Source organism: Oligoflexus tunisiensis (genome assembly GCF_001748245.1).
Lineage (GTDB): Bacteria > Bdellovibrionota_B > Oligoflexia > Oligoflexales > Oligoflexaceae > Oligoflexus > Oligoflexus tunisiensis.
This window is the reverse complement of record NZ_BDFO01000001.1, coordinates 4,532,814-4,590,484: the sequence shown is the minus strand read 5'-3', so window position 1 is coordinate 4,590,484 and position 57,671 is coordinate 4,532,814. Positions and strand designations below refer to the sequence as shown.

Below are 57,671 nucleotides of genomic sequence, written 5' to 3'. Positions count from 1 at the left end.
CGTGACCGAGCTGTCGAATGACCTTGCGAAAGAGGCGATTGGCAAAGCGATCTTTGGTGGCTTTGGTCTGGTGGATGCGGCCGGTGTCGTTGCTGCCATCATGGACCTTATCGCGGCCGTTATGGACCTCGATGTGGCCGGAATCATTGACGCTCTGATGGATCTCGTCGCAGCCCTGGGAGCTTGATCCCGGGTCGTCTGCAACCTCTATTGACAGTTGAGGGGCCTTCCCAAGAGGCCCCTGTTTCCATTTGTTTCCTCCGGGAACGCCTCCAGCGCCTCGTGCGGGAATTGCAATTCAGTCGGAAAAGCCCTGTATTTTCACGATGTAATAAGGACCTTGTGCAGTCCCCCCCGAACCCAACCGATATTATAGAGACGGTATTGCAAGTCCTGGAGGGGACCCCATGACTCAGTTTTCCAAGTCCGGTCAAGCTTTTTTGCTGCTCCTCACCTTGGGCTGTTCCGGTGGCAAATTTGAAGAGGGCAGCGGTACGGCTGTTCTCGCGTCACCGGAAAGCGATGACCTGGTCGAGGAACCTGTTCCGACTGAGCCCGAGGATGTGCCAGCGCCCATCCCGGTCGATATTCTGGTCGAGGAAATGCCCACCAGGAGCACTGAGGTTCAAAAGAATCCCTTGTTTGCGGAATGCGCAAGCGAACCCGATCGAATGATCGTGGCTGATCTCTATCAACTGGCTCCCGATACGCCGAAGCTTCCTGACTATAGCCTCTTGAAAGCCATCAAGAAGATTTGCCTGGCTCAACTCGATATCAAAGTCCGCAGATTTTCCGAAGGCTTTCCCGGCGTCGCGGATCTCTTCGAATGGTTCAGCCTTGATACGCGCTTTATCGTGAATGTGCCGCAGGATGGGCTTTACACGTTCAAACTTGTGGCCGACGACGGCGCGAATCTTTATATTGCCAATCAATTGGTCATCGACAATGACGGCCTGCACCCTGCGCAGGAAAAAACCGGCACTGTGGAACTGAAAGCGGGTGATGCCAATTTTCAGGTCAGCTACTTCCAGGGACCACGCTTTGAAATCGCTCTGGAGCTGATGTGGAAAGGGCCGAATGACACCGAGTTCACCTATATTCCTAGAGCATTGATGAAGCGGCCCTTGAACTAAAGAGGGCAAGTAAAAAGTTGGTTTCAACTTTGAACGATTACCGTACGAATCGTCATTTTGTATAATGTACCTTCCTGAATAGTCTGGGATCGAGCCCGATGTCAGCGAAAATATTCGCTGACGTAATCCATGCCTGACGCTTGATTCCAGCAAAATCCCATTTTAGTATAGCGTAATTTTTGAGCGTGCGGACGCGGCGCTCGCGAACTTCACTCTGGTATGAAATCAAAAGTTCATCACGTGACTTTGTTCGCTCACCATGACGATCGTGTTTCTGTTCGCAAACACGAGTTGGTGGAAATCCCTTGGCGTCAGCGTATGCAAAAAGGTATGAATCTCCGAACCCTTACATTTTTGAACTGGGTGAACGATGGGGGATGTTAGTGGAAATTGTAAGTGGAGATAAACCTGATATGGAGACTTTGGATTCGGCCCACATGCGCGTTCTCAATAGCAGCACGCTTTTGAAAATGATCTGGCGTGATCATGCGATATCGCGGGCTGATATTTCACAAAGAACGGGCATGAGCCGTTCCACAGTTTCCACCATCGTTGGTGACCTGATCCGCCGGGGCCTGGTTACGGAAACAGGAACTGGGCATTCCAATGGTGGTCGGCGGCCGGTGATCCTCTCCTTTAATGAAGATGCCTACTCCATACTGGGATTTGATTTGCAGCCACAGCGTCTGCGTGTGGCGATCACCAATCTGCGGGCTGGGATTCGCCATTGGTGGCAGGAAACCTGTCCCATCCAGGATGAACCTGAGACCTGCCTCGCCAGGATCTTTGCCTGGATTCAGAGAGCCAAAAACCTCTGTCTCGAAGAGGGCAAGCCGCTGATCGGCATCGGCTTTGGGCTGCCCGGTCCGGTGCATCCGAATGCCGACGTGAGCGCCATGAGTGAAGAGCATTTTCCGCAATGGCGAGGCTATCATCTGCAGAATATGATCCGCGAAAAAATTCAGTTGCCTGTGGCTTTCGAAAAGGAGGCGAACCTGGGGGCGCTGGCGGAACATTGGTGGAAAAATCCCAAAGGGCCAGGAAACCTTGCGTATATTACCCCGCATTGGCAGGTGGGCCTTGTCTTCGACGGCCGTGTGCATCGCGGAAGCCATGGGATGGCCGGGAACGCCGCGCCGCTCCATCCGGCCCTGAATGGTGACGAGGATCGTGCGCTGGTGCATCTGATCACCAATCTTCTCGCTCTTCTTGATCTTGATAGCGTGGTCCTGGATCAGGACCTTTTGGAGCGGAACATCGAGCGTCTGCGTGCTTTGCGCCAGGCGGTGGGCGACCAACTGCAGGGACTGGGACAGAGACGCATCCGTCTCGACTTTGGCAGCATGGGTGAAAGTCAGGTGGCGCTGGGAGCTTCAACCCAGATTCTGCATCTGGCTCTCGAGGATTTTACGCTCTTTCCGACCAGCCCTGCCGCAAGTCATGCGGTGGCCTGGACTGAGGAGGCTCCGGTCGCGCCCTGAAGCCAAAGTCTTTGAGTATCCAAACGGGATGGGGGTTGCTATGATGAAGTCTCAAAGGCATCGACTGCCATCGAGGACGGGAAAGCATGGAGCCGGAATCCCATTTGGATGTGCTGCAGATACTCGACACTGATTTTGTCCTGCTGCCCGATGCCGTGGAGCTGGACCAGGCTTTGGGGCCCATACTCCGAAAACCCGGTCGGCTGGGAATCGTACAGTCTGACGACGGCACGATCCTGGGATGCCTTGATAGCTTCAGGGTTGCCAAGGCCTTGATGGAAGAGGGCGGCCGCACCCGGACTTTGGGGCAACTCAAGCTGCAGGAAACCATTGTCGCCCCGACCGATGTCACCTCCGCGATGCTGATCCAGTTTTTCAGCGAGGATATTCATCGCCCCGTGATCGTGCGCAGCGAGGCCGGCAGCGTCGTGGGGCATCTGACTTCGGTGCAGCTCTTACGCTGGCTCATGCCGCAGGCACGCAGTGTTTCCGAACAGGTCAGCAATCTGGAACAGGAACTGGCGCGACGGGATGAATACCTCGGCATTGTCGCTCACGATCTGCGGGCCCCTTTGTCGGTGATTCAGCTCGCGGTGGATTACGTTCAGCTTCCCGAACATATGCAGACGATTTCCGAGCAGCTGCAATCCTTTATCGAGAGGATCAAGCGCAATTCGGACAGCGCCCAGTTTCTGGTGACCGGTCTTCTGGATTCCCTGCGTTCCCAGGGTGGTCTCCAGCTTGCGTTCGATCAGGTGCTTTACTCATCCCTGGTCGATGATGCCGTGAAGTCCTTGAGACTGGTGGCTCAGCAGAAAGAACAAACCATCGTGGCCCGGCATACCGATGAGATCAAGGTCTATCTTGATACCGGCCGCATCCGGCAGGTGCTGGAAAATCTGATCATGAATGCCATCAAATATTCCCCGGTGAAAAGCCAGATCACGGTGCAGACGCAGCTGGCCGCACGCGATGGACTCACCTATGCTGTCTGCAAGGTGACCAATCCCGGCAAAAATATTTCCGCGACGGAAGGCAAAAGACTGTTTGAACCCTTTGTTCAGGGGAGCAATGCCGAGGCGCTCAAGGATGGCGTCGGCCTTGGTCTGACGATCGTTCACAAGGTGGTGGAGCTGCATGAAGGCTTCATCGAAGTGGGCAGCGAGCAGGCCAATGAAGTCTGCTTTCAGGTCTTTTTGCCGAATGCCTCCTCCGTCCTCGGTTCGCACCGGGATCAGATTCAGCCGAGTGGCCAGACCATCCTGGTGGTGGATGATGACGAGGAAATCCGCGAATTCACCGAGGAGGGGCTCACCGCGGCCGGCTTTCATGTCTACACAGCGGACAATGGCGCCCGGGCCTTCAGCATTTTCCAAAGACACAAACCTCAGCTGATCATCTCCGACATTCGCATGAATGATGTGGATGGTTTTGAGCTCCTGGCCAAGGTCCGTGCCGCCAGTCCGCAAACCCCCGTGATCCTCTTCAGCGGATTCTATGCCGGTCTGGAACGCGATCTCAAGCATAGCGATCTGAAGCCGGATCTATTCGTCGACAAACCCTTCCGCGTGGTGGAGCTGGTCGAGCACATCAAACGCCTGCTCAGTTGAGCAATTTATTCCCTGGCTCTGCTGGACGTCAGACCCAGCAAGGCGAGTATGCCGGCCGTTGCCGCAATGAGCGATGCGGTCAGAATCCCAATCTTGGCTGCCGTCAGTGATGCGGGATCATAGGCGAGGCCGGCGATGAACAGCGACATGGTAAATCCAATGCCCGTGAGCAGTCCACCCGCCGCGATCAGACCCCAGTTGAGATTGGAAAAGAGCGTGGCCACGCCCATGCGAACGGCGAGCCAGCTCATACATAGGACGCCGGCTGGTTTGCCGAGAACCAGCGCGATCACAATCGCCAGCGCGACCGGCTGCCCCAGAGCTTCCAGCGAAATCACAACGCCCGCATTGGCCAGGGCGAAAACGGGCATGATGGCGAAGCCCACCCAGGGGTGCAGTCTCATTTCCAATCGTTCCACCGGAGACAGGGTTTCCCTGGCAGCCATCATCGCCTTTCGGAGATCACGGCGATCGACGGTATCACCACTCCAATGTTCCCCTTTGGGATAGGAGAGGACCACAGCAAGTATGGAACGCAGGCGCGTGTCACTGACCCAGCCCCGGGTCGGCGTCATGAGGCCGAGGATGACTCCCACCAGAGTGGCATGTAGACCGGAGGCATCGAAGCACACCCAGATGACAATGCCAAGGATGGAATAAATGGAAACGCTGCGGGTCCCGAGCCACGCGGCGCCCGCGACGATGGCGAAACCGGCCAGACCCAGGCCCAGCGCGGTCCAATTCACGGCGTCTCCATAACCGAATGCCACGACCAGAATCGCTCCCACATCATCAAAGATCGCCAGGGACAAAAGGAAAAGCCGCAGGCTGGCGGGAATGCGGGAGCCAAGAATCGCCAGGCACCCGATCATGAACGCAGTATCGGTTGCCATCACGGTTCCCCAGCCGTGCAATTCCGGTTCCTGCCGCATCAAGGCCAGATAAAACAGGGCGGGAAACAACATCCCACCCAGAGCCCCGGCCAGAGGCAGCATGGCCATACGCAGACTGCGCAATTCGCCGAGCACGAGTTCACGCTTCAGTTCGAGCGCCACCACAAAAAAGAAGAGCGTCATGAGCCCGTCATTGATCCAATGCTGGAGCGAGCGGCTGACAACCAGCGGGCCGAAATGAAAACCGACCGGCGCCTCCCAGAACTGGAGAAACGGTTCCGACCAGGGCGAGTTGGTGATCAGGACGGCCACGGCTGTCACGCCGAGCAGGAGGGCTCCGGCAGCCGCCTCCACCTTGAGAAAACGCGCAAGGGGAGCGGTGAACTGATTGATGCGCCCACGGGGCAGATTCTGGTCATGGCTTGTCACGTGATGTTCCGCTCTGCAATCCGGCTTGCATAAAATTGTGGGTCTCCGACCGATCCGAGGGCGGGATCAATCCTGTCTGAACAGTTCTCAAAAATTGGTCTATAAAGGGTTGATCAGGGTCTGGATTCAGCAGGTGATCGGGTCATGGAGCATCATCCTATAGTACTAACAGAGAAGCAGCCGGCCAAGGCACCATTTTTCGTCTTCCTGGTCGTGCTGTTTCTTTCCGCCATCATTGCCTTTAAAATGGTGGCTCCCTATCTGATCACGCTGATTACGGGTGGAATCCTGGCTCTCGTCGCGAGCCCTTTCTATCATGGTCTTTGTCGGAAGGGTTTGGGACGCAAGACAGCGGCAGCGATCATAACATTATTCACCATACTTCTCATCGTTGTTCCGCTGCTGGGCTTTGTGATCCTGGCGTCCCGGCAGGCCATGGCTATCGTAACATGGGTATCACAGTCAGGTGAATTTTCCGTGCAGGATATCCTGGCCCGCGTGGAGGAATGGTGGCCCATCCAAACCTTTCTGGGGAATTCCGCAGATCTTGAGGAACAGCTCAACGCCCTGGTTCATACCACGGTGTCCTCCATCACGTCCTTTGCTGTGGTCCTCTCGAAAGGCATTCCGGGTGGTCTTTTGCAGATGGTGCTGGCCTGTCTCGCCCTGTTTTTTTTCCTTATTGATGGGCGTCGTCTTGTGAACTGGACCGTGGAAAAAATTCCCTTTGATGCTGACTTTCGCCGCCGCATCGCTCATTCCTTTCACGATACGGCCCTCTCCGTGCTTCTGGCCAACACAGCGGCCGCCGGCTTCCAGGCAGCGTTGATGACGTTCGCCTATGCCATTCTTGGGATTCCGGCTGCATTCGTGGCCGGTGGCGCGACCTTTGTGTTTTCCTGGATTCCGCTCGTCGGAAGTTTTCCCGTCTGGGTCGCCGGCACCGTTTACCTTTATGCCCAGTCGTCTCTTTGGAAGACCATCGTCATGCTGGTGCTCGGCATCATCACATCAACGGTTGATAACGTGGTCCGGGCCGTGATTCTCAAGGGGCGCAGCCAGATGCATCCGCTGGTCAGCCTTGTTGCAATCTTTGGCGGCATTCGCATGTTTGGACTGCTTGGAATATTTCTGGGCCCTATCGTGGCCGCGGTGGTGATTGCACTGCTGCAGATCTGGCCCATTATAGGGCGCAGGTTTGGTTTGGAATTCGGCGCCGATCACGTCCTTCATCGACCGCGAGGCGGGTAAATCAACACCTTGTCCACCCGATTGCCGTCCATATCCATGACTTCAAAATACCAGCCTTTCCACATAACCTTTTCACCGACCTGGGGGATGTGCCCCAGTTCGCCCATGATGAAGCCACCCAGGGTTTGAAAGTCGTCTTCAAAAAAGCCGCGCTCCGGGACGGGAACGAACTCCGAGAGTCGTTCCAGCGACAGGATGCCATCGGTCAGCCATGAACCGTCCTCCCTCTCGAAAGCGCCATGGGATTCCTTGTCATGTTCCGACGGCAGATCACCCACAATGGATTCCAAAAGGTCGATGACGGTGACGACACCGCTCAGCCCACCGTATTCATCGATGACAACGGCAAAGTGTTTGCCCGTGCTCTTGAATTTGCCAAGGAGTTTCAAAGCCGCCATGCTCTCGGGGATGAAAACAGGTTCCTGCATGATGGATTTCAGGTCGACTGGCAGATTGCGGCTTGTCAGGCTGAAGAGATGTTTGATCGAGACCACGCCGACAATCTCATCGATATTGCCCTTGTAGACCGGAAAATAGGAATGAATGGATTGGCTGATCTTTTCCATCAGACCAGCAATCGGCTCGTCGATATTGAGGCAGACCAGGTGCAACCTTTGCGTCATGACCTCGGAGACGGAACGATCACTGAGCTTCAGGGTGCGCTTGAAGATGGTCTCCTCCTCCTTCTCGAAAACACCAGCCTGGCGTCCCTGCTCGATGAGGATTTTCACCTCATCATCAGTGACCGGGGGATCCTTGGGCTGTTGATAACGAAACAGTTTGAGGATGCCTTCCGTCATGGCGCTGAGAAAGTGCACGGCCGGGCGCGATATGAAAGCGAGCCAGGTGATCGGCCTTGCCATCAGGATGGCCAAACCTTCGGCATAACCCAGGGCCAGACGTTTGGGAACGAGTTCACCCAGAATCAAGGACAGAAGAGTGACAAGGAGCACCACACTGCCGAGGCCGATGGATGAGGCATAGGGGGCGAGCAGAGGAAATTGGGACAGAAAGTTCCCCAGTTTTTCGGCCATATTCGCGCCACCGAAGGCTCCGGCAAAGACGCCGATCAGGGTGATACCGATTTGGATGGCGGCGAGAAAGCGTGAGGGTTCTTCCAGGAGTTTGAGCGCGGCTTTGGCACCGGAGCTGCCCTCTTTTGCGGCCTGCTGCAGGCGTATCTTTCTGGCGGAAACCATCGCCATTTCTGACATGGAGAGGACGCCATTGAATAAGGCCAACGCAATAATAAAGCCGAGTTCCAAAGCCAAAGTACCTGGGTCCATGTCGAAAAAACCTCTCCAACCGTAAATTTCCGGGTTCGCGCCTTCCAGCGTGGAGAGGGTATCATGGGTTGAATTGGGGGCGGTTAAAAAATCAGCCAGATACCGAGATAAGGTTCCACCCAGCGATCCCGCCACGGGCTGCCTTCCAATGCAGCAGACTCCGTCTCGGTTCCTGACGTGACACTGGAGCTGCGGTAGTCGACATCGATCAGCAAGACGCGTGGACCGAAACGGAACCAACCCGATCCAAAATGCAGACCGAAATCCACGATGGAACCCGAGCCATCATAGTAGCTGGTTCTGGCGTCGAGGGCAGGGAATTCATAATCCAGTCGCGGCTTATACAGAAAAGTATAAAAGGCCGACACAAAACCCGCGCCCACAAATCCCAGGCTTAAGCCCTGACCGGAGAGCCTGATCCGGCTGTCGCGCGCGTGGCTGGTGTTCTGCAGCCATGAGCCACCCAGCGAGAGTCCAAAATAAGGCGAACGCCAGGCGGCGGTGATGATGGTGTTCTGCTCGGAAGATTTGCTGTTGCCTTCCGGTGTTTCCTCCCAGTGATAGCCATACCAGGAGGCGGGCATCAGCATGAAATAGGACTGCCGTTCCGCGGCAAAGCCGGTGCTGGTCATCAGAAGCAGGGAAACGAGTAGCGCACGCATGCTTGCACCTCAAAATAACAAGGGCCTGCCGAAGTATCGGCAGGCCCCGGGTATTTCATGAACAATCCATCAACCTTATTGAAATTCCTTCAAACCGTGACCCAGAACCTGACCACCCAGACAGGTGAAGATGGAAGGCTTGGTCAGCTTTTCCGCAATCACCGGCTTCAGGATGAAATCGTTCTGCACGTTGTAGTTGCTGTAAGCGGTATTGGTAATCATGACTTTGGCATTTTTGGTCAGATAGAAGATACCCAAAGTCTTCCATTCGCTGTTCGCTTCGGACTCATCAATCGCGCAGTCCTTGTCATGACCATGGTTCACTTTGACTTTTACTTTTTTGGAAGAAGTCGTCCACTTGGCCATGATCGCGTAAGGGCCTGGCACAAACTGATTGTGCTTGCCGATGCTCACGATGGAAAGGTTGGCCTTGGGCATGACCGCAATAATTGAGGCCGTGGTGTATTCGTTCACTTCCAGGATCGGACGTGAGGGATCCAGGATCAGCTTGCTGTTGCCACCGGGTGCCGGAGCCGGAGCGGGTTCATTGACGACCACAGGCTCAGGAGCCGGTTGCGTCGGGGCCGGTTCGCTGACCACAGGGGGCAGAGGCTCAGGCGCAGGAATTTCTTCCACCGGGATGGAGGTTGTGGGATCCGATGGAGCCGGGTTCGTGGTTTCTTCATCGATTGGTGGTGTCGGCTCTGGAGTCTGCGGGTCGATCGGAGCCGATGGTGCAGGTTGATCAGCTGTTGGCCATGGATCCGACTCGGTTGGAGTCGCCGGAGAGGACGCATCCGAGGGCAAACCAGTCGAGCTGTCGCCTGAAGTCGAACCCGTCGCCGTTCCTGTTCCCTCGGCTGAAGTCGACGCAGGAGCCGACACGGTGGTGTTCGCTCCCTTCGTTGGGACCACTTCGCCGTCCGGATAAATCTTGATGAAGGCGGCATCACCGGACTGACCTTCACGGTTGTCGCGGTTCATGTTTCCGTCGGTGAATGTTTCAGAAGAGTTTTCCTCTTCCTCCAGCTCCTCCGGCGTTTTTTGATTGTTACAGGCCAATGGCGCCAGAGTGGTGAGCGAGAGGACGAGAGCAAGTTTAAGATGGATCGTGTTCAATGACATTGGCAAGTCTCCTCGAGCGTCAGGGTATGGGTTTCCTCCAGTGGCTCTTCGTGCGGACGATCTTGCTCATGCAATACATTTCGGAAGATGGGCTGCCGGTTTTTCAAAGTTTTTTCGAAGCTGATATTTCCCTGGCAGAACAGGGACCTGGAAGGCCCGCGGAGCCTTGTATTATCCACGTATGAATGCGTTTTTCGGGTTCACGAAACTTACTGAGCCGTATGGTTCCACTGCCTGGCATCCTTCTCGCAGGAGTCTTGATTGACTTTGAGGAAGGAGATCAGCTGTGCCCGTTCAACAAGTGATTCAAAACGATGCGACGGGACGTCCTCTGGCTGCCGTGGCCAAGATCTGGACACATGATATTGACGAGAATGCTCTGGAACAGCTGCGTGCGCTCGGCACCCTGCCTTTTGTTTTCAAGCATGTGGCGGTGATGCCGGATGTTCATGCCGGCAAGGGATCGACCATCGGTTCCGTCCTCGCGACCAAAGGCGCCATCACTCCGGCCACGGTGGGTGTTGACCTGGGCTGTGGCATGTCAGCTTATAAAATTCCCGGACTCAGGCCGGAGGACCTGGACGGTAAACTTCTGCGTCTGCGCAAGGCGATAGAGAAAGCGGTTCCCGTCGGACAGGCTGTGCATAAGCACAACGAAGGCCTGAAAATCCTGCGGCCTGCGGAAAGCCAGGCCTGTCTGAAAGGCAAGGAAGAGGTGCTCGACCGCGCCTGGAGCATCGTGGGAAACGATCGTCATCTCGGTTCGCTCGAAAAAGTTGCGCCGCAGATGGGAACATTGGGAGGCGGCAACCATTTTATTGAAGTCTGTGTCTCGAAAAAAAATGAAGTCTGGCTGCTTTTGCATTCCGGTTCGCGAGGCGTGGGGAATATGATTGCCCAGCATCACATCAACATCGCGCGGGGCTTGATGAAAAAGGCCTTTATCGAACTGCCGAATGCGGACCTCGCGTATTTTCTGGAAGGCACGCCGGAGTTTGAACACTATATCAGCGACATGCTCTGGGCGCAGGAATTTGCGTACCTGAACCGGCGCGCGATGGGGCGTCTCGTCCTGAATGAGATCATCGCGCTGTTTGACTTGCGCGATGCCCGAGGCTCGCAGCTGAAGGCGGATGCGCTCACCTTTGTCGACTGCCATCACAACTATGTGGCGCGCGAGACGCATTTCGGCGAAGACGTCTGGGTCACCCGCAAGGGTGCGGTGCGTGCCTTCGCCAACGACCTGGGTATCATTCCCGGTTCGATGGGGGCGCGGTCCTTTATCGTGAAGGGACGCGGTGAGGAGGAATCCTTCTGCTCCTGTTCGCACGGAGCCGGTCGGCGTCTGTCGCGCACCCGGGCGCGTGAGCTGTATTCCGAAGAGGATCTCATACGGCAGACAGCCGGCATTGAATGCCGCAAGGATGATGGGGTTCTCGATGAAATCCCGGCGGCCTATAAGAATATTGATGAGGTCATGGAAAACCAGAGTGATCTGGTCGAGGTCGTCGAGGAACTGCGGCAGCTCATCTGTGTGAAAGGCTGAGGACCCATCCCTCAGGACGCCTGGAGCTTATCCTGGGGCTTCTCGTCCTGCTCCAGGATGTTGACCATGCGATAGAAGAGTCGGGTGGCGGACGGATCATCGCGAACCTTGAGGTCATGCGCCTGCAGATCGAGTTCCTGAAAGTCGCGTCGCGTGTCAGCCGGCAGACTGCGATAGACGTGACTTTGCAGGATGATCATGGACCCGGTAATGGCCATGGACTGGGCCAGGATCTTCCGCACCTCTTCATAACGCGTGGCCAGGATCACGGCGCGTCCGTACATGTGATATTCAACGGGACGATAGGTCGTATAAAAACTTTCCAGTTCCCCCGCCGCAATCCCAATCGAACAGTGGATGGGGCTGGTATAATCCAGCGTCCGCATGCTCTGTTCAAAAATTTCAATAAAGCGATAGGACAGCTCCAGGGCCACCTCGGCATTGGAACGACCGTCCGGTGCCTGGAACGGGTAGCCGATCGAGCAGAGGAAGCCGTCGCCCATTTCATTGATGCGGAAGGCATTGCACTCCATGCGGTCGGCATCGTACTGGCTCATCATCAGCTCGCTGCAGCGACCGAAGGCCTCCCGGAACAGGGTCTGGGCCCGCTCATGCTCGACCTTGGAACTGGCCATGATGTCGAAGAAGATTGCACAGCCTTTGCCGGAACCACAGGGCATGGTTTTTTCCAGTTCGACGCCCTGCTCCATCATGCGGAGCTGGTGGGGATAGAAGACCTTGTTGAGCTGTTTGAAACTATGCGTGGTCTTTTTCTGTTCGCGCTTCAGCTGCAGATAATTCCGCCGGGTGATTTCATTATGGATCGCGGTACTGAAGGCATAGAGACTGAAGAGAAAGATAAAAAGCTCCTCATCCGTGCCCCAGGGAACTTTGAGGAAGTAGATCAGGGCCAGGACCACCATCACGTTCGCACTGGAAAAGAGCAGCGTCACGACAAAGCCGGCGGAGACTTTGAGGAAGAGCAGGCCAAACGAGAAGAGAAAAAGGATCAGATAGCCGTTGTACTCTTCATGAATCTGGACCGCTGCATATTCCGACCAGACCCCATGCATGGCGGTCAGGATCAGGGTCATCCGGCCGGCCGGGATGCGCAGGACTTTATAAAGCTGGGAAAAGGTGGCGATCAGGCCGATCACGGTGAGGAAGGCCGGGACAATCAAAAAGTTCACGAGACTGATGCCGCTCGGATGCCCGAAGATGCGCTCCAGGACAAAGATCGCCATGTTGCCGAGTCCCCAGCCGGGAAGCGGCATCAAAGACATCATCACCCCGATGCGGGCGGAATGCGATAGTTTTTGATAGCGTTCCTTGATCATCAGGCCACAAAGCTCACACTTAAAAGCCCTTCATGACAGCGCTGAATATATTTCAGCGCGATCGGGTCATGGGGCAGATACGAAAGATGTTCCTCAAAACCATCCAGGGCATCGTTCCAGCGTTCCTCCTGATAGGCTTTCACCGAGCGTTCGAAAAGACCCTGATGGGCCAGTTTCAGGGCGCGGACCTGCTCGGGATTATGATCAAAGACCTCATAGAGGGCTATGCGCTCCACCTTGCCCTTGACTACGGTCTGACCAATGTAACGAATATGCAGACGCTCGGGACGCTTGATCGCCATAAAGGTCGAACCTGTGATGATCAAAGGCGCTCCGAACTCGACGGTGGCTTTTTCCAAACGCGCCGCGAGGTTCACGGCATCCCCGATCACCGTTCCTTCCAAACGTGAGGATTCCCCGATGATGCCGAGCATCGACCAGCCGGTGTTGATGCCAATGCCGATTTCAATCGGCTGCTCGGTCCAGAGATGGGCAGCATTGAATTCGCCCACGCGGGCCAGCAGAGCAAGGCCGGCATGGATCGCATCATCCGCGCCGCGTTCAAAAACGCCCATGATGGCGTCACCAATATATTTATCGATGACTCCATGATGGCTGCGGATCACCGGAGCCACAAACTGATAGTAGGAAATGAGGAAGGCAAAGCCCTTCTGCGAGCCCAGTTTTTCACTGAGTGTTGTATAGGAGCGGATATCACAGAACAGGGTGGTGAGGTCCTTTTCCACACTCTGACCGAGTTCCACTTCGAGGATATCGCGTTTGCCGAGCAGCTCGATAAAATCATGTGGCACGAAGCGTTCAAATGAAGCGTTCAAACGCAGCTGATCCTGATGGGCCCTCGTCTCGATCCGCAGAGCTTCCTCCTTGGCCTGCATCCGCTCCCGGCGCTCCTGATTCATGCGATCCGCGATCCCGATGGAGAGCGCGACCATTTCCAGACAGGAGCCGATCTGGGCTCCATAAAGCGTGAGGAAATTGCTGGGAAGCCAGCCGAGGTTTCGCAGGGAAAGAAGCACATGGCCAAGACAAAAGACGGTCCAGGCGAGGCTGAAAAAGGCCGCCGGACGGTAGTGTTGATTCATGCCGTGAAAGCCCGAGATCAGCCAGAAGAGGAAGCAGACCGCGCCCAGCATGCTCACGTATTTCAGAAGGTCCGCATAATCCCAGAGCAGGCTCATGCCCAAAAGGAGAAGGACAAGGATCTTGAGCGTCAGGCCGACCCGATACAGGGAGCGAACCCGGGTTTTGAGGTTCAGATAAACTTCCGCAAATTCCAGGCCCGCAAGCAGGCTGAGACAGGCCGTGACGGGGATTGCGTAGTTGGACCAGATGGGCGATTCCGACCAGAGGAATTCATAAGCGAGGCCGTTGAGGGACATTTGGAAAATGCTGTAGATGCTGATGTAGACAACGTAGACGAGGAACACTCTTTCGCGCAGGGAATAAAGCATGAAGAGGTTATAGATGATCATCATCAGAGCCATGCCGTAATACAGGCCATAGACGTATTGTTCCTGATTAACCTGCGTGATGAAGGCCGCCGGCTGCCAGAGCCTGGGCGTCAAGGTCAGGGTTCCGAGGGTTTCAATACGCAGCAGGAAGAAGCGGGAGCTTTCCGCCGGAATGCGCAGGGGAAATGAGGGATTTTTGACTTTGATCGAACGATCGGTGAGCTTGACGCGATCCCCGGCCACCATTGTTTCCAGGACCTGCCGATCCGCATCGAGCACATAAAAGTTCACCTGATCGAGCAGAGCATAGTTGAGTTCGAAGATCAGATCCTGCGCCTCAGAGCGGGGATTGTCGAGACGGCCGACAAACCAGTAGGCGTGATGCGTGATTCCGAGATTATTCGTGCCGGGCGCAAGCTCGCGAAGACGGCCCACCTGCATGGCGTTGATAACCTCGTCGATGGTCATGCGCCGCGAGGTGTCTTCGAGATAAAGGAGTCCCTGCTGCAGGGGCATCATTTCCGTGCCGGGTGGCAGCATGATCGGTTCCGGCCCGGCCATAGCGCTTTGAGCCCGCTGACCCGTGGTCAAAACGAGGATGAGGAAGAACCAAAGTTGGAGCCAGTGATTCATAATCTTCCTGAACGCAGTCAGTCTCCCTGGGTTGTCGGACTCCCTGGAAAAATATTAAGGAAAATTATTGATGGGTTATGGGTCCGGAGGGGGTGGGGCGGCAGGAAAAAGGGACTCGGAAAAGCCTTGAAAAAAATCCAAATAAAATAAAGAGGATGGGGCTTCGGAGGTCGCAGGGGAGGCGAACCTCCCCGCTTGTCTTCGCCGAGCCCCGGCTCGGCGCCTGGGCAAACGCCCGATGCGAATTACATCGTGGCATCCGCCGAGCCCTGGCTCGGGTTATCCTGTCTGCGTTCCGCGCGTCTGAGCTGACTGATATAACGTCCTTCGTTGGGCGCGCCCCGCAGGGCGATCTTGTAATGATGAATCGCTTCCGCACGACGATCCTTTTTGAGGAACCAGTTGCCCAGGCGATAGTTGGCTTCCGGATGTTCCGGATTGATCTTCAACGCTAGGTAGTATTCACCATTGGCCTCAGCATTTTTTCCCTGCCAGCGGGCGATATCACCGAGCACCTGATGCGGATCCGCCTGTTTCGGTTTCAGAGCCAGGCTGCGCCTCAAGGTGGCCTCAGCATCCTTCAGTCGTTTCAAATGGAAATAGGAGTTGCCAAGATTCGTGAGAACCTCAGGCCAGTCGGGACGAATTTCCAGAGCCTTGCTGAAATAAAGGATCGCCTTGTCATGTTCCTTGGCCTGCGCCAGCACATTGCCAAGATTGCGATTCAGCACAGGATCCTTGGGATTGGCCTTGAAGGCTTTTTCATAGTGCGGCCGGGCATCCTGATAAGCGCCCTGCTCATAATAAATATCACCAAGGGTGCGATGTGCGGTGTGATCAGCCGGATTCAGTTTCACCGCAGCTTCCAGATGTGACTGCGCCTCCTGTCCTTTGCCGGTGCGTGAGAGGGCAAGACCCATCAGGGCATGCGAATGCGCGCGCTCCGCGGTGCGGCTCTTGTCGGCCAGAGCCAGAGCTTTTGTCAGATAAGGTATCGCTTCATCGTACTGTTCACGCCGCACATGCAGCATGCCCAGGTAGCGGAGATTGGTGCTGTTTTCCGGAGCCGTGTCGACCGCTTTTTGAAAATGGAGCAGAGCCTTATCCAGATTTCCCTGATCATAGTAGGCCAGACCCAAACGATTGTGCGCTTCGGTGAAGTTGGGATTCAAGGCCAGCGTTTTTTCAAAGAGGGCGGCGGCACGCTGCGCTGAACCATGACGCTGCTCGATCTCGCCGAGGTAGAAGTGAATATCAGGATCGATCTGATTGACCGTCAGCACCTGCTCATAGTGTAATTTGGCCTTCTCCCACTGTCCCTCGCGACGATACGTATCCCCCAGCGTGGCATGAACCACCGGACTGTTGGGATTGATGACGATCGCATGTTCCCACAGCGCTTTATCATTTTGCCAATGCTGAACGTTGCGCCAGGTCAAGTAGCCGAAGCTCGCAATGGCCAACGCAAAAACCGCAGGCAGCCAGGCGCGACGCCCGAGAGCGACAGCGCCAGCCATGGCAAGGGCCGGCCCCAGCATCGCGAGGTAGGAAAAGGAATCCGCTACAGTGGAAGTGGCCTGCTTGGAGAAGAGCACGAGGCCGAGATAAGGCAGCAGCGCGGCGACGAAGATGCCAAAGCCAGCGAGGAAAATGCGCTGCAATTGGCCGCGACTATAACCAATGAAAAGGAGAATGATCAGCGGCAGAAGCCAGGTCAGGTAACCCCACCAGTGATTCATGACAAAAGCCGGCGAGCGTCCATAATCGGGACCCAGCATCACAGGAGCCAGTAGTTTCATGATGTAAAACATGAGCGCATCACCAGCGACAAAGGGGCGATACCAGAAAGGCGTCTGCTCGGCGAGCGTTTGCGTAGGATCCGCACGGATTGCCCACACAACCGGCGCAATCGCCAGAACAGCCCACAAAAACAAGGGCCAGAGAGGCACCCGTGAAGCGGAGAGAGAGCTGCGTTTGGGCAACACATTGACGAGCAGCATGGCAATGAGTGGCGTGATCGCGGTGGCTGGTGTGGTCAAAAGCGCGAGCACAAAACTGATGGTGGCCACCTGCAGCGGGCGTCGCCCATGGTTCCGGGAATCGCTCGTGCGCAACTCACCATAAACGAGATATTGCCACAGCGCGACCAAAGCAAAAAAGGCGCCGAGTACATACGGTGTGGCGGCAATATAGGCCACAGGCTCGACCTGCAAGGGATGCAGGGCAAACAGCAGGGCCCCGACAAAAGCCGCGCCACTGCTTTGCAACGCTACGGTCAGAATCAACATGACAAGGATGCTATTCAGGACATGCAAACTAAAGCTCAGCCAATGCAGGAGTGCCGGTGCTTTCTCCTGACCTGGCTCGACCGCCTGCACGAGGCCCCAGAGGGTGCCCGTGATCGGCTGCCACGCTTCGCCAGGCTTGAGGCGCCAGCTGTCGCGTATGGATTCCGCTGGTGACCTCGTGACGGGTTGGTCGGTGCTATCGACGAGGCCCAAAGCGCGCTGATCATCCCACACAAACGAGGCCTGGCGCAGACTCGAGAAAGAGACGGCACTTGCCACGATGAGCAGCCATGCGTAGAGAATTTTTTCCATCTGCAGTCTCCTTCACGAGACATAACCGACCGTCGCCGCAGCTGAGTCGGTTCAATTGAACGGGGAACCGGAATTTACACATCAGTCTTTGTAAGTATTCCAGCGCAAAAAATCATTCCTTTTTTGAGGAAAGATGCCGTTCACATTCTCTGTAGCGGATGAGAGACAGAGTTTTTACATGGGGGTTTTTAGGCTGGGACCCGCATTCTCATGCGGGTTTGCGGAACAGATTTCGGTCACCCGCGAGCGGAATGGCCGTGCCACCATTAGCCACACGCTTGATATTTTCAAACTGCTGATAAATCAAATCCAGCTGCTGGGAGATGCGATCAAAGTTCTGCGAGTCGACCAAAAAAACTTCCTCGAGAACTTTTTGCAACTGTTCGATATCGAGTTTTGCAGCCGGAAATTTCTTATGCAGATTGTTCAGCACCGGCATGATCTGCATGAGTTTCGTGACCACATTCGCTCCGGTTTCATTGACCTCCGACATGGTTTCGGTGAGCTGCCGGGACACCTGCGAATCCTTGAGGACATCGGTGATAAGATTGTGAAACTCAGAGAGCTGCTCGTTCAGCTTGCTGTTCACCTGACGAAGACGCGAGGAGAGCAGAAGAGCCGCGCCCTTATAAAAGGAATAAGCGCAGCCCGGCATGTTCACGAGAATTTTTTTGAAATCACCGGCCGCGCAGAACATCAGGCGGACTTCCGCGGAATGCACCGTTACGGTGGCGGAAGCGGTTTCGACCTCCTCGACCAAAGACATCTCACCAAAGCATTGTCCACTTCGTAAAAGAGCCAAGGGGCTGTCGACATTGGGTATGCTGACGGCGACTTCACCGGAGGCAATGATGAAGATGCCTGGGACTGGTTTTCCATAGGAAAGGATGACTTCTCCCCGCTTCGCCTGTTTCCAGGTAAACCAGTTGGGAAGTTCCTGACGGGCATCGGTTTCAAAATAGCGAAAAAGAGGGATTTCCCTGAATTCGATCGGCTGTGTCATGGACGCCTCCTGGTCCCTTCGTGATCTATTGCATGCCGACCCATTATACCATGACCGTCGTTTCCTGATGAGAGTCCAGTCCCTGGCCTCCTCACCCTGGCCGCGGAAGCCGCATGGAGGAGTCGCCGTCCCAGCCTCCGGGGGGGGTGTCGCCAGTGAGGTGGAACACCCATCCGGCTGGCCTCGCTTTTGCTAATCATCTTTCTCGTTGGCTCAACCTTGGAGGTGATTATGTTAGCAATGACCTACCGCGGGCCGTATCGAGTGCGCGCGGATCAGAAGGCGGAACCGAAAGTGGAACACCCGAATGACGCCATCGTGCGCGTCACCCGTTCCGCCATCTGTGGTTCGGATTTGCATCTTTATCACGGTCTTATTCCCGATACCCGTGTGGGGACGACCTTCGGTCATGAGTTCACAGGCGTGGTCGAGGACGTGGGCAGTTCCGTCCAGAACCTGCGGGTCGGTGATCATGTTCTCGTACCCTTTAATATTGCTTGTGGTTCCTGCTATTTTTGCTCGAAGGAACTCTATGGCAACTGCCATAACTCGAATCCCGAAGCCACGGCGGTCGGTGGCATCTTCGGTTACTCGCATACAGCCGGCGGCTATGATGGAGGCCAGGCGGAATATGTGCGGGTTCCCTTCGCTGATATCGGTCCCATGGTGATTCCTGACGATGTGGATGAAGAGGATGCTCTGATGTGCACGGACGCCCTGCCGACCGGCTATCAGGCCGCTGAAATGGGCGATATCAAGGAAGGCGATACCGTGGTGGTCTTTGGGGCTGGACCGGTCGGGATTTTTGCCGCCCGTTGCGCCTGGCTCTTCGGCGCCGGTCGCGTCATTGTTATCGATCATGTCGATTATCGTCTGGAATTCGTGCGGAAATATGCGCCTTGCGAAATCATCAACTTCAAGGAGATTGATGACATTGTCGTGCATCTGAAAAAGATCACCGACTGGCTCGGGCCTGATGTTTGCATCGATGCGGTCGGCGCCGAAGCCAGCGGCAGCGCCCTGCAAAGACTGACTGGTGTGAAGCTGAAACTGCAAGCCGGAGCGGTGACGGCGCTCTATTGGGCGATCAATTCGGTGCGGAAAGGCGGCAACATCTCGATTGTCGGTGTGTATGGACCCACCTTCAACGCCGTGCCCATTGGCAACGCCATCAACAAGGGTTTAACGCTGCGGATGAACCAGGCCAGCGTCAAACGTCATCTGCCGCGACTTATGGAGCATATACAGGCGGGACGCATCGATCCGAAGGCGATCATCACGCACCGTGTGCCGCTTGAGGAGGTGTCCGACGCCTATCACATGTTCTCGAGCAAGCTCGACCATTGTATCAAAACCGTCCTGGTTCCGCCCCGCGGCGCCTTTTGAAAGGATAGACTCATGATGCAGTTTGAAAATACTGAAATTCCCGGCTGGGGAGTTGACCTTGATCCCGCCCGTCGTCCCGGTGTCCCGATGGAAAAGGAGCCGGTTGGCGGCACCGGAGCGCACTGGGATATTCCCGAGCTGCAACAAAGTTCCGTGAAAATATTCCGATCGGTGGAACATCCCCGCATGCCACCAGTCTTTGGCACCACGCTGCCGCCCAAGGGTTTGAGCGGTCGGATCAAGGAGTTTGCCTATACCTATGGGGAAGGACGCCTGGAACGCTGGCTGCCGATTCTACTGGCCGATCGCATCAACGTGGTGGAAGGCCTCATTGATGATTTGAAGTCAGGCCACATTCCCAACATCTTTGCTGAAATGGGCTGGAAAGCGGAATGGAAATACAATCGTCAGGGCTTTATCAAAAAGGCTTTGGTGGTTTCCGGTATCGTGGCTGGCGGCTACCTCTTCATGAGGAGCAGGAGATCCAGGCTGTCGGTCTGAGACTACAGGGGAAACATACTGCACGGGGGCGACGGGCACCCGGCCCGGCTCGCCCCTTCGCCTTTCCTGGAAAAAGCCTATAAAATCCCGAATCTTACCGCGCGTAAATGTTGAAATCCTGCCGAATAGAGGCGGTGATTCCATGGACTTCCCCTGGGCAATAATTATTCTTAGTGCCGCCTTTTTCTGAGCCGATAAGTTCCTACGAGAAAGCTTAAGGAAGGATGCCACCATGCAAGTCAGCCAACTCGTGGTCGGGCCCTTTATCGGTCTCGCGCTAGGCCTGATGATGTCGGCCTGCTCGCGCGAGCCGCGTTATCTTTCGCCCAAACTCGGTGAAGTGGTCACGATTCAACCGATCGCCATCGACATGCAGCTGAGGCGAACGCCTCCGAAAAACCGCGCCTTGAAATTGAATATCATGTGGGGCGGGCGCATGCTCAGCAGTGAAAAGGGCGACACCACTCTCAATTTTCATGATGCTTCCGGAAAACTCCGCTTCAGCAGGAGCTGGGCCCAGCTCGAACAGGCCTGGCGTGACACCGACTGCCGTAACGAGGATATCGCCACACTCGATGGTTCGCTGAAAGGCGCGGCCTTGATCTGTGACGGCAGTTTTGATTTGAAGGACATTACCCTGATTGAAGGCGTGAATGCCAAGGGCGAGAAGCGCCGTGCCACCAGCTGGGCCGCTTACATGGTCAACGAGCATGTGGCGGCGACCTCGATTGGTTTATACTAGAGACGGGGCAGCAGGCTTGAGGGAAGAGGGAGTAACGGGCAATGTTAAAAACCTGGACACGATGGATGATCGTCGGTCTGATATTCAGCGCGAGCGCCTGTAACAAAAGCGGCTTGCGCGGCGGTGCCGCTATCGGGACCACGGAACCGGAAACAGCGGGCGTGACGGAATCGACTCCGGCCACCTCGCCGTCAACGATCAATCATGATCTTCTGGCTGAAAATATCGCCGATATGGTCATTGATCCCAAGTTCAAGGGCGGCTTTGAAACCAAGGCGCTCACCCCCAATGAGGAGAATCATATTTGGGTGGCCACGGCAGCTGGTGATGTACAGCATCTGCTTTTGGAAAAAGGCCAGGTAAAGACGCGCAAGAGCTGGTCCCAGGCCACACCCGCAGGAGGCACCCGTACCTATGTTCTGGAAGGCGGTGCGGTCATGCTCGCCAAGAACGGTGGTCACCTTTATTTCCTGCATGATGGAGTGCCGGAAGGCGCCATTGATAAGACGCCAGCCAAGGGCAATTACTTTCAACTCGCCGGCGTCGGAGCTGAAGAACGCAGCTGTGTGGTGAGCTATCGCAAGAACGGCAAGCGCTATCTGGGCATCGGCTACGGCATAGGGAATTTCGTGGAAATCGAGCAGGATGACAAGCCGCCCTATGCTCCCAAATTTGCAACCGTCACGCCGCCGGTCAACATTTCGACGACGGTGCAATGGGGTTATAGCTGTTTTATCGATCAGGCCCGTCTTCACTATTACGGGCAGTTCGTGAGCGGGGCCACGATCGGCATCGATCTGAAAACGATGACCGCTCTTGATATCAACAAGGCCCCGAACAAGGCCTTTGTTTCGACCAATCTTCCCACCCTGACTGTGGGGCCCAATTCCAACGGCAACGGCAGTTATGCGATGTCCGGCGATCGCCTGGGCAACGTGTTCAATGCCACCAATTTTTATACGCTCGCTTTTGAACCACGACAGGCGATGGTCTGGGGATCGTCGGGAACCAACATCAGCATCTATCCGCATGATTGTTTGTATAAAACTCCGGAATGCAAAGGCTTCGCGACCTATAACCTGATGGAAAGCATCGGAGCCCAGGTGGGCCCACTCAGCGCGCTGGGTGACGGCAGCATGGTGGGCATGGTGCGCGGTGTTGGTGATGTCTACCTCATCAAACTGAAAGTGCCCGGCAATGCCACCGGCGGGATCGAGGCCGTGAAGATTGCGGAAAAAGTGGGGAACGGTGGGGATCCATACATGTACACCGACTTTACCGGCGCCACCCTGTATTTAACCAATACCTTGAATGAATTTGATTTCACCAAGGCTGGCCTTTGGGATGCGAAGGCTCCGATTCGGCAGCTCGGTTTCACCTGGACCCAGGTGGAGGGAGCCACGGAAGAGTTCAAGGACATCAAGGTTGAAGTTCGTTGTTACAGTGATGTTGCGAATAAAGGGGAGTTTCAGGAGGTGGCGATCACCGCTCGGCCCAAAGCCATTCAGTTTCTGAATGTCGGCAGCTGCGTGGATAAGGTGGCCGACAGGGCCGAGTTGCGCCTCACTCAGCTTGGAACGACCAGCACCAGTTTGATGGGTGTGAAGGTTGTTCAGCTGACCGCGTTTCAGTAAAAAAGAGGGGGAGTAGGAGTGATGAAAGCAAGCAGAATTTTGCTTCTGGGTTTGGGCGCACTGCTGGTCGCGCATTGTTCCAAAGTGAAGACCGACGACCAGCGTGGGCAGGCTGGGCAGGCGATCACCGATGGAGTGGGCAGCGGGGATGCGATCGTGGATGACCCCACAATCAGTGACGGCAAGGCCGTAATTACTGATGGCGGCGACCTTGCGCCTTTAAAGGTCAGCGCGGAAGTGGACGTCAGTGGAATGCCCGAGGGCTTTTTGGATGACATCGCTCATATCAGCAAGGTCAGTCCAACCAAAACCCTGATCTATAGCAAGACCGGCTACAGCTGGCTGCTGGATGAAGAGAAGCAGGGGCTTTTGACCAAACTGCAAAGCGACGTGACCATTCCCAGCGGCACTCGCATGTTTAAGCAGGAGGGCGAGCATTTCTGGTTGTACAGCGCCACGAGCATTGCGTTTCCGTCCAGCGTACCGTCCGAGGTTTTAGGGCAGGTGACCCTTTTGAATATCACGCCGGAACTTCTCGCGGATCCGAATCATAAGCTGCTGTTTATCGGTCCGAACAGTTTGATCCTGAGCAATGACAGCAAGGCCAATATCCTGACCCGCGATGGGGACAAGGTGCGTGCCTTGAATCTCGATCTGCCCAAACAGGGCGGTCAGCCGGTGGCTGTGACAGCGGCCGGGCAGGGTGATGGTCCGGAACTGTTCTGGTTTTTGACGGCGGAGCAGCTGCTTTTGCTGAAACGAAATCCCGGCAATCAATGGGTCTGGCGCGTGGCCAAATTCAAGGTGGATCCTGGCATTGCCGGCACGCCCGGGCAGGTGGCCATGATGCTGGCGTCCTCCGGGGAAAAGGATGTTACGTTCATGGGCCGGACTTTCGTGCTGAATGCCGGCAAGCTTTATGAAAAGGATGCGCTGAAACTCAGCGTTCTGGATGCCAAGGCTGCAGCGATTGAGCAGGCGTTCCTTGCTGGAGTTCAGCCCCTTATAAGAAACAATTGCATCGCCTGCCATCCGGGTCTGGATGTCCAGCAGACGGCAATGGATAAGGCCGCCGCTCTGAAGACTCATGTGACGAACAAGACCATGCCGCCACCACCCGGCACACCCTTGTCGGATGCGGATACGAAGACGATTTTGGACTGGTATGCGAGCATTCCACTTTGATGGACAGGAAGGATTTTCCGTTATGAAGTCTCAGGTGAAGATCCTTCTCATGACGATTCTTTTGGGAGCCTGTGTCACCAGCTCCCGCACCCATGATCCGGAGCAACAGGCTCTGTCGTGGGATACCACCTGCCAGCCGGCAAACTTGCTGGCCCGCTGGGTGATCCTCACTTGCACGATGACCAATCGAACGGAGCAGCCGCTCGCCTTTGAAGCGATCGACTCCATCACAAGTCAGAACGAAGCCTGGCGTCAACCGAGTGCCGAGGAACTTGCTTATCTCAAGGGTGAACTGGTCAACCAAAAGTCCAGAAAAACCCTGCCGCTCATTTTGAACGGCGGCGATCGCCTGGAAGGTTTCATTGCCCAGATGGTCGTCGTCTCGGGACTCTGGCTCACGCAGAGTGTGAAGGATCCCATCCAGCTTCCGGAAAAAACGGAGAAAACGGTCGAAGTGCAGCCTGGCAAAAGCGTGCGCCAGGCCTTTATTCTCACCAAGAATTCCTCCACGTCTCCATCCTACGTGACTCTGAAGTCCGCTGATGGCCGGTTTGAAAAGCAGGTTCACTTCGTGCCCGAGGCGCGGCAGCGGGTGACCACTCCCCCAAGTCCAGCGAAAAAGCCGTGATGATAAATCCAACGCATAACCAGACTTATCAACATTCTTTTAGGGTGCAGTACATCGTGCCATGGCTATAAGGATAGCTAAATCTACAATCGTAGGTTCCTAATCTCTGAGCGATATCGTCGCGAGATTCCCAATCATTGAAAAAGCAGATTTTATTATCGACAGCCCTCGCCGTTTCATGTGGCAACCCCATTTCCAAAGCGGCATTGGTCCCTTGGTGGAGGCTTTCACTCAAAGGCAAAGACTCTTCGTGCTTCTTTTCACTGAAATCTGCAGCTATCAATGTCGTGCTCAAAAAGCTCAGGGAAATAAGGGCTGATAGAATGTTACCAATTTTCATATGGTTCTCCATAAAGTTGAAATATCACCCAGCTTCATACCGGTGGCGTTGTTAAAGCAATGCACATGCCACGCGCTCGAAGGCGAAGATGGAAGGCTTTGCGAGGTTGATAAGGCCTCATGTGTCCATGATCCAGGACACACGTTCCTGAATATTGGACTTCGTGAGTCGGGATTCAGCGCTTTACTCTCTTGGTTGTTTATGAGGCATTCATATAACTGCCTATCTGAAAGTCCGGCAACTCCTTGCTGGTGCCAGGTAAAATTTTCGGGACCCTGGCCCAGGATCGCATTGGACAGGCTCAAGCCAGGAAGCTGACTCGCACAGAGTCGTCAGGATGGGGATGGCGTCACCGTCAGCGGCAATATTTTCCTCTTGAGCGACCTATGGGTCAGGCCGATGGGCCGATAGATGAGATACCATCCTATCGAAGAGGCCAGGTCATGGAGCGATGGATTTTGCGAGGAATGAATCTGAGTGTGTCCATTTTTGCCTTTGTGATGATGGCCTGCGGCGGCTCGGACGGCGGTTCCCGTGGTGGAGCCGTAGCCACAGCTGGCCTGGTCAACGCTCAGCCGGTGACGATTACCGGAACGCTTTCCATTGATCCCGATCATGCAAACAAGGATACTTTGGTTGAAAACCAGTCCGTCCAGCTCGAAGATGGTTCTGGGAAAGTTATTGCATCCGGTGTATCCGATAGCACTGGAAATTTTACCGTCAGCGCGCCGGGCGAGCTGATTGTGAACGTCTCCGGAGGTCTTATCGGAGGCGATGACTATAGAGTCACGAGTGTCATTGGCGACGATGGTGAAGGCAAGGTTCTGGGGGTTTCCCAAGCCGTGAGCCTCACCAAGGCCAATATCAAAGATGGTGTCATCAAAGCCGGTGTACTGGCGTTTGAGGAAATTGCAGCCATCACGGGAATAATCAAATTCGTTGACGCTGATGGCACCGAAAACACCAAGCTCCCAAAAATCGGTACCGATGTTTACCTGCCTGGCTTTTCCCTTATCGCCAAGACGGATTCCGCCGGCAAATTCCTCATTCTTTATGTTCCAAGCGGTTCCTATACACTGAGAATCGAACGAGGTTCGATCGCGAAGGATTTGTCGGTCTCAGTCGCGTCGAACACAACCTTGAACCTTGGAACTGTGACGGTTCTCGCCGATTCCATTCCGCCTATCACGTCCGCTTCCAAAGCAGCAACCGACTTTAAAAATGACATGTGCGTAACCCTCACGGCCAGTGAAAGCGGAAGTCAGATTTACTACTCAACCGATGGCTCGACACCGACGGCCTCCAACCCTTTCCTATATGATCCATCCCAGGGAGGTGCCTGCGGTGACGTCAATCCCTGCGCTCTCTGTGTGTCAGGCAAATCCACAACCCTTAAATATTTTGCGGTGGACCCGTCCGGGAATACCGAAGACCTGAAATCAATATTTTACTTTTACAATGAAAAATGGGCTGATCCAGCCGATACCACCGCCCCAACCACCAGCTTGAGCGTCAACGCCGCCACGCCTTCCACCCCGGCCGTGTATCTGACGCCGCCCACGGTGTCCCTGGCATCATCGGAGGCAGGGACCACCTACTATACCTTGGATCCGGGCGCAACGCTCACGAACTTCACCGTGTATGAAGATCCATTCGCTGTGCCCTCGACATCCACCTTGCGCTGGTATTCACGGGATTATGCCGGCAATGTCGAAGCTATAAAATCAAAAGAGCTCAAGGTCTATTCCTGGACGAAGGTATCATCCTCCGGGCCTAACGTGTCCAAGACCAACTCGGGCTCCGACTTTCGTCTGGCATCGATGACGTATGACGCGTCAAGGTCCAAATTCATAATGGGCACCTATCATGGGAGCAATGATACTTTTTATATTTATCGGTGGTCTGGTTCCGCCTGGGTGCAGGAAACCAGTCAAGCTTCGCTGTTTGCCGTGAAATTCATGAATTTTCAGCTCTACTACAACACGGACTTTCAAAAAGTCTATATCACGGCTCCTGTCGTGAGCGGCTCTCTTGTCTACGGTACGTGGGACTATGACAGCACCGGGCCTTCGATCACGTCGCGAAGCAGTGGGGGAAGCGCGAGCTGGGATGACGCAACTTACAACTCTTTTGGAGGAACAGCTGGCGTGTTCTCTCCGCTGGATCACTCCTTTGTTTCGTTGGCGCCTGTGAACGGCTCATCCAAACTGCAGAGACTCTATATGGACCCAGCAAATGCCACGTCCACGACCGCGTATCAATCCAGTGCCCAGACCTCCCTTATCAAGGATGTGACGGCGGCGATTATGGGTCGTGCTGTCTACGTAAGCAAATCTGGTGCTGAGAAGATGATTTTTTTCGGCGGTTCATCAGGAGGCCATGGCATCACGTATGAACTTCCGCGTGCGCAATTCCTGTCTGCCGATAGCAGCGCAACTGACCCGACATGGACCGAGAATCTTACGACCCATACGCCGCCTGTTGGTTGCCCTGAGTTGGCTTATCTGGCGAGTCAGGACAAGGTGATTGCCTTCGGTGGACACAATTCACCCGTTTCGGTTGTTGGGGGGGCTTTGACAACGTCCTTTCCGTATTCAGCTACCGATCAAACCTGGTCCTATGACGGGTCTGATTGGACTCTTCTGGAGCCGTCGGCGTCGCCAACCGCCCGATACTGCGCGACCAGTGCTTATGATCCGACAACGGAATCGATCCTTCTTTTCGGTGGACTGGATCGCTACGGCAACGTGCTGACTGATACCTGGGTTTTCAGCTATTGAAATCATGGAGTTTCCAGTGGGAACGGACATAAAAAGCGGCGATTACGCCGAGAATATGAGCGCTAAAGAAAATGCCCTTCAATACGTGAAGGATTTCATCGAGGAAAGCCTCAATTGGTATCAGTCCCATCGGAGCGCCAAGAAATTCTGGTCCAAGGGGCTGCGGTTCGGGACCATCATGTTCATGAGCGCCGGTACCTTGATTTCCTTGCTTCCAACGGCTTTGATTGAGAATGTTCACCGCCTGGCTTTGGAACGAAGTCTCCCAGGTATATTTGTCGCTTTGGCTGGACTTTGTATGACACTCGACAAGGCTTATGGGCACACCTCGGGCTGGAAACGGTATGTGGAGACCTTCATGCTCCTGCAGAGGGAGAAGGATGAACTTCATTTCCTCCGCTGTGAGAAGGGATCCACGATGCCAGAGGATCAATTCATTGCGGAGTGCAAGGCGATCATGCTCAGGGTGCGCGGTATCATTTCAAAGGAAGTCGTGTCCTGGGCCAATGAGTTGAGCTTCCAACAGCGACTGCAGGATGCGAATCGTCAAGGCGGGATTGATTCGAGTTCCCAGCCCAGGGTCCAGAGTGTATCTTAAGGGCAATTGAACCCAGGTTTTACTGTGGAATACAATAATAAAACCATACTAGAGTATAGGTACACTCCATGCTGCGTTTTCTTTTTGCTGCAGGATTGGCACTGGCTTCCCAGCCGGTACACTGCAAAACAATACCCATCTCACAGCCCGAACAGAAATTTATCTACTGTGTTGAGGGAATGTGTTCGCCTCTCTCCAATTTATTCCTGCATCGGCTCGGGATTCCGCTGAATACGCATCACACGTGTCAACATAACAATCATTATGCCTTGACATTTGATGACGGTCCCTCAAGAAATTTCAAAAAAGTTCTTGATCTCCTGGCTTCTGAACATATCCAGGCCACTTTCTTTGTCGTAGGACAGAACCTGGCAGCTCTCGACCAAGGCGGCCTTCAACTCCTCAAGCAGGCTTATGAAGCTGGTCATGAGATCGCGAATCACAGCTACAGCCATAAGGATCTTACGAAACAAACCCCACAGGATATTCTTCAGGAGCTGGGCACAACGCGCGATCTTATCCTGAAAATTCTTGGCGATCATGAAAAGACTCAGTTCACATCTTCAATCATTCGCCCGCCTTTCGGATACACCAACTTCAGTGTTCAGGAACTGCTGGAAAAGAATGGCTATACAGTCGTAAGGTGGAATGCCGATAGATTCGACTGGCGCGAAAACCAGGCGGTTCAACGCCAAATCATCATCGATCGCGTCATGCAGCAGTTCGAGCAAATTGACCTCAACTTGACGGAAGCTGATAACAAATCCATTTTGGACCTTAATCACGACTTCTCGGAGGCTACTCTTACGGCGCTGCCGGATATGATCAAACTCATCAAGGCCCGTGGTTATCAGTTTGTGACAATGACGGAATGCCTCCTGGGTGATGCTGAAAATGAACGTAAAAGAAGCGGAACCAAGGATCATTGAAGATGATGCCCTTGGTGGCTTTCAGGGTGTGGCTGAGGCGAGACTCATGGTCTTGATGCCCAGCACCACTTCATCATCGCACCAGAGATTGCCATAAGTATAAAATTCCACGCGATCCCCCTGCTCATTACAGAATCCGGTTTCCCGGCGCAGGTTCCACGAACCGGGATCAAGATCATGACTGGAACAAAGTTTCAGCGTGCTGGCATCCAGACGGCGGCCGCTCGGCGACTGATCTTCGTAGATACTGACCAGTACAGCATTGGCCTGCAGGTAATCACGCGCCAGTTGCTCCAGTTTCGTATCACAGCCATGCTGATCCAGGATATCCAGCGGGGCGGCAGGTGCAACCTGGCTTAAACCAGCAAAGAAAAGTCCGAGGGTGAGTGTTTTCATGGGCGGCTCCTTATGTGATGGAAGGCTTGTGCTAACACACGTGTGCGGGATTGCCAAGGGGAACCACCATGCAAGCTCGGAAAAATACGAACTCCCCATGAGTTAGATACTTCCATTCATTGACAGGCCGAGAGAGCTCTTGTTTATTGAAATCCTCACTTCGATTCAACATTTTAAAGGAGGCTCGTATGCGCATGAGAAAACGGACACGTCATGCCCTTCTCGCTCTGGCCGCCGTGTCGATTTCTGGATCGGCTTTTGCTGCATTGACACCCATGAGGCTTTATTACGGCAGTGATCGTGGGGATAATTTTACAGCTGTCTCCCAGCAGGGCTTCACCGATGCAACCGCAGCCGGATATCGGTATGTTCGCGTTGAGGGCTGTGTTCAGGACCGTCCGACTCTGGGCACCGTTCCCATCAGGCTCTACTACAACGATGCACGAGGGGATAACTTCACGGCTTCAACTCCACAGGATTTTCAAGCTGCTGTGGACGCAGGCTATGGGTATGTTCGGATCGAGGGCTATGTTTACACCAACTCGCGCCCTGGAACTGTTCCGCTTTGGCTTTTCTATAGTCCGCAACGGGGCGATAATTTCTCGGCCGCCACCCAGCAAGGTATCCAGGATGCCGTCAACTCGGGCTATCAGGCCGTCCGCCTCCAGGGGTATGTTTACATGAGCAACTACTGCTCCTGAGGGTCTCTGTTTGGAATAGCCACCAGGCGCTCGAAGCCTGAGGGGGTCCCAAAAACTCCTCCAAATAGCACTTTAAAATCGCATTTGTTCAGCTCTGTTCATGTCAAATTCCCTCAGGAATTCCTGGGGTGTCCTATTACCTAAAGATCTGTGTGGGCGATCCTCGTTGTACTCACGTCTCCACTGTTCGATCTTATGCCGAGCATCCTCAAGGCTCTCAAAAACCGATTGATTAAGGCATTCATCTCGAAACCTTCCATTGAAAGACTCTATGAAAGGATTGTCTGTTGGCTTCGCGGGCCGGGAGAAGTCCAGCCGCACACCTTTCCAATGCGCCCAGTCGTCGAGGGCTTTGCTGATAAACTCACTCCCATTGTCGACGTTAATGAATGAGGCCATCCCATGACCATGAGACAGCCTTTCAAGAGCATTTGCAACATGTTTTCCGGTCATGCTTCGCCCACATTCAAGTAGCACTGCTTCGCGACTAAAGGTATCGACGACTGTTAGGATTCGAATGGCTTTTCCGTCAGCCAGGGAGTCGTGAACAAAATCCATGCACCAACGCTGATTGGGAGCTGTGGGTGTCGGAGGAATGATTCGGATCTGGGAACGACGCTTACGGTAGTACTTCCGGTGTCGCAGGCTCAAACCCTCACTGACGTATATGCGATGAACCTTCTTGCGATTTACCAACCATCCCTCACGCCGCAGAAGCACATAAATGCGATTGTAGCCGTATCGCACCCGACTCTGTGCAATATCTCTGATTCGCATCCGGATGGCCGTATCATCGCGTCGGCGGGCTCGATATCGACAACACGATCGGTCGAAGAGCAAAACACTGCAGGATCGTCTCTCGGAAATCTTGAAGGCACGTTTCAGGAAGTCTGCAATCTCCCGCTTCCTTGCAGGCTTCAAAGCTTTTTTTCGATCACTTCCTGCAGCATATGCTTGTCAAGGCTCAGGTCAGCCACCAAGCGCTTGAGCCTGCGATTCTCATCTTCGAGCAAACGCATTCGCTTGAGTTCCGTCGAACCAAGCCCTCCGTACTTTTTCTTCCAGGTATAAAACGTCTGCTGCGAAATTCCCAGCTTACGACACACATCCACCACAGCCTCGCCAGCTTCCACCTGACGCAGGGCATAGACAATCTGTTCCTCAGTAAACTTGGACGTTTTCATACATCTCTCCACGTCAAAGAGAGCTGAATTATAGCGGATTTTTCAGCTTTTCGCTGGAGGATTTTTCGGGGTCAACGTCAGGATATTGTTATATAATTTAAACACATCAAACTTCATATCAATTTTGGGGAATCAAATGAAGCTATCAATTCTTTTACTCTTATTATGGGGACTGTCCAGCCCGGCATTCTCAAAGAGCAAGCCGAGGGGCTTTAATTTGGGTATCGCACCAGTTGGCATTGATAAGTATAAGGAGCAATTGGCAGCAGGAGCTTATGTTGAATATGAAATGAAATTTGGATTTTCGATCGGAGGTAGTGCTAACTGGCAAAATGGATATGAAAGGGGTGGAATCCCAATCCTTAAGCTTTTTTCAGGAGATGTTCTTATACCGGTTCCGTTTACTGATGCAGTTTACAAAATCGGAATCGGCTACGGGCGTTTCTTGACAAGATTGCATTCAACTGACGGTGAGTATGAATTTAGAAGTGTGTTTTTAAGATATGACCCTTCTATTCATTTTTACATGGATGCTCTAAGAATTGGGCAAATTGTTAAACCTAAAGAAAGTAATAGAAATCCCATTTATAAAGAAAATGAAATTGTTATTGTATACTTATTTTTGATGGGCTTCAATTTTTGGTGAGAAAACTTAAAATTATTCCTGACCTCAAGTGTAAAAATTTTGCCTTGATCAGACATCACTCCATTCCATCCATTCGGATGGGGTTAGCATGTCAAGAGACCGATGTGGTCTCTCGGTATGATAGACATCAATAAACGAGGCGATAGCGCTTCGGGTTTCCTCGACTGTTTCATACTGCCTTCCGGGCATCTTGAAGACGTGACTTATGTGACTTATGATGGTATGACTTTCCTCGAAAGTCGTCTTGCTGACGACCCAGGAAAACGTTTGAATCTCGACTTCGTATTCAAAGGTTCAGATTGTTACTATGAATATTATAGAAATTGTTTTCGAGAATATTCCTTGCAATCAGCTCCTACCTTTGCTCGGTAAGGTTGCGAGAGAACATGTGAGTGAATCGATACTTTCGGAATTGGACTTGAATAAAGTCTATAACTATTATTTTCCCAAACTTGCTGGTACCGGATTTTCTTTGATCGAACCTCATGTTCGCATCATTAAATACGACGAAAAGTATGATCTCGAAGTTAGCATTGATCTTAAGAAACAGGCTCCGCTGTCGAATATCATGCTGAGTAAATTTTTCGCGACCTTAGCCCAAGAGCATCAAGTCAAGCAGGTCTATGGCGGTTTGGAGCCCGCGAGCGATGAGGATACAAGAATCTTTACAGGATTTGATATCGGACCGGTAGCTTTGGACAGGCTCAAGCCAGGAAGCTGACCCGCACAGAGTCGTCAGGATGGAATTCTTCCTGGTGTAAATGCGTGGGTGAACAGTAAGCCTCGTGCGGCTTAGGCTCCGCCCAGCAGACGCCCCAGTCGTAGTGTTAGTTATCCAACTTTTCCTCCTCTTCCCCTCCATATGCTTCAATTTTTGTAAGGTCGCCCCTGTCACCTTCGTGAACACACTTCGATTGACTTATTCTACCTCCTGACCCTTGTGTGCTATACAGTCAGCAACAATCATCAAGCCAAGGCCGGGACGGCCTAATGTATCGAGGGGGCACACTATGAGGGGTTTCACGCTGGTTTTGGGCCTTATGCTATGTAAGTTTGTCTGTTTTACGGACCTCAGGGCCGCGGCACCTGTCGTGGATAAAAACTGGGAAGTGCTGAACACCGCTGAGGAAGTCACGGTATATCGAAGCGTCCAGGCCCAGGATAATATCTTCACCTTCCGCGGCGTCGGCCTTGTGGACGCCAGCATTCCGAAACTGATCGCTCTCATGTCCGATCCTCAGCGTATGCCGGACTGGGTCTATAACTGTGAAGAGGGCCAGCTGGTTGAGCGGAATTTCAAGGAAACGGATCGCGCCCCGGATCCATCAGGCTACTATCAAATTTTCTATGCGGTAACATCTGTACCCTGGCCGCTTTCACCGCGAGATTATGTACTGAAGGCCCGGATTACCTACGAAAAATCCGTGGACAGCCCTCTGCCCAAACACGTGACGATCACGATGCGCAGCATCCGGCATCCCGATAAACCCGAGGTCCCGGGCCGCGTGCGCATGCCGGTGATGGAATCGACGATCGTGATGACCCCCGAGGATGCGCAGGGGAAGAAGACCTGGGTGGATTTTACCGTGACCACCAACCCCGGTGGCGTGATTCCGGCCTGGATTTCGCGCATGGCCTCGCGCGATATTCCGCGGAAGACCCTGGTGAACCTCAGAAAGCTGGCGCAAAAACAGGATTATAACAAGGCCTTTGAAGAACTGGTGAGCTATCATTACCAGCGCGAGCTGCGGAAGACCGGGGCTTCGGTCCGGCTCTGACTCTCATCCAGCGAACACACCGCCGCCAAAACCTGGCAGTCGCTGTCGTGCTGCTGACAATAACTCAGGGCCGTAGCCCGGGCCGCCTCGCGTTCCACATTCCAGGCCCAGCCGTAGCCTTTGTTCTTTCCCACAGCAAAGGCGGCACAGGCATTCCGCGCCCAGGCCATCACCTGGCAGTCTCCGGGACGTTCACCGTGCTGTTCACAATGCCCGAGCGCGGTATGATCCGCCGCGCCCTGGCTGAGCCAGTGCCAGCTCGTTCCGTAAGCCAAGGTGCCGGGTGACCAGGCGATCGCGGCGAAGGTCTCGTCCGTCGCGCCGCTGTGATAAACATGCAGCAGCGTGGCCACATCGTTATAGGAAAGGACCGGCTCACGGTTGCCACGAATCTCGACTTCGTTATGGCAGTAATTCATGATGGAAAGAGGATCATAATTTCCGATCGTGAGGCCCGGCGAATGGGTCTTCTGCTCACACGCGGCATCCTGCCGATCGGCCTCATGCTTCAGGCCCAGGCTGTGGCCAAACTCGTGCAACGCATAATTCCGGATGCAATTCGTAACATTCTCCGGTTCCTGACAGACCCTGGCCCAGCCGTTGCCCGCATCAAGAAAATCAAAGGTGAGATGCAGACCGCGGGGAATATTCCGAATATGCTGACCAAAGGCTTGCACCTTCGGCCAGGTTTTGGGATCCACCCAAATTCGAATATCAGCGCTGGCGACAGCACTGCAGAGAGTCCAGCCGCTGAAGACAAAGCCCACCCGCTGATACTGGCTCGTCACCACATCGCGGACCACGTTCTGGAATTGTTCGAGATCATTGTCGGCACGACTGTCATCCTCCCAGCAGACGGAAAGATTTCTCTGAGTCCACCTGGATTCGTCGCTATCGAAATATCCAAAGGGGCGGGAGCCTGGCTTGTCCAGGGGAACCCCGCAGCCTCCCAGCACCAGGAACAGTACGCAGGTTAAAACTCGCATAGGCGTTCATCCTCTCTGTTGGTATGGAGTGACAGTCAGAGATTAGGACGCCTGGAAATGTGATTTCGTTCAAGGGATTGAAATCTTTTGAATCAGCAGAAATGGCATCAAAGATCAATTCGTATGATGCCATGCCCCGTATGAAACCAGACGCGATCATGGGCATCAACCTGAAGATCGAACACGTTCGGAAAGACGCCGGATACGCTGCTCAGCTCGTCAAAGTCCTTCCGGGAAAAAAGCTTCGTATAGTTCACACCATCGGTGCGAAACACATCAAAGCGCAGGGCCATGACGTAATCACCTTTTGATGTTTTTTGAACATTGCCCAGAAAGGCCGTGGACTCGGGAAGCCTGAATTCCTTTTTGCTTTGGGTCTTCAGATCCAAAAGCCACAGAGCGGAGAGGAGGCCTCCTTCGCCGCTGATCGACACGAGGAGGGTATCGGAATCCACCTGCCGCACGCGGTCCACGGATGCAAGACCCCAGTCCGTCCAGAGTTGTGATGACCAATCCACTTGACCTTCCGCACGACTGAACAGCCCGCGATCGGTGGCAACGGTGATGCCGTTATCACGCGCAAAAATATCGTAAACGGACGAACCGGCGTCCGTTCCCAGCGGCACCCTTTCAAAACGGGAGCCGTGAATCACACCGAGTTCCATGCTATCCTGATATACCCAGATGCGGCCCTGCGCGTCACGCGTTCCACCAAAGTAATAACGGGGCTCCGGAAAATGAACGAGACGTGTCCAGTCCTCTTCAGGCGACCAGCGATAAATACCCTCGGGGCTCAGAAGTATGGGTTCGAAGGTTCCGGTGTCCAGAGGCGATTCCTCGGTGATACCGGGACTGCGCATCAGACGATTCCAGCCCGAGGATTCGAGCACATGGAAACCATCCGCAGGGATATAAACACGAGGCGTGCTGCGTTCATCCACCCATAGAGCGGCGATGGCACTGCTTGGAGCACCGGCCGGCTTTGTCCAATAGGCCCAATTTTTCAGCTGAAACTGATAGGGAAACGTATACGAACCGCCGGGGCTGGCCAGAATCCAGGGCGCCCCGTTCGCATCGAGTACAACCTGCAAAGTTTCGGTCACCAGTTGGAGTCCATGCACTGCGAAATCCCAGTGGCGCAAGCGCGTGCCGTCCCAGTGCAGGAGACCCTGCTCGCTTTCCCAAAAAAGTTCACCGTGGCTTAAGAAATAGGGCAGCACCCGTTGTCCAGGTTGTCGATTCGCAAGATAGGGAAATACCTGCCAGGCGCTTTTGCTATCATCCCAGTACGCATCACCCAGAATAATTTCTCCGCCCGGACCGATGGCAAAGTCCCTGGAACGCAGATCGACCCAGGTGAAGGACTCAGGTTGAGGGATCATTCGGCTTTCACCGTTCTGCATGATCGCAATCTGCAGATCCCTGGCGCCTGTGCCGCGGATGATCCAAAGACGTTCCTGTGCATCGACACCGATGTTGACCAAAGGCAGCGTTCCGGAAACCGGCGTCCAGGTATTCTGTCCCTCACGGCGTTGATAAAGTTCGCTGCGACAGGCGAGCCACAGGGTCTCGCCCTGATCCCGCACCAGAACCTGCGTTTGGTTGAGCTCCCCGCAGCTGCTTTCCACAGGATAGGGAATTCGGGTCCAACTGTCCTTTTCATAAAGGGCGAGATCCGTTTCACTGCGACACCAGAAACCACCACGATGAAAACCCTGGGGATTGAGACAGGGCCCATTGTTTTCAAGCGAAGGCAGTTTCTCCCAGTTGCCCTCCTGCCAACGGAAGATATGCTCGGCTTGGGAAAGGCTCCAGGCCACATACACCTGCCCTTCCTGTGACAGCCAGACCCTTTCCAGGTAGCCATTCGTCACCTCGGAAGGCGAGGCCTGCAGATCCCAACGTTGTTCCGTTTCATTCCAAAGGGAAAGACCATTGTGCTTGCTTTGAAAGATGCGGCGCTGCTTATCCTGCAGAAGATGCTGCGTATACTCGTTCAAGTCCGTCCCGGGGCTGCGCAGAACAGGTTTCCAACGCTGCGGTTGAATCCCGACCGTGGCCACCTGCTCGATGACATGTCCCGCCCGATCATCCGCCTGCACAAAGATCCGCAATCGCCCGCCCTCGGGCTTCATGCGCGGCCAAAGATCGGTAATCGCAAGCTGCAGATCGGCATCGCAGGGCACAAAATTTTCCAGCGTGCGATGACGACAGCGACCACTGGTACAGAGGATGGAACGGCCGGACAAAATCGACTGATCCTCGCGCACGAAATCTGCGCGACATTGAAAGCCTGTGGGCAGCGAGGCATCCTCCAGCTGAGGATGCTGACTCATGATGCGGAGCTGGACATCCGCACGCGGGGTCTGCATCTGCGCGGCCGGTTTATTCCAGTTCGCTTCCGACCACACGAGCTGCAGTTCGGGTTTGTGTTCGGTGATCACCAAAGTCTGGCAACTGAGGGAGGAACGAGTGCCCGCGCGATTTTCGGCATAAACATAATAATCAAAAACGCCCGTCTCGGTGGCGACTATCGGCGCCGCTTTTTGGAAATTTTTCAGATCCTGGCAGTGAACCTGCGGCTCACAAACGCCTGCGTTCGCGGCCACATTCTCGTCATCCATGTCCTGACCGCGCTTTTCCCGGCAAACGAAGAGATCACTCTCCGGTGACTGCGTTTTCCAGGGCAGGATTGCATCCTTGGCAAAGACCGCCACCCGCTGCTGCAAGGAATATCCGGCAAGGCCTCCCACTTCCGGGCGCCGATGCAGGATCGTCAGAGGACAGGTTTCCGTCCGCGTTGGGACAGGACCGGGGACATCCCAGCCTTCCGTACTGATGTGAAAGTTCAGGCGCAAGAGATACTGACCTTCCGGAAGCGCATCCGTGCGCAGGTCCTGAGGCAGTGCCGTCAGGTGCTGACCATAAGGCTTCTCAAAAAGCACAAAACTTTTCTGCTGCGCCTCATCCATCGCCACCATTTCAAAACGCGCAGCATGCAACGCACCATCACTGGTCCAGCGCAAAGGGAAGGGCAGGGTCTCGTGGGCATAAAAACCGGGTGCGGGACATTGCAACTCCGCACTCACCCGTGGCGACGGTTGGAGTGTCAGCCTTAAGAAATTCTGACCGTTCGTGGCATCCAGATTTTGCGAAAGACTCCAGCCTTCAGCACTGCTGAAAGCCTGCAGCACACCCGATTCAGCCGGCAGACGCACACAGCCCCGGGAGCTGATGGCAAGCGATTCCGCCTGACGCGAGCGGGAAAGAAAACGGCTGCGGGTGGTTAACAGTGTGGCCGCGGATAATTCCGTGCCTTGCGGGCTTTCGAATTTGATGAAGATTTCATCCGCGCGCAAGCTGGATGGATCCACGCCGCAGAGCGAAGCGACGGCAGTAAATTTATCCTGAAAGCGTTGACAGCTGAGGCAAAGGATCAGGGTGGCAAGCAAGCACGGAAACAGGCGTGATGGCATATGACCCTCAAAGCTGGACGTTGGGGGCGGATTATAGCCATCTTTTGCCTGGAAAGGAACTTAAAAGCCAGCACGCAAACCGGTTTTGGGCGGCCGTCCCAGCGGACTCTAAGGCTTGTAAGCCCGCGTGGCGATGAAACATTTTAGAAAGCGATGCACAGGCGCCTTGTCTGCGTCCCAACCGTCTTCATAAAAACCAGTCAGGAAAAATCCGGCCCGCAGCTGCCCTCCGATCTGATCGTCCAGACTGTGTCCGAAGGCCAGAGGCTCACCCTGCGGCAGGTACCGGGACCGTTCCTCGGCGGTCAGACTGGAGAGATCACTGTAGGGAATGGAATAACGCATCTGCGCCACCCCCTCCTTTTCCTTTTCAAAATCCATGGTGAAGAGCACGGGATTGCAGAAGCCCGCGAGCAGGGTGCCGCCTCGTTTCAAGACCCGAAAAGCTTCGCGCCAGACGGGATTCACATCGGGAACAAAAACATTGGAACAGGGATGCAAAATAAAATCAAAGCTCGCATCCTCAAAAACGGAGAGATCCGCCATGTCCCCTTCCACTGTTTTCAGAGCCAAACCTTCACGCGCCGCCACCTCCCGATCCCGGTTCAACTGCTGCGGGGAATTGTCGAACACGGTGACGTCCGCTCCGGCTGCTGCCATCAATGGACCCTGCTGCCCGCCGCCCGCGGCCAGAGCCAGAATCCGACTGCCCTTCCAGTTGGGATACCAATCCCGGGGGATCGGCTTCTGCGGGGTCAGCACCATGTTCACATTGCCGAGCCGGGCCTGAGCCACGTCCTCAGGGGTGACGGGAATCGTCCAGGGGTTGCCGATGCTCACCTGATGATCCCAGGCCTGCTTGTTAATTTGTACGGGATCCATGCGGTCGTCCTCCGCTTGAAATTTTTATCCTAGCGGAGGAAGCGCGCGGAGGCCAGAGGATGAGGACGGAAAAGATCAGCCCACACCAGCCAGAACGATAGGACGAAGCGGCAGGTGCATTTCAAAATGAAAGTTATAATGCAGAGCATCATTCGGTTCATCGAGCAGCACTTCAATCATGCCACCGGCCTCATCGAGAATGGAACGCACGGCATCCATCCCAAGCCCACGGCCTGAAATAAGAGTGGCCTGATCGCGGGTGGAAAAGCCGCTTTTGAAAATAAAGTTGGCCAGCGCATCCTTATCGAGCGGTCCTTCGCCTGTCATCCAGCCGGCTGCCCGAGCGCGCTCCTCGATGGCGGCCAGGTTCAAACCGCGTCCATCATCGCGATAGACCACACGCAAGGATCCGGTGCCGATGGTTTCCACCTGAATGTAGATCGAGCCGGCCGGATTCTTGCCAGCACGGAGCCGCTCCTCCTTGCTTTCCAGACCATGGTCCATGGAGTTCTGCAGGAGGTGACCAAAGACCTGGGACAGCGGCTCATGCAGATTGCGGGGTATGCGAATATGCGAGCCGCTGAATTCCACCAGCGGAACCGATTTTTGCAGGCCCGAAGCCAAATTTTTGAGATCCGCGATTTGATCGTCGAGTATGGTCGGCAGGTCGCTGCTGAGCGTGGAATGCAGCTGCTTTTTAAAAAGGCGGAATTCCTCCTGGCTGAAAGGCAGCGAAGCGGCCGGTTGATTCTCCAGGTGATCGAGAATTTTTTGGGCAATCCCATGGGACAGGAACACCCGTTCCTCGGATTCCGCGGCGTGCCCAAGGCGTCCTTCATGCACGAGCCGATAGGATTTGAGGACAGCCTGAACCCGCTCGAGGATGCGCATCAGGGTTTCACTGTTCCTTATCACCTCGTGATCGAGCAGATCCGATTCCGCCTCGTGGATACTGTTGGCCATGATGCGAAAGCCACTGACCCGGGCTTCCCCTTTCAGAGTGTGCAGAAAGATCAGGGTCTGCCGCCAGAGTTCATCAAGGGCATGCTCGCCCTGGGTACGCAGTATGGCTTCGATCTGGGTCATCTTCTTTTCCGCATGCTGACGGATGCGCGGAAAGAAACGGCCCAGGGCTGTGGTCAGTTCCCCCGTGATCCAGAGATCCTTTTCATGCTGCGCGGCCTGCTCCCGCAAGCGGCGCAGAGCGGTGACATCACGCAGGGTGACCAGAACCTTCTCCAGGACATTGTCCGTGCCGATGATCGGATTCCAGTCCACTTCCAGGTGCATGGAGGTACCATCGGCGGGACGGAAGGTCAGTTCGCGGACGAGGTGCTCATTGTTCAACTCAAAACCGAGCATATCGGACCCGAGCGAACCCAGAAGACTGTTCTTGATTTGATCGAGCTGATCGAGGGACAGATCCGTGCTGCGAAAGATGAGGTCGATCGGATCCTGCCCGGCGATATCCGTGCGATGCAGAAGATGGGTCAGATGCTCGGAGTATTCGGGCAGAATTTCGAGGCTATGACGGCCGGGTGTAATCATGAAAATGCCCTGCGTGATGGCCTTCAGAATGGACCGAATATCCCGCGTGCGGTTTTGCACCTCGCGGTCGAGGTTTTGAATGTAAACCTCGCGTTCCTCCAGCAGCGATTCCTGCGCGCGGGTCTTTTCCAGCTCAGCCTGAATAAGGTCGGCCTGCAGTTTATGCTGATCCTGCAGCGCGGCCTCCCGCTGCTCGGCGACTTCCGCCATGCGTGCGGCAAGAGCGAAGGAGAGGAGAATGATTTCAATCGCAGCCCCGGTGAACTGGCTCCAACTCGTGACAAGGTTGAAGGGAATTAACCCGCTTCCGGCCAGCAGCACGGTGAGGTTGCCCGCCATAAGGTTGATCCAGGCCACCGTATAGTAGCGGGCCGAACGGTCTTTCTTTAGACTGGCAAAGATGCCGACAAAAGTGAGCACAAAGCTGAGCAGGAACGTATTGAGAATGGTCACATGCATGGAAAAGGTCTGAAGCGTCAGCCAGTTGATGACGTTTAAAACGCTGATGACGCGCAGAATATTGATCAGGCGATGAATACGCGGATGAGCTTCCCTGATGTGCAGAAATCCCAGCGTAAAGGTATAGGCCATGAGGCAGGTGAAATCGATGCTGAGCATCATGCCTTCATTCATCATCCAGCTGGCCTGGGCACTCGGAAAGAGGAATTGCTGCAAAAGGCCCTGATAGTTCGTTACGAAGACGATGTAAGCCAGAATATAGAGAACATAGGTGAGAAACGCCGGCGAGCGGAACTTGATATAGATGAAGAAGTTGTAAAGCATCATCACGAGGCACGCGCCGCAAAGCAGACCGAGGTAGATGCTCTCGCGCGTATCGTGCGCTTCAAAAGCCCGGGGCGAGGCGATCGTCAGTGGAAACTGGGTCGAGCTGGTGGTGCGCGTCCAAAAATAAAATGTGTGCTGCCCCGGAGGCACCGTGATCGGATAGATCGGAAAGCGATAAGCAATGGGACGTGCCGTAAAGGCAACTTGATCCCCCAGCATGAGCCCGGTGTAACGGCCATCCGGCTGCGGACTAAAAACGGTCAGATAATCAATGGCCGCGTATCGGCTGGTGATGTAGTAGGTCCGGGTTTCCTGGCCAGGATTTTCCAAAGTCACCCGGGCCCAGTAGGTATTGCGATCTAAGTAACCAAAGGTCGGGATATCACGTTCCTGCTTGAAAAACTCCGATTCATACTTTCCGGACCGAATGTCGTCCAGGGTCAGGGCATGGTGGCTGTCACGCAGAATTTCCAGATGCGGGCCAAGCCAAATGCCCTCCTGCTGGGGTTTCAGGGTCAACGCCGCCAGCGGAGCCGCCCCGAGGATGCTGGCGATCAGCAGGATTTTTGAGAATATACCAAACATGGGCTTCCTGTGCATCCGGACGCATGGATATCCTTGCTATCGGCGGTGCCGGGAAGTTCTTGATAGTAATGGCGTACACGTTTTTTCTGCGTGAAAATGACCACAATTCACATCATATCGCATCATATCATTCTATCGGCGCTGAGCGGTTATCCGGTCCTCCTCTTGTTAAGGTGGGGTTGTTCCCAACACACGAGAGGCGAGGATAGATTTATGAACACCGTTATCGAAATGCGAGCCCAAAACTTGCAAAAAATTTATGAAGATTTGGCGCCAGCGGCCCGGGCCTTTCTAAAGAAGCAAGGGTGTAGCGAGGCCGATAGCGAGGACTTCCTGCAGGAAGCGTTTCTGCGCCTCTGGGCCAAGCAGCGCTACATCCCGGATGGAATGGAACGGGCGTACCTGCATCGTATGCTGAAAAATCTTCTTATCGATGAGTATCGACGAACCCGTTGTAAAAATAATTATCTGCGTTGTCTGGATGAAAGTGCTTATGAAATTCCGGCTCCTGACGAGCAGCCGGCCGCGGAAGCGCGTCGCCTTCTTTGGCAGAAATTATCCGAGGCTTCACGCGATCCACGGGCCAGTGCTTTCATCCTGCAAGTCAGGCAGGGCCTGAGTCTTGAGCAGATTGCAGCCGAGGAACATTCGTCGGTTGGAACTGTGGCTGCAAAAATTTCGCGTTACCGCTGTCAGTTCAAACATAACTTTCAGAAAGCCTGGGAGTCTTCGGTTTGGTGCTGATAGCGGGCCGATTTGACTTCTTCGGACGAATCACGCATAGTAAGGGAAGCCATTTTTGAGTGTTTGTACGTGGATTCATGCAGTAAAAAATGGACGAATTGCGCAATAATATCCGTCCTCTAATAAAATAATTTTGCTGGTTTTTTGAAGGAAAAACTGGATTAATGTAGGGTTCAGGAGTTATATTTCCTGTTTGGTAGTTGGTGCGACAGGGCTATAATAGAAAAGTCCATTCATTGCGAGGAGACCATGCGTACAGAACTGCATCAAAAACTTTTGGCCAATGTGATTCTGAGTACGAAGTCTGAGCCTCTTTCGATTAAGCGTCTACGTCATTCGGCAACAACAGGCGGGGCCTTCTTTTATCTCGCAGCCTCATGCGCAGCCGCGCTGGGACTTCTGGCTCTGGCGTTTACGAAGTGGAACCAATCCTTCTAGTAAAATATCCCCGATCCCGCCCTTGGGATCGGGGATGGAGTCACGAACTGCGAACCAGATCCAACACGAATCGTCGGGATGGACGCAGGTATTTCATCGGTTGAGCCGTCAGGCGATCTTCCACAAATCCAAATTTCCCATAGATATGATTGGCCGCTTCAAGTTTTGCGCTGGTGTGCAAAATCAGTGAACGCGCGCCCAATGTTTGCGCCTCCTCCAGGGCTTTTTTCAGCATCAACTGACCGATGCCGCGATTCCGATGCCGGCGCGTCACAGCCATCTTTGCCAGTTCAAAAACTCCGTCCGATAAAGCCATCAACGCGAATGTTCCCACGGTCTCATCACCCAGGCAGGCAAAAACTATCGTGCCACCTTCTTCGAGTATCTGATCCGGCTGATCCAGCATACGCCGGTCTTCATCCTCGATCGTAAAATATTCCGTAAGCCACTCTTCATTCAAGCTTTTAAAAGCCGGAGCCAACTCTTTGGAATAGGGCCTGAATGCGATGTTCAGGTTAAAGTTGCGACGATACCGTTCCTGGACGCGCTTGGAAATAGGTTTTTCCTGGATCATGCGTTCCATGCTTTCCAAAACGCCGAGAATGTCGATATTCAAATCGGCAAACAGCTGTTTAAGCTCCTCTTCCAGAGCCTTCCAAACCGGTTGCAGTTCCGGGATCAAAGCCTCGCCCTTGGCTGAGAGGGTGATCATGCGCTTGCGGGCATCGCGACTGTTGCGGCCGGATTCGATCAGGCCCGCCTCCTCCATCGACTCAATAATTTTAATAATGGCTGGATGGGAAAGGCCGATGCGACTGGCGACTTCGGTCACGGGAAGTTCATGATGTTCCTGCAGAAGATAGAAGACACTGAACCAGCGCGGCTGAAAATTGAGACCAAGACCTGCATAAATCTGCAGACCATCGGCCAGCATCGTATCACCCAGCGTCCTGATGCGGGTCGCCAGTGCGAGATATCCGAGTTCCTTGAGCAGCGTCATCGCTCTCTCCGTGCTCACTTACTTGGAGCGTTCGCTCTTGTCCGTCTTGCCATCCTGATAAAGACCGCTGACACTCACGAGTTGGCCCTTGCCATCACGGTGGAACTGCAGGCGGAAATAATCCACTCCTTCCACGGCAAAGCGATCCGTGTCCAGGGGAATCAAACGATTTTTGCGGGAACCGCGGGTATACGTAAGCTGATCATTTTCCCAGGCGATCACGCGATCCCCATAACGGCCCACATAGGATTGCAGTGTTTCCGGCTTCAAAGTCAAGGGCGAATGCTGGGCCTTCAGTGATTCGAGCGCCCAGCTGATGCGTTTTTTGTCATCAGCATCCTTGCTCTTCTGCAGGAGGTTTTGCAGCGCCATGGTGTGAGCGCGCATCAGGGCTTCTTCCTTGCTGACCTTGACATGCGGCTCCACGCCGGTGCCTTCCCAGTTGGTTTTGGTGATGGGATTGATCGCCCGACCGAAGGGAATCATCGCTCCGAACTTAATATCTTTGAGGTAATGAAAATTCACCGGATGCGCGCCGCCGCCGGTGGTTTCGCCCACGAGCGTCGCCCGTTTGAGATTTTTCAGATTGTAGGAAAACTCCTCGGCCGCGGAAAACGTGCCGCCACTGGTCAGGACGTAGACTTCCTTATCGAGATAGCGTTTGCCTTCCACATGCGCGGACGTCCAGAATTGTTCATGAGAATCGGTCTTGCGCACATAAAATGAATTGAGATGGGTCGGTTGGGCAAGGAGATAGCTCGTCAGGAGCTGAATCATCGACGGGGAACCGCCACCATTGTTCCTGAGGTCAAAGATCAGGGCGCGGGTGTTGGCCATATAATTCATGGCGGCGACGGCTGTGGCGCCACCATATTCGGCTGGCAAAAAACCACGCAGATCAATGTAGCCGATATTGCCGGCGAGGATTTCCAGTTTTTTGAAGCCGAAATTATCCGCCTCCATCGCGGCCACTTCCTTGGCCTGGGCTTCAGGGCTCTGCTCCGGATTTTGCGGTGCTTTTTCCATAAAGAAGAGATTGATGTGCTTGTCCTTGCTGACCGCGATCAGGTCCTCCTTCAGAGTATTCGCGAGAACCTGGGGATCGTCGATGGACTGATAGCGTCCTTCCGCCAGATTTTTCTTCAGAGCGGCTTCCATTTTTTTGGCTGTTTCCGGAAACACATAGGCTTCATTGAATTCCTTGCTGATGACCTCGACAATTTTGGCCTTGTCGAGGCGGGTTTTGGCCGTGCCAATGGAGGGGCTGCTGGTCGAACCCGTCACCAGGACGAGGCCCAAAAATCCGAACCAGAATGAGCATTTAGCTTTAACCATACCAGGATTCCTTACCCAACGTCGTTTTTACGAAACCACATACGTAACCTATTACATATCTTATCGGCCCTTTCCATTGAATTTCAAGAAAATCCTGTATCGCCTGGATTACATGGGATAAAAGGTGGGGAAGCCGGGTGGATCATAGGTTAAGGAGGGTTCAGGCCATGCAGACGAGCGTCAGACGGTGGATCAGCGGGATGGGACTTGGAGTTTTGATCGGCAGCTGCCAGACCACGCAGGACTGGGGTGGGAATCCGGGCAGTCGCGTTTATCTGAGCGGGCGGGGGATCGCGAAGTATCATATTTATGATGGCGTTTCGAAATGTAAAACCGCCTTTGGGCTTGATCCCAAGGCCTTCGGTATGCGGGTCACGGCCGCCTCATCCCAGATCACCAAAAAATTTCCGGGGATGGAGAAAGCCGGTCGACGGAATGGACCGTATGAGACCACCGCGCGTTGCATCCGCGTCCAGCGCCAGGGGACCGATAAGGTGATCGTGGTACGGGCCATTGATATATGCTGTGGCGGTGATCTGAAAAATCCTCGCACGCATCAGCTGGATCTTTCCCGGCAGGCGTTTGAACAGCTCGGCCCGCCAACGCTCGGCAACCTGGCAGTAAGCTGGGCAGTCGTGGACTGCCCGAGTTCCCTGCAGGTCCCGAACGATGCGGCCGTCTGTGATGATAACTATTACTTCAAGCGGTGATGGAGTATGCGCGTGAAGCCTTCGTCACAACGCAGGCTGTGCTCACGACGCGCACGCCTCACGCCTTCGTCACAACGCAGGCCATGTTCACGGCGTGCAAACCTTATTCACGACCCTTGCCGGCGTATGAGCCTCACGCCTTCTTCACAACAGCAGCCATGTTAACTCTGTTGTCGAAGTTGATCCCCATCGCCTGCGCAATCGCGCTGTAATGATGCTTTTCCTTCATCACGGTATTCGGCATCGGAGCGCCTGTGGCCGGATCAAAACCATAGGTCAGACCCGTGGCGGCATCGACGCCACCGAACACGCTATTGCCTTTCACCATGGGCGAGATCACCACCACACCGTTGTTCAGGTGATGACCGCTGCCGCCGCTCGCCACCTTATCGCGACCGAATTCGGTGGCGATATAGATCAGCGAACGATCCCACATCTTGCCTTTGGCGGGATCGCCATCGACGTCAGTGGCTTTAAGAAGATCGATCAAGGCATCCATGCCTTTCAGAATATAACTCCACATCGAGTTCTGCGCCCCGCGATGATCGACGTGTGACCAGTCGAAGGCGATCGGGGCATTGGGCGTACCGGCTGCCGTAATCAAGGGACTGTTGCTCGGACCAACCGAGATGGCATTCGACAGTCCATTTTTCGCCGCCAGAAATCCGAGGGCCAGCCGGGCTTCAAAAGGGTCGGTGGCCATGTTGGGAAATTTCGCGCGGACGAGGTTGATATCAGCTGAAATGTTAAAACCGAACTGGGCCAGGTTATTGGTCGCCGGATCCAGCATCATGAGCTTGGTGACCATATCCCCTTTTTCGAGGGCCTCGACGATACGCTCGCGGTTCACCTGGTAGGAATCCAGAATCCTGGAGCCAGCGAACTGCGCCTGGAAGCGGGACACGGATTCCAACTGATTCCGCAGCTTGCGGGCAGCAGCCATATCCCCCGAACTCATCGCGTTGGTCATGCCTTTGAAACCATGGGTGGCAAAGGCAAACATCAAAGGATCGTTCACCGCCTGCGCGCGGGCGAGGTCGGGAACGGTATCATCATCGCCATGCAGGGCATAGCCACCACCGGCCAGCATCAGGTTGGGCAAGGGGCAGCTTTTACCGAAAGCCAAGGCCACGGCTTCGGCAATGGTGCGACCGCCGTTGATATTGTCACCAGTCATCGAGCGTTTGGCGGCGATGATATGGTTCACACTGGACACTTCGCAGGTCATCACCATCATGTCGGCCCCGTGCTTTTGCACGAAGACCGCCTGATCGTAACCGTTGCCCAGGTCGATCGCGCCTTGAATGCTGTTGGCCAGCGGCGGCACCGTTTTAAACGCGGAACCATTCGGCTGCACGATGTTATTGTAGGCGGCGGGGCCGGTGGGCTGAGCCAGGAAACTGTCGATGATGTTGGCGCCACCAAACGCGCAGATGTTGAAGATATATTTCTTGTCCGCCGCGGCCTGTGCCTGAAGCGGAGAGGATGATCCGGCAAACGCGGCGCCCATGGCAGCGGCACCCCCGGCTTTGAAGATCTGACGACGATCGAATGGATGATTTTTTATTTTCATAAGCCTGCCCTTTTTTTATAAGAAAATGTTTTCCGCACTGGTGGCGATCGCATAGCAAAGGCTCAAGGCGATCTTGTCCCCTGCGGCGGCGGTGGCTCCAAATTCGGCAATGGCCTGGAGCTCAGCAGCTTCCGGATCACGAGCCAGTATGCGCCGATAAAGGTCGGTGGCCTGCTGTTTGATCTGCTCGTCGTTCGGTTTGGCCGCAGTCAGCGGAAAATACTTGAAGACGGTGGCGTTGGCCCCGGCCGCGGCATCGAGTTCCACCCGGCGGCTGCAGGCCGAAAGCACGACGCGGTCGATCGCCACGGAGGTGAGGACCGTGGGCGCCTCCGCGCGTTCATACTGTCCATTCAGAAAGGGTTCGTTGCCACCGAGCACGGTGAGGTGCACTTTGTCGATACAGGAATCCCGGCCGAGTTCCAGACAGACCTGGTCCTTGGTGAGCCCAAGACCTTTGATCAGGCCCGATTCAAACGGGCGATAGCGTTTCCATATCAGGGTTTTTCCCGCCTGTGGCCCGGCTGGCCTTGCGGCACCGGTATCGTTGCCACCTGGAGCGCCGTTGGAATTGCCATCGGCATCGGTTGCGGCCGGGGCATCACCGCCTGATCCACCGCGTTTCAGACGTTTGCTGGTACATTGAACCATCATAAGGCTAAGGCTGATCAAGGTCAGCGTCATAAGTTTTTTCATGGCTGACGTCCTCCAAAGGCCAGGCTATCAATGAAGCGATGCAGCATCTTGTTGACCGAATAGTTTTCGGCTGGCAGTCCCTGCCAGAGGGCATCGTATTCAGCCTTTTCATGGGCCATGGGTTCACGGCTCAGCGCCTGAGTGAACATCATATGAGCGATGTTTTTCTTGAAAGGATCGGAGTTGCGAGCCTTGTCCGCCCAGGCCAGAAGATCGGGAACAGGCGTTCCCAGGATCACACCCTGGCCAGCGTAGTCGGTGCGGTTGGCCCGGAAGGTCCCGTTGGTATTGAATAGCAGGGCCTGGACCGTTTCAATGCCGACATAACTCGAAAACGAATAGGCCAGCGGATCGAGTGTGCTGTGACAGATCGCACAATCCGGTTGGGCCACATTCCGTGCATCCACATCCTGCGGTTCGTTGGCCACCGGCAAGAGACCTTCGCCTTTGGCGATGTCCAGACCGAGGTAGGCGCGATAGACCTGCGACGCCGTGTTGCGCGGCAGATCCGAGAACATGGTATAGAAAGCGAGGAACCACTGGGTGGTCATCATCCCTGCGCGGCGCGCCGGAGCCAGCGGCTGACCGCCGCCGATCACAATGCGTTCCCCAAACTGTGCGGGTTCCTCACGAGCGATGGTTCCTTCCACCTTGGTGCCGTCGGCTGCGATGTGATACTGGGCGGACAAAAGTTCCCGTGCATCCCGATCGCCGGTCATGACGTAAGAAAAGAGTCGGTAGTCATAGCGATAGTCCGCGATCACCACGTTGCCGCCGAAGCCGACCGCTGCGAGGGGCTGGATTTTTTTATCCGCGAGACGATGCAGGGCCTCGTCCTTCCAATAAGGTGTTTCGAGGCAACGGTTCAGTTCCGTATGCAGGAGCGGTTTGGGATCGGCGGCCTTGCGCACGGCCTCGAGTTCCTCGTAGGTGGCAGATTCACCGCAGTACACACCCTTGAGCCGCTTGTAGGCAAAGACCGGATCATAGGTGAGATTCGCTTTGGACTCGGGTTTAATGGTTTTATCTCCAGGGGCGCCGGCATTCAGAATTTCGTCAATGTTCTTGACGCCGTCGGCGTCGCTATCCAGGTTTTCCACCTTATCCAGCGCTTCGAGCAGCACGACATCGATATTACCCGTGAGATTTTTGGCGAGGTCCTCACCATAAGGATTCAGCGTGGGAGCTGTTATATGGCAGATATTACAGGAGGCCTGCTGATTTTCACAGCCCAGTGATTTCGGATACTTTTGACAAAAGATGGCCGTGGATGCAGGGGTCGCCAGCAGGGGCTCTGCGAAAAGCAGAAGCCATAGCCAACCCTTCCTTAAAAGGAGACTCTTCATTTTGTGTGTCCTCACCTGGGCCTAGGGTAAAAATGTCCGTCCTCCACTATCGGAAAGCCCTGATCCCAACTTAAGTTTCCTGAATTTTTTGGTAACCGACCATGGCTGGTATGGAAAAAGGGTAAGGAAGTTCGGAAACTTAGGCTGGGAGCACCGTCCAGGGTTTTGGAGGAATTATAATGCGGAGGTGTCGCTGTCCAGGGCCTGCATACGGCGTAATTCGGTGGAATCCAGATGGGTTCGGCCGTATTCGAGAAGGCTGGCCGTCCTTTCCTCGTCCGACAGATTGGGGAGAGCAGCCAGTCGGGATTTTTCCGCAAGCCAGGCCGCGCGCTTATGCTCCCAGGTCCTGCGTTCCTCTTCCACCGCAGCCAGACGATCGAGGGCATCATCGCCGAAGCGCTGCCGAATCGCTTCCGCGGCTTCGCCATCCAGTGAATCGACCGGCTGGCGCGCGAGGGATTTGATATCAAGCCAGGCAAAGGTTTTTTTGCGGATCTCCCTTTGTTCCGGTGAGAGTATGATTTCCGCCGACTCAAGCGCCGCTTTTTTCTGCTCCGGTGTGAGCTGTGGATTGGTGCTGATCTTCATGCGTTCCAGCTGATAGGCTTCATACTGCTCCTGATCCTGATAAAAAGCTTCCGCCATATCATCTCCGAGATATTCATGGCGCAGATAGCGCCGCTCCGCGAGTACCTCTTCCACCTGGGCAGTCGCATTCAGATCACGGGCCGTCCATTCCTCCGTAAGCCTGGTTTCCGCATCGATCAGGGTCAGATAACGATCGAAGAGGGCCATGGCCTGCTTCACAACCGGCAGCGGATGCAAGGCTTCAAGATGCTGCCGTAGGAGCGCGCGGATGGATTCGGCATCCATGCGTCCGCGGAGACTCAGGTAGTAATCAAACAGCCGGCGCAGGTCGCGATGCAAAACAATCCGACCCTGGCTGTCCACGTGCAGACCACCGTTGACATCGGTGCCGTCCAGCGAAGGATGAGGCGCCGGTGTCGGGCTGGGAGGCTCCGGCCTCGCGGGCGATGGCTCCGGCAGAGCGGGTTCCGCTCCTGGAAGCCCAAGGGGAGCCGGAGGCGGAAGGCTGCTCAGCGTGGAATCCACCGCGGATTTCCTGAAACTTTTGCCGAGCAGCATCAGCCCCAGCACGACGATCGCGACGCCGATCAGCGCGCGCGTCACAGAACGCCGTTTCATTAGTGTCCTGCCTTCTGCAGGCGATTCGCATTTTGAACATAGAGCGAGGGAATATCGATTCCGCTACGAACCAGACCAAAGGCATGATTGACCGCATCAAAATGATTCAAAGGATAAAAGCCTTCGGTCAGCTTGCCAAGAGGATGACCGCAGCTGCGCACGAGTCCATCCCAGATACGCTCGTTGCTCGGGAAGAAGGCTTTGACAACCGGAACCAGGACGGCATCGAGAGGGTCGACGCGATTGGTGACGACGTCCACGCCGCCCCAGGAAAAATAGGCGACGCCATTGACGGTCGCGGGGCCGCTGATGCCCTTATAGATTTTCCCTTTCTCCTGCCGCTCGCAGCTCATCTCGGAAAGAGCTTCGGGAAAACGACGGTTGAAGTCGGCGATAGTTTTGGTGCCGGCGGCCTGCACGAGGTGTTCGGCAATCTGGAGGCCGCGGTATTCACTATTGTAGGCCCCATCACTCGGTCCGGTCGAAAAGATATCGAGAGCCGAGAACACGGTCGAAAGCGAAAGGTTGACGATCCATTTCAGAAATTTATGACGGTTCAGAAAATCGTACAGATTGTCGGCGAACTCGGTGCCTTCATTCATACAGGTGACGCAGTTGACGGAAGCGATCCATTCCGGTTTGAGACTCGCGACGTAACGCGAGGCTGGACCGCCCTGGCTATGGGCGATGAGGTTCACCCGACTCGCACCTGTGAGCGCCAGAATCTGCCGAATGTCTTCCAGCAGTTCCTCGCCTCGACGGATGTTGGAAGCCGAACTGCTCAACTTGGTGACATAAACTTCGGCTCCCTGCCGACGTAGCTCGTCGGTAATACCATACCAGTAGTCCACCACCCCGAGCACATTGTCGAAGGCAAAGGCTCCAGGAACCATCACAATGGGATAACGGGTTTTGGCGTAATCTGCGCTATCAGCACGGACCGGCGTGGACGCGACTGTCGCCATGAACAGACTGATGAGCAAGGATTTCAACCACAGCGTGGTCGGACATGCGGATGAGAATAGTCCCGACATATAATCCCCCTTAGTTAGGCTTATTGCGATCCAGGTTTCCATTAGTAGAAATGTTGGATTTGTTCTATTTCAAGACCTGGGCGTTTGCAATTTCCTTTCGCGCGTTTTCGGATTTTATCAGCTGTCCTGTATACCCTACGCCGAGCCTTCTTGCCGGCTCTCATGCATGTTGTGACCGGGTGAGGGCGTCCCCTGGTCAGCAGCAAAGTCGCATCCTGACACGATTTCCGTGGATGTTCCTGAGCAGGAGTGAACAGGCACTCGCCATAATTCAGTCGATTTCCCAGGCGGGGCGTGCCTTCCAATCGGTAGGAAATTTTGTTTGACGCAGAATGGTTGTTTTTTCACTGTGGGGCAGATAAAAAGCTTTTTACTTTTCCATAAAACCGGGAGTTTTCATGTCCGCTGCTGCATCAACGAAACAAAAAGACGGTGGGTTCCCACCGCAGATCCCGTACATCATCGGAAACGAAGCCTGCGAGCGGTTTTCGTTCTATGGCATGCGTAATATTCTGACAGCTTTTTTGGTGAGTCATCTTTTGGTGGATGTGGTAGCCTCGGATCGCGAAGCCGCTGCCAAGGAAATTTTTCACATTTTTGTGATGGGCGTTTACTTTTTTCCTCTGCTGGGCGGTTGGCTGGCGGATCGCTTTCTCGGAAAGTACCGGACCATTTTTTGGTTGAGTCTTCTTTATTGCGTGGGCCATCTCTGCCTCGCGCTGTTTGAAAGTCAGAAAGCGGGTTTTTACCTGGGTCTCTTTCTGATTGCGCTGGGATCGGGCGGGATCAAACCCTGCGTCTCGTCCTTTGTCGGTGATCAGTTTGATCAAAGCAATAAGGCCAAGGCCAGGGTCGTCTTTGATATCTTTTACTGGGCCATCAACTTCGGTTCGTTCTTCGCTTCCCTGCTGATTCCTTTGATCCTGCAACACTATGGTCCGAGCTGGGCCTTTGGTGTTCCCGGGCTCCTGATGGCTTTGGCCACCTTGGTGTTCTGGCTGGGACGGAAGCAGTATCGCGTGACGCCGCCCGCCCCTTCGGATCCACATTCCTTTATGCGGGTGGTGTACAGTGCGCTTTTCCGTTCGCAAGGCCCACGCTCCGGAACGGTACTGGCATTTATTGGAGTGCTGCTGGCGGTCGTGTCCGTTCTATGCTGGCCGTTCCTCGGTGTGGTGGCTGCGATCTGTCTCGCCCTGGTGGTGCTCATGCTTTTTGGTGGCATAGGGGCCTGGATCCAGTTGGATCAGGCGCGGGCCCTGCATCCGGCTGAGGCCGTGGAAGGCGTGCGGGCGGTGCTGCGGGTGCTCGTGATCTTTGGTTTGGTGACACCCTTCTGGTCGCTCTTTGATCAAAAGGCTTCCACCTGGATTTTGCAGGCGCGCGTGATGGAATTGCCAGGCTGGTCCTGGTTAACCAGCGCGTCCCAGATGCAGGCGCTCAACCCTTTGCTCGTGGTGCTTCTGATCCCCTTCAATAACATTCTGCTCTATCCCTTCCTCGCCCGCCACGGGATCGTCTTTTCACCCTTGCGTCGCATGACCTTCGGTATTGCGCTCTCGGGGGTATCCTGGGTGGTGGTGGGAGCGTTTCAGCTGGCCCTGGACAGCGGCGCCCAGCTTTCCATCCTGTGGCAGGTGCTGCCCTATATTATCCTGACCCTGGCCGAGGTCTTTGTCTCCGCGACGGGTCTGGAGTTTGCCTACAGCCAGGCGCCCACCCGCATGAAGGGGGTGATCATGAGCTTCTGGAGCCTGTCCGTAACCATCGGCAGCCTTTGGGTTCTGCTCGTGAACGCAGGGGTGAAATCGGAGGGTCTGACCCAGGCGGTCAGTGCCGGCGGGATCAGCGTCACCGCCTTCCAGATGTTCTTCTTCGCCGGTTTTGCCTTCGTGGCCGCCGCCGCTTTTGGACTTTATGTGAAGCGCTATCCGGTCGCGGATCATTACCTGAAGGTCTAAATCCCCCCGGCCCCTGCGCGGGCCGCAGTCTTTTCCGGGAATCGCCAGCCCCGAACCCTGCGTCAGGGCTGGATTTTCTGCACCCAACCCTCTGAAGTTCCATCCAAAAAAAAATTTTCTAAAGAAAGCACCCTGTCCTGCCGATCTAAGACGACGGGACCGGGGATTTTCTTCCATAGAACCTTATTGCGAAGGTACATAAGATGATCAAGGTTGGATTGATAGCGATGACTCTCGTCCTCATGACGGCATGCGGTGATTCAGAACCCGTTGCGACCAGCTATAAGAAAAGCATGGCTACGGGCGCGGCGACTCCCGCAACAGGAACGGGAACACCCGCCACCGGAACCGGAACCGGCGATGCCACGGCTCTGAAAGCCCAGGGCGAAACTGTTTATGCTGCCAAGTGCGCTGCCTGCCATGGGGCGATCGCCTCGTCGGCCAAGAAAGGCGCCACTGCCGCCCGTATTACGGCGTCGGCCACCATTACCTTTCATTCCACTGTCACGCCATTTCCAACTGGAACGGATGTCCAGGCTCTGGAAGCGGCGTTAAAGTAGTATCAACCAACTTTGAAATGGTGAACCCGACCTCCGCGCGGAGAGTCGGGTTTCTTGCTTTCAAGGGGAAATGTGAAGCGGGATGGCGTACTGCATGCAATAGCGCTGCCGATGGAATTCATTATCCTAACTAATTTCGCGAGGCGGGCTATGTGTGCTACGTTCAGGAAAAATCGGACCATATAAAAAGGCAATGGACTTCACTTATGGATCAATATCTTCGACCGACCGAATTCTTTGATTTCGAACACCCTCTGGTGCAGACCTTTGCCCGGGACGCCACGGCGGGCCTGGACGATCCGGTGGCCATGGCCCAGGCCTTGTATCTCAGGACCCGCGACGATTTTCGCTATGATCCCTATTCCTTCACCCCGGATCCCAAAACCTTTCGCGCGAGCCATGTGATCGCCTCAGGCATCAGCTACTGCATTCCCAAGGCTGTGCTGCTGGGTGCCGCCGCTCGCGCTGTGGGTATCCCGAGCCGCCTCGGGCTTGCTGATGTCATCAACCACATCTCAGAGCCCCGTTTTGTGGAGAAGCTCCGGTCCCAGGTTTTTGCGATGCATGGTTATATTGAATTGTATTTGGAAGGGAAGTGGGTCAAGGCCACGCCGGCATTTAACGCGGCTCTCTGCCACAAGATGCAGGTGGATGTCCTGGAGTTTAACGGCCGCGACGATTCCATCTTTCAGGCTTATGATACAGCCGGACGACAGTTCATGCAGTATCTGAAGGATTATGGCCAGTTCGAGGATGTGCCGCACGCTTTCATCATCAAAAATCTTCAGGCCGCCTACCCGCATCTGAAGGATCTGCTGCTGTCGGATCAATGGATCGCGCGGGATTAAGACCAGGGCGCGTCAGACGCCCTCAGGGATCGATGCCGGATCAGGGTATGGTCATGTGCCAGCTCATGGCGACTTCATAGGTCTGTTCGGTCGGAAGAACCATAAAGCCAAAGCGCGAGCGGCCGCGGCGATCGTTCAAGGCCTCGTCGTCATCGTCATCATCGAAGCGACGGTCATCTTCCCCACGGTCGCCGTCACGATCGCGGTCGCGGCGCTTCTTACGCAGGGCATCGAGCTTCCGCATATCGAGAGGGTCATAGAGAGCTTCATAGACGCTGAGGCCGTAGAGCCCAATAAAGGCGTAAAGGAAATAGCGCTGCTCCTTCTGAGCATCCTCCACCGCTTTTTCATTGGCATTCAAAAAATTTACGATGAAAGGATTCTGAGCCGCCTGCTGCGGTGTCACATTCCGTGTGGCATCAGTGGCCGCAGCGTTGCCGGAATCGACCTTTTTCATGCGATCGTAATAGAGAGCGAGCGAACCCACCTGGCCGATGGCAAAGGCGGAACCGAAACCGCGATAGCCTTCGGTAAACTGGGGGATTCCAAAGGGCAAAAGATACCAGTACTTATAACGCTGGGATTTGGCGCGACGCTTGTTCATCTTGCCAAAGGCGCGATCCACTGCATTGTCACCATCCCGCGACCGGGAGGCCACCAGTTTGCCATTCTGAAGGACGTTTTCGCTCGTCAGCTCGATATCGGCTTCGGCGTTGTCACTCGAGTCAAACTGCGGACGGAATTTTTCCTCCAGGGTTCCATCCTCAGCCTGCACTTTTGCCGAAAAGAGTAGGGCTGTGCTGAAAAAAATTCCCATGATATTCATGAATTTCCGTCGCATTTTTGTCCCCCCAAGAATGGCGAATCGAACCATTATCGGCATTTCGTGACAAAATCTTGAACGGAAAGTTATCTTACCCGACGGTAACGAATAGCAAATTTGTGTGCAGAACTTTTGAAAATAAAGTTTGCACGCAGGCCAATTCTTACGTCACGGCAGAAAGGGGCAGGGGAATTTCTTCTGGCGTAATCTTACCTGGAAAAACGATCACAAAACCTCGCGCTCAGTGCCGGGTATGACAGGTTTTTTTTCGCTCGCTTCGCGGATCTCAAGCGCCTCCCTCTTCTGCGCGATAAGAGTCATAGCACTAGAGTTCCCTCAACCTGCGTTCCTGTGATCAGCCCTGGTTCAGAGCTAGAGAGAGACGTATTTAGCGGTAGTCTCTTATTTTGGGGAAGGAGTCTGGGCATGCAACATTACAAGGATAAAAGGGTGGCCGTCGTTGCGAGTACGAAGGAGGAAGGTGATATCCTCTTTCATATTCTGCGATCCTTCGGTATCGAGCAGATCAAGGTGATGCTGGATCCTCGCGAGGTCCTGCGACTGGAGCCACAGGAAACCTTTCAGCTCTTCATTCTAAGACATGAAACGCAAGGGTTGACAGGCTTGAGCCTTATGCAGAGGATCCGCGCGAGCGGCCACTACGGGATGGAAAATTATCTGCTTCTGGTGGATTCCGTCACCGAAGCCATGCGGCCACTCTTTGAGGAATTTGATCTTCGTTATGTGCTGCCCAAACCTTTCACGGCTGATCGTATCGCCGGGCGGCTGGAGGCTCTTCTGCGGGCCGAAGCGGATCTCAGTAACTTCGAATTAACCATGCGCAGTGCGCGCGGGGCCTATTATTCCGGGCTTTTAACCATGGCCCGGGAGCTTTGTTTGAGTCTCTTCCGCACCCATGGCTATCAGGAGCGGATCCTCACGCTGCTGGGCGAGATTGCGCTGAAAGAGAAAAAGACCAACGAGGCCCGCAAGTTCTTTACTGCGGCGCTCAAAGTCAATCCCGGCTTCCTGCCGGCCACGCACCGCATGGCGGTCGCTCACATGTATGATCGGAATTTTCAGGAAGCGGCCGCGATGCTCGACGAGCTTTTGCCGCGTAATCCTTTGAATCTGCAGTTGCTTGCGGATTCCGGCCAAGCCAGCTATGAAACCGGAAACTATGACAAGGCCCGGCTCACCATGCTGCACCTGAAGCAGCTGGATGAAAAGGATCGTATGGCT

50 protein-coding genes (2 of these 50 cut by a window edge) are annotated in these 57,671 nt (G+C 54.6%); 26 read left to right on the top strand and 24 right to left on the bottom strand.

Annotated features, from left to right (window positions below):
- From OLTU_RS18980 to OLTU_RS18965, 4 genes are all read left to right on the top strand, one after another.
- Positions 1-187, top strand: partial view of a hypothetical protein gene (locus tag OLTU_RS18980; protein WP_141734338.1) — the final stretch only. It extends 371 nt beyond the left edge of the window; 187 of the gene's 558 nt are visible here — the last part of the coding sequence; its start codon lies off the left edge, out of view; it ends in the stop codon at positions 185-187.
- Positions 188-407: 220 nt separating this feature from the next.
- On the top strand, positions 408-1,133 hold the full coding sequence (locus tag OLTU_RS18975) for a PA14 domain-containing protein (protein ID WP_141734337.1): 726 nt from the start codon (positions 408-410) through the stop codon (positions 1,131-1,133).
- A gap of 437 nt (positions 1,134-1,570) precedes the next feature.
- Complete coding sequence (locus tag OLTU_RS18970) at positions 1,571-2,614, top strand: ROK family transcriptional regulator (protein WP_176736763.1); 1,044 nt, start codon at positions 1,571-1,573, stop codon at positions 2,612-2,614.
- Positions 2,615-2,700: 86 nt separating this feature from the next.
- Positions 2,701-4,224, top strand: a complete 1,524-nt coding sequence (locus OLTU_RS18965) for a hybrid sensor histidine kinase/response regulator (protein WP_141734335.1) — start codon at positions 2,701-2,703, stop codon at positions 4,222-4,224.
- 5 nt (positions 4,225-4,229) lie between these two features.
- On the opposite strand, the gene nhaA is transcribed toward OLTU_RS18965, so the two are convergent.
- Positions 4,230-5,546, bottom strand: a complete 1,317-nt coding sequence (nhaA, locus tag OLTU_RS18960; RefSeq protein WP_141734334.1) for a Na+/H+ antiporter NhaA — start codon at positions 5,544-5,546, stop codon at positions 4,230-4,232.
- A gap of 144 nt (positions 5,547-5,690) precedes the next feature.
- On the opposite strand from nhaA, the gene OLTU_RS18955 reads away from it, so the two are divergent.
- Positions 5,691-6,797: an AI-2E family transporter gene (locus OLTU_RS18955; RefSeq protein ID WP_141734333.1), complete on the top strand. Its 1,107-nt coding sequence runs from the start codon at positions 5,691-5,693 to the stop codon at positions 6,795-6,797.
- Here OLTU_RS18955 and OLTU_RS18950 read toward each other — a convergent pair.
- From OLTU_RS18950 to OLTU_RS31985, 3 genes are all read right to left on the bottom strand, one after another.
- Positions 6,776-8,083, bottom strand: coding sequence for a hemolysin family protein (locus OLTU_RS18950; protein ID WP_141734332.1), 1,308 nt, complete (start codon positions 8,081-8,083; stop codon positions 6,776-6,778). The genes OLTU_RS18955 and OLTU_RS18950 overlap by 22 nt on opposite strands.
- 83 nt (positions 8,084-8,166) lie before the next feature.
- The gene (locus tag OLTU_RS18945) at positions 8,167-8,745 is read right to left on the bottom strand and encodes a hypothetical protein (RefSeq protein ID WP_141734331.1); all 579 of its coding nucleotides are present in this window, start codon (positions 8,743-8,745) and stop codon (positions 8,167-8,169) included.
- A 75-nt stretch (positions 8,746-8,820) separates the two neighbouring features.
- Complete coding sequence (locus OLTU_RS31985; protein ID WP_176736762.1) at positions 8,821-9,870, bottom strand: hypothetical protein; 1,050 nt, start codon at positions 9,868-9,870, stop codon at positions 8,821-8,823.
- 286 nt (positions 9,871-10,156) lie between these two features.
- On the opposite strand from OLTU_RS31985, the gene OLTU_RS18935 reads away from it, so the two are divergent.
- On the top strand, positions 10,157-11,416 hold the full coding sequence (locus tag OLTU_RS18935; protein WP_141734330.1) for an RtcB family protein: 1,260 nt from the start codon (positions 10,157-10,159) through the stop codon (positions 11,414-11,416).
- 11 nt (positions 11,417-11,427) lie between these two features.
- Here the strand turns inward: OLTU_RS18935 and OLTU_RS18930 are convergent, their stop codons facing one another.
- From OLTU_RS18930 to OLTU_RS18915, 4 genes are all read right to left on the bottom strand, one after another.
- Entirely contained in the window at positions 11,428-12,753 is a 1,326-nt protein-coding gene (locus OLTU_RS18930; RefSeq protein ID WP_141734329.1) for an adenylate/guanylate cyclase domain-containing protein, read from the bottom strand.
- Positions 12,753-14,858, bottom strand: a complete 2,106-nt coding sequence (locus OLTU_RS18925; RefSeq protein WP_141734328.1) for a 7TM diverse intracellular signaling domain-containing protein — start codon at positions 14,856-14,858, stop codon at positions 12,753-12,755. Before OLTU_RS18925 ends, OLTU_RS18930 begins: the two co-directional genes overlap by 1 nt.
- A 245-nt stretch (positions 14,859-15,103) precedes the next feature.
- A complete protein-coding gene (locus OLTU_RS18920; protein WP_141734327.1) occupies positions 15,104-17,458 on the bottom strand; it encodes a tetratricopeptide repeat protein in 2,355 nt (784 codons plus the stop codon).
- A 208-nt stretch (positions 17,459-17,666) separates the two neighbouring features.
- The gene (locus OLTU_RS18915; protein WP_141734326.1) at positions 17,667-18,461 is read right to left on the bottom strand and encodes a Crp/Fnr family transcriptional regulator; all 795 of its coding nucleotides are present in this window, start codon (positions 18,459-18,461) and stop codon (positions 17,667-17,669) included.
- A 231-nt stretch (positions 18,462-18,692) separates the two neighbouring features.
- Here OLTU_RS18915 and OLTU_RS18910 point away from each other — a divergent pair, with 231 nt between their 5' ends.
- The 6 genes from OLTU_RS18910 (at position 18,693) to OLTU_RS18885 (ending at position 24,537) form a co-directional block, all read left to right on the top strand.
- The gene (locus OLTU_RS18910) at positions 18,693-19,847 is read left to right on the top strand and encodes a zinc-dependent alcohol dehydrogenase (protein WP_141734325.1); all 1,155 of its coding nucleotides are present in this window, start codon (positions 18,693-18,695) and stop codon (positions 19,845-19,847) included.
- A 12-nt stretch (positions 19,848-19,859) separates the two neighbouring features.
- On the top strand, positions 19,860-20,348 hold the full coding sequence (locus OLTU_RS18905) for a hypothetical protein (protein WP_141734324.1): 489 nt from the start codon (positions 19,860-19,862) through the stop codon (positions 20,346-20,348).
- A gap of 232 nt (positions 20,349-20,580) precedes the next feature.
- Complete coding sequence (locus OLTU_RS18900; protein ID WP_141734323.1) at positions 20,581-21,090, top strand: hypothetical protein; 510 nt, start codon at positions 20,581-20,583, stop codon at positions 21,088-21,090.
- A gap of 41 nt (positions 21,091-21,131) precedes the next feature.
- Positions 21,132-22,724: a hypothetical protein gene (locus tag OLTU_RS18895; protein ID WP_141734322.1), complete on the top strand. Its 1,593-nt coding sequence runs from the start codon at positions 21,132-21,134 to the stop codon at positions 22,722-22,724.
- A 21-nt stretch (positions 22,725-22,745) separates the two neighbouring features.
- On the top strand, positions 22,746-23,909 hold the full coding sequence (locus OLTU_RS18890; protein ID WP_141734321.1) for a hypothetical protein: 1,164 nt from the start codon (positions 22,746-22,748) through the stop codon (positions 23,907-23,909).
- 22 nt (positions 23,910-23,931) lie between these two features.
- Positions 23,932-24,537, top strand: coding sequence for a hypothetical protein (locus tag OLTU_RS18885; RefSeq protein ID WP_141734320.1), 606 nt, complete (start codon positions 23,932-23,934; stop codon positions 24,535-24,537).
- Positions 24,538-24,565: 28 nt separating this feature from the next.
- Here the strand turns inward: OLTU_RS18885 and OLTU_RS18880 are convergent, their stop codons facing one another.
- A complete protein-coding gene (locus tag OLTU_RS18880) occupies positions 24,566-24,877 on the bottom strand; it encodes a hypothetical protein (RefSeq protein ID WP_141734319.1) in 312 nt (103 codons plus the stop codon).
- Between the two features lie 443 nt (positions 24,878-25,320).
- On the opposite strand from OLTU_RS18880, the gene OLTU_RS18875 reads away from it, so the two are divergent.
- The 3 genes from OLTU_RS18875 (at position 25,321) to OLTU_RS18865 (ending at position 29,184) form a co-directional block, all read left to right on the top strand.
- The gene (locus OLTU_RS18875) at positions 25,321-27,657 is read left to right on the top strand and encodes a chitobiase/beta-hexosaminidase C-terminal domain-containing protein (RefSeq protein ID WP_176736761.1); all 2,337 of its coding nucleotides are present in this window, start codon (positions 25,321-25,323) and stop codon (positions 27,655-27,657) included.
- A 4-nt stretch (positions 27,658-27,661) separates the two neighbouring features.
- Positions 27,662-28,255: an SLATT domain-containing protein gene (locus OLTU_RS18870; protein ID WP_141734317.1), complete on the top strand. Its 594-nt coding sequence runs from the start codon at positions 27,662-27,664 to the stop codon at positions 28,253-28,255.
- A 68-nt stretch (positions 28,256-28,323) separates the two neighbouring features.
- Positions 28,324-29,184, top strand: coding sequence for a polysaccharide deacetylase family protein (locus OLTU_RS18865; protein WP_141734316.1), 861 nt, complete (start codon positions 28,324-28,326; stop codon positions 29,182-29,184).
- Between the two features lie 21 nt (positions 29,185-29,205).
- Here OLTU_RS18865 and OLTU_RS18860 read toward each other — a convergent pair whose 3' ends face one another.
- Positions 29,206-29,580 carry a hypothetical protein gene (locus OLTU_RS18860; protein ID WP_141734315.1) on the bottom strand — a complete coding sequence of 125 codons (375 nt, stop codon included), beginning with the start codon at positions 29,578-29,580 and terminating at the stop codon, positions 29,206-29,208.
- 188 nt (positions 29,581-29,768) lie between these two features.
- Here OLTU_RS18860 and OLTU_RS18855 point away from each other — a divergent pair, with 188 nt between their 5' ends.
- On the top strand, positions 29,769-30,281 hold the full coding sequence (locus tag OLTU_RS18855; protein ID WP_141734314.1) for a hypothetical protein: 513 nt from the start codon (positions 29,769-29,771) through the stop codon (positions 30,279-30,281).
- Between the two features lie 72 nt (positions 30,282-30,353).
- Here OLTU_RS18855 and OLTU_RS18850 read toward each other — a convergent pair.
- A protein-coding gene (locus OLTU_RS18850; RefSeq protein WP_439956666.1) for an IS3 family transposase occupies positions 30,354-31,465 on the bottom strand; the annotation gives its coding sequence in 2 pieces (ribosomal slippage) (positions 30,354-31,213 and positions 31,213-31,465; 1,113 coding nt in all).
- Between the two features lie 217 nt (positions 31,466-31,682).
- Here OLTU_RS18850 and OLTU_RS18845 point away from each other — a divergent pair.
- Positions 31,683-32,111 (top strand): hypothetical protein, encoded by a 429-nt coding sequence (locus OLTU_RS18845; protein WP_218110129.1) that lies wholly within the window; start codon positions 31,683-31,685, stop codon positions 32,109-32,111.
- Between the two features lie 48 nt (positions 32,112-32,159).
- Here OLTU_RS18845 and OLTU_RS33240 read toward each other — a convergent pair whose 3' ends face one another.
- On the bottom strand, positions 32,160-32,300 hold the full coding sequence (locus OLTU_RS33240) for an integrase core domain-containing protein (protein WP_141734312.1): 141 nt from the start codon (positions 32,298-32,300) through the stop codon (positions 32,160-32,162).
- 118 nt (positions 32,301-32,418) lie between these two features.
- Here OLTU_RS33240 and OLTU_RS18835 point away from each other — a divergent pair, with 118 nt between their 5' ends.
- Complete coding sequence (locus tag OLTU_RS18835) at positions 32,419-32,832, top strand: Cdi1I family immunity protein (protein WP_141734311.1); 414 nt, start codon at positions 32,419-32,421, stop codon at positions 32,830-32,832.
- 319 nt (positions 32,833-33,151) lie between these two features.
- On the top strand, positions 33,152-33,889 hold the full coding sequence (locus OLTU_RS18830) for an START domain-containing protein (protein ID WP_218110128.1): 738 nt from the start codon (positions 33,152-33,154) through the stop codon (positions 33,887-33,889).
- Here OLTU_RS18830 and OLTU_RS18825 read toward each other — a convergent pair.
- From OLTU_RS18825 to OLTU_RS18810, 4 genes are all read right to left on the bottom strand, one after another.
- Positions 33,844-34,875, bottom strand: a complete 1,032-nt coding sequence (locus OLTU_RS18825) for a DUF4189 domain-containing protein (protein WP_141734309.1) — start codon at positions 34,873-34,875, stop codon at positions 33,844-33,846. The genes OLTU_RS18830 and OLTU_RS18825 overlap by 46 nt on opposite strands.
- A 107-nt stretch (positions 34,876-34,982) precedes the next feature.
- A complete protein-coding gene (locus OLTU_RS18820) occupies positions 34,983-38,327 on the bottom strand; it encodes a ligand-binding sensor domain-containing protein (protein WP_218110127.1) in 3,345 nt (1,114 codons plus the stop codon).
- A gap of 132 nt (positions 38,328-38,459) precedes the next feature.
- Positions 38,460-39,233, bottom strand: a complete 774-nt coding sequence (locus OLTU_RS18815; protein WP_141734307.1) for a class I SAM-dependent methyltransferase — start codon at positions 39,231-39,233, stop codon at positions 38,460-38,462.
- Between the two features lie 75 nt (positions 39,234-39,308).
- Complete coding sequence (locus tag OLTU_RS18810) at positions 39,309-42,152, bottom strand: 7TM diverse intracellular signaling domain-containing protein (RefSeq protein ID WP_176736759.1); 2,844 nt, start codon at positions 42,150-42,152, stop codon at positions 39,309-39,311.
- 213 nt (positions 42,153-42,365) lie between these two features.
- Here OLTU_RS18810 and OLTU_RS18805 point away from each other — a divergent pair, with 213 nt between their 5' ends.
- Together OLTU_RS18805 and OLTU_RS18800 are read left to right on the top strand one after the other, a co-directional pair.
- Complete coding sequence (locus OLTU_RS18805; protein WP_176736758.1) at positions 42,366-42,896, top strand: RNA polymerase sigma factor; 531 nt, start codon at positions 42,366-42,368, stop codon at positions 42,894-42,896.
- Positions 42,897-43,145: 249 nt separating this feature from the next.
- Positions 43,146-43,334, top strand: a complete 189-nt coding sequence (locus OLTU_RS18800) for a hypothetical protein (protein ID WP_141734304.1) — start codon at positions 43,146-43,148, stop codon at positions 43,332-43,334.
- A gap of 40 nt (positions 43,335-43,374) precedes the next feature.
- Here OLTU_RS18800 and OLTU_RS18795 read toward each other — a convergent pair whose 3' ends face one another.
- Together OLTU_RS18795 and OLTU_RS18790 are read right to left on the bottom strand one after the other, a co-directional pair.
- Entirely contained in the window at positions 43,375-44,334 is a 960-nt protein-coding gene (locus tag OLTU_RS18795; protein WP_141734303.1) for a bifunctional helix-turn-helix transcriptional regulator/GNAT family N-acetyltransferase, read from the bottom strand.
- 18 nt (positions 44,335-44,352) lie between these two features.
- A complete protein-coding gene (locus OLTU_RS18790; RefSeq protein WP_141734302.1) occupies positions 44,353-45,669 on the bottom strand; it encodes a S41 family peptidase in 1,317 nt (438 codons plus the stop codon).
- A gap of 167 nt (positions 45,670-45,836) precedes the next feature.
- Here OLTU_RS18790 and OLTU_RS18785 point away from each other — a divergent pair, with 167 nt between their 5' ends.
- On the top strand, positions 45,837-46,379 hold the full coding sequence (locus tag OLTU_RS18785) for an expansin family protein (RefSeq protein WP_141734301.1): 543 nt from the start codon (positions 45,837-45,839) through the stop codon (positions 46,377-46,379).
- A gap of 133 nt (positions 46,380-46,512) precedes the next feature.
- Here the strand turns inward: OLTU_RS18785 and OLTU_RS18780 are convergent, their stop codons facing one another.
- The 5 genes from OLTU_RS18780 to OLTU_RS18760 all read right to left on the bottom strand — a co-directional run bounded on the left by OLTU_RS18780 (position 46,513) and on the right by OLTU_RS18760 (position 52,237).
- Positions 46,513-47,952, bottom strand: coding sequence for a DUF1501 domain-containing protein (locus OLTU_RS18780; protein ID WP_141734300.1), 1,440 nt, complete (start codon positions 47,950-47,952; stop codon positions 46,513-46,515).
- Positions 47,953-47,967: 15 nt separating this feature from the next.
- The gene (locus OLTU_RS18775) at positions 47,968-48,648 is read right to left on the bottom strand and encodes a hypothetical protein (protein WP_141734299.1); all 681 of its coding nucleotides are present in this window, start codon (positions 48,646-48,648) and stop codon (positions 47,968-47,970) included.
- Positions 48,645-49,994, bottom strand: a complete 1,350-nt coding sequence (locus OLTU_RS18770; RefSeq protein WP_141734298.1) for a hypothetical protein — start codon at positions 49,992-49,994, stop codon at positions 48,645-48,647. The genes OLTU_RS18775 and OLTU_RS18770 overlap by 4 nt, the downstream gene beginning before the upstream one ends.
- Before the next feature lie 174 nt (positions 49,995-50,168).
- Complete coding sequence (locus OLTU_RS18765; RefSeq protein WP_141734297.1) at positions 50,169-51,203, bottom strand: lipase secretion chaperone; 1,035 nt, start codon at positions 51,201-51,203, stop codon at positions 50,169-50,171.
- A complete protein-coding gene (locus tag OLTU_RS18760; RefSeq protein WP_176736757.1) occupies positions 51,203-52,237 on the bottom strand; it encodes a lipase family alpha/beta hydrolase in 1,035 nt (344 codons plus the stop codon). Before OLTU_RS18760 ends, OLTU_RS18765 begins: the two co-directional genes overlap by 1 nt.
- Before the next feature lie 398 nt (positions 52,238-52,635).
- Here OLTU_RS18760 and OLTU_RS18755 point away from each other — a divergent pair, with 398 nt between their 5' ends.
- The 3 genes from OLTU_RS18755 (at position 52,636) to OLTU_RS18745 (ending at position 55,606) form a co-directional block, all read left to right on the top strand.
- Positions 52,636-54,198 carry a POT-type proton-dependent oligopeptide transporter gene (locus tag OLTU_RS18755; RefSeq protein ID WP_141734295.1) on the top strand — a complete coding sequence of 521 codons (1,563 nt, stop codon included), beginning with the start codon at positions 52,636-52,638 and terminating at the stop codon, positions 54,196-54,198.
- Between the two features lie 203 nt (positions 54,199-54,401).
- A complete protein-coding gene (locus tag OLTU_RS18750; protein ID WP_141734294.1) occupies positions 54,402-54,758 on the top strand; it encodes a c-type cytochrome in 357 nt (118 codons plus the stop codon).
- Between the two features lie 206 nt (positions 54,759-54,964).
- Positions 54,965-55,606: a transglutaminase-like domain-containing protein gene (locus OLTU_RS18745; protein ID WP_141734293.1), complete on the top strand. Its 642-nt coding sequence runs from the start codon at positions 54,965-54,967 to the stop codon at positions 55,604-55,606.
- Positions 55,607-55,646: 40 nt separating this feature from the next.
- Here OLTU_RS18745 and OLTU_RS18740 read toward each other — a convergent pair whose 3' ends face one another.
- Positions 55,647-56,447, bottom strand: a complete 801-nt coding sequence (locus OLTU_RS18740; protein WP_141734292.1) for a hypothetical protein — start codon at positions 56,445-56,447, stop codon at positions 55,647-55,649.
- Between the two features lie 408 nt (positions 56,448-56,855).
- Between OLTU_RS18740 and OLTU_RS18735 the strand changes: the two genes are divergently transcribed.
- A protein-coding gene (locus tag OLTU_RS18735; protein ID WP_141734291.1) for a tetratricopeptide repeat protein crosses the window boundary here: on the top strand, positions 56,856-57,671 show its 5' portion. Its footprint extends 351 nt past the window's final position; only the first 816 of its 1,167 coding nucleotides appear in the window; it begins with the start codon at positions 56,856-56,858; its stop codon lies beyond the right edge, outside the window.

Excerpts from the sequence above, each read along its gene's own strand:
- OLTU_RS18975 (WP_141734337.1), top strand. The coding sequence starts at position 408 with ATGACTCAGTTTTCCAAGTCCGGTCAAGCTTTTTTGCTGCTCCTCACC.
- OLTU_RS18970 (WP_176736763.1), top strand. The coding sequence starts at position 1,571 with ATGCGCGTTCTCAATAGCAGCACGCTTTTGAAAATGATCTGGCGTGAT.
- OLTU_RS18965 (WP_141734335.1), top strand. The coding sequence starts at position 2,701 with ATGGAGCCGGAATCCCATTTGGATGTGCTGCAGATACTCGACACTGAT.
- OLTU_RS18955 (WP_141734333.1), top strand. The coding sequence starts at position 5,691 with ATGGAGCATCATCCTATAGTACTAACAGAGAAGCAGCCGGCCAAGGCA.
- OLTU_RS18950 (WP_141734332.1), bottom strand. The coding sequence starts at position 8,083 with ATGGACCCAGGTACTTTGGCTTTGGAACTCGGCTTTATTATTGCGTTG.
- OLTU_RS18945 (WP_141734331.1), bottom strand. The coding sequence starts at position 8,745 with ATGCGTGCGCTACTCGTTTCCCTGCTTCTGATGACCAGCACCGGCTTT.
- OLTU_RS31985 (WP_176736762.1), bottom strand. The coding sequence starts at position 9,870 with ATGTCATTGAACACGATCCATCTTAAACTTGCTCTCGTCCTCTCGCTC.
- OLTU_RS18930 (WP_141734329.1), bottom strand. The coding sequence starts at position 12,753 with ATGATCAAGGAACGCTATCAAAAACTATCGCATTCCGCCCGCATCGGG.
- OLTU_RS18925 (WP_141734328.1), bottom strand. The coding sequence starts at position 14,858 with ATGAATCACTGGCTCCAACTTTGGTTCTTCCTCATCCTCGTTTTGACC.
- OLTU_RS18920 (WP_141734327.1), bottom strand. The coding sequence starts at position 17,458 with ATGGAAAAAATTCTCTACGCATGGCTGCTCATCGTGGCAAGTGCCGTC.
- OLTU_RS18915 (WP_141734326.1), bottom strand. The coding sequence starts at position 18,461 with ATGACACAGCCGATCGAATTCAGGGAAATCCCTCTTTTTCGCTATTTT.
- OLTU_RS18910 (WP_141734325.1), top strand. The coding sequence starts at position 18,693 with ATGTTAGCAATGACCTACCGCGGGCCGTATCGAGTGCGCGCGGATCAG.
- OLTU_RS18905 (WP_141734324.1), top strand. The coding sequence starts at position 19,860 with ATGATGCAGTTTGAAAATACTGAAATTCCCGGCTGGGGAGTTGACCTT.
- OLTU_RS18900 (WP_141734323.1), top strand. The coding sequence starts at position 20,581 with ATGCAAGTCAGCCAACTCGTGGTCGGGCCCTTTATCGGTCTCGCGCTA.
- OLTU_RS18895 (WP_141734322.1), top strand. The coding sequence starts at position 21,132 with ATGTTAAAAACCTGGACACGATGGATGATCGTCGGTCTGATATTCAGC.
- OLTU_RS18890 (WP_141734321.1), top strand. The coding sequence starts at position 22,746 with ATGAAAGCAAGCAGAATTTTGCTTCTGGGTTTGGGCGCACTGCTGGTC.
- OLTU_RS18885 (WP_141734320.1), top strand. The coding sequence starts at position 23,932 with ATGAAGTCTCAGGTGAAGATCCTTCTCATGACGATTCTTTTGGGAGCC.
- OLTU_RS18880 (WP_141734319.1), bottom strand. The coding sequence starts at position 24,877 with ATGAAAATTGGTAACATTCTATCAGCCCTTATTTCCCTGAGCTTTTTG.
- OLTU_RS18875 (WP_176736761.1), top strand. The coding sequence starts at position 25,321 with ATGGAGCGATGGATTTTGCGAGGAATGAATCTGAGTGTGTCCATTTTT.
- OLTU_RS18870 (WP_141734317.1), top strand. The coding sequence starts at position 27,662 with ATGGAGTTTCCAGTGGGAACGGACATAAAAAGCGGCGATTACGCCGAG.
- OLTU_RS18865 (WP_141734316.1), top strand. The coding sequence starts at position 28,324 with ATGCTGCGTTTTCTTTTTGCTGCAGGATTGGCACTGGCTTCCCAGCCG.
- OLTU_RS18860 (WP_141734315.1), bottom strand. The coding sequence starts at position 29,580 with ATGAAAACACTCACCCTCGGACTTTTCTTTGCTGGTTTAAGCCAGGTT.
- OLTU_RS18855 (WP_141734314.1), top strand. The coding sequence starts at position 29,769 with ATGCGCATGAGAAAACGGACACGTCATGCCCTTCTCGCTCTGGCCGCC.
- OLTU_RS33240 (WP_141734312.1), bottom strand. The coding sequence starts at position 32,300 with ATGCCCGGAAGGCAGTATGAAACAGTCGAGGAAACCCGAAGCGCTATC.
- OLTU_RS18835 (WP_141734311.1), top strand. The coding sequence starts at position 32,419 with ATGAATATTATAGAAATTGTTTTCGAGAATATTCCTTGCAATCAGCTC.
- OLTU_RS18830 (WP_218110128.1), top strand. The coding sequence starts at position 33,152 with ATGCTATGTAAGTTTGTCTGTTTTACGGACCTCAGGGCCGCGGCACCT.
- OLTU_RS18825 (WP_141734309.1), bottom strand. The coding sequence starts at position 34,875 with ATGCGAGTTTTAACCTGCGTACTGTTCCTGGTGCTGGGAGGCTGCGGG.
- OLTU_RS18815 (WP_141734307.1), bottom strand. The coding sequence starts at position 39,233 with ATGGATCCCGTACAAATTAACAAGCAGGCCTGGGATCATCAGGTGAGC.
- OLTU_RS18810 (WP_176736759.1), bottom strand. The coding sequence starts at position 42,152 with ATGTTTGGTATATTCTCAAAAATCCTGCTGATCGCCAGCATCCTCGGG.
- OLTU_RS18805 (WP_176736758.1), top strand. The coding sequence starts at position 42,366 with ATGAACACCGTTATCGAAATGCGAGCCCAAAACTTGCAAAAAATTTAT.
- OLTU_RS18800 (WP_141734304.1), top strand. The coding sequence starts at position 43,146 with ATGCGTACAGAACTGCATCAAAAACTTTTGGCCAATGTGATTCTGAGT.
- OLTU_RS18795 (WP_141734303.1), bottom strand. The coding sequence starts at position 44,334 with ATGACGCTGCTCAAGGAACTCGGATATCTCGCACTGGCGACCCGCATC.
- OLTU_RS18790 (WP_141734302.1), bottom strand. The coding sequence starts at position 45,669 with ATGGTTAAAGCTAAATGCTCATTCTGGTTCGGATTTTTGGGCCTCGTC.
- OLTU_RS18785 (WP_141734301.1), top strand. The coding sequence starts at position 45,837 with ATGCAGACGAGCGTCAGACGGTGGATCAGCGGGATGGGACTTGGAGTT.
- OLTU_RS18780 (WP_141734300.1), bottom strand. The coding sequence starts at position 47,952 with ATGAAAATAAAAAATCATCCATTCGATCGTCGTCAGATCTTCAAAGCC.
- OLTU_RS18775 (WP_141734299.1), bottom strand. The coding sequence starts at position 48,648 with ATGAAAAAACTTATGACGCTGACCTTGATCAGCCTTAGCCTTATGATG.
- OLTU_RS18770 (WP_141734298.1), bottom strand. The coding sequence starts at position 49,994 with ATGAAGAGTCTCCTTTTAAGGAAGGGTTGGCTATGGCTTCTGCTTTTC.
- OLTU_RS18765 (WP_141734297.1), bottom strand. The coding sequence starts at position 51,203 with ATGAAACGGCGTTCTGTGACGCGCGCGCTGATCGGCGTCGCGATCGTC.
- OLTU_RS18760 (WP_176736757.1), bottom strand. The coding sequence starts at position 52,237 with ATGTCGGGACTATTCTCATCCGCATGTCCGACCACGCTGTGGTTGAAA.
- OLTU_RS18755 (WP_141734295.1), top strand. The coding sequence starts at position 52,636 with ATGTCCGCTGCTGCATCAACGAAACAAAAAGACGGTGGGTTCCCACCG.
- OLTU_RS18750 (WP_141734294.1), top strand. The coding sequence starts at position 54,402 with ATGATCAAGGTTGGATTGATAGCGATGACTCTCGTCCTCATGACGGCA.
- OLTU_RS18745 (WP_141734293.1), top strand. The coding sequence starts at position 54,965 with ATGGATCAATATCTTCGACCGACCGAATTCTTTGATTTCGAACACCCT.
- OLTU_RS18740 (WP_141734292.1), bottom strand. The coding sequence starts at position 56,447 with ATGCGACGGAAATTCATGAATATCATGGGAATTTTTTTCAGCACAGCC.